Source organism: Brevibacterium sp. HMSC22B09, assembly GCF_001806795.1.
Taxonomy (GTDB): domain Bacteria; phylum Actinomycetota; class Actinomycetes; order Actinomycetales; family Brevibacteriaceae; genus Brevibacterium; species Brevibacterium ravenspurgense.
On the sequence record NZ_KV786021.1, the window covers coordinates 43,574 to 101,244 of the forward strand.

A 57,671-nucleotide genomic window follows, 5' to 3' on the forward strand; every position below is an offset into this window, starting at 1 on the left:
TAAGGCGCAGAAGCCGGCTAAAGGGAGTCTGGCCGTCCGGATGTGGGTTGGAACGATGGCCCTACACATCAATGGAACAGAGGCGTGAGACATCCGCAGGCCGATTCGCAGCCGCAGGGGTGCACGATGTCCTGAAACCAGACATCTCTACAGCATGAGCACCGCTATCCCCGCGAACAGCAGCATGCCGATATTGCAGTGCAGGAACGTTGGGATGACGGTGTCGCGAATGTGGTCGTGATGCCCATCGGCGGCGAGTCCGGACGTCACGCCGAGGGAAATGGTCGATGCGGGAGAACCGGCATCACCTAGGCCTGCCGAGGCTCCGAGCAGGCAGACAGCAGCCAGCGGGTCAAGCCCCATTTCCAGTGCCAGCGGAATGTAGATCGGGGCGAGGATCGGCACGCTCGCGAAGGAATCGCCGAAGCCGATCGTGATGAATAGGCCCACGAACAGCATGAGGAAAACCCCGAGTGCCGTGTTGTCGCCGATGAACCCGCCGACTGCGGCAATCAGCGGGTCGATCTCACCAGTTGCGTTCAACAGTCCTGCAAAGCCGGAGGCAACCGTGATGATGATGGCGATGTGGCTCATCATGAGCACACCCTGGGTGAAGACATCGTCCTGTTCCCTCCACCGGAAAACTCCAGCGAGAGTCAAGATGAGAAAGCCGATCATCCCACCCACGAGCAGGGAATCGAAGGCGATCTGGAAGACGAGTGCTGCAGCTACGGCAATGAGCGTCATGATCAGCTGGAACGGGTGCAGCGACACAGCGTTCTCTGATCCAGCGCTCCCCCGCGCAGCAGAAAGCCGGTCTGCCTGCGGCAGCTGAGGGTAGTCGCGGGGTTTGCGGTAGCTGAAGAGAACAGCGGTCAGCATTCCCGCTGCCAGACCCATGACGGGCCAGAACATCGCTTTCCACGCCATATCAGGGGTTGCAGTGAGCCCCCGCGGGCCGCCGAACTCATCGACGTTGGTCAGCAGAATGTCGTTGAGGTAGATGGCGCCGAAACCCGTGGGCAGCAGCAGGTAGCTGGCACTCATGGAGCATGCGAGTACAACAGCAACGGCACGGCGGTCGATGCGCAGTCGGTTGAGAACGCCCAAGAGCGGCGGGAGCAGGATGGGGATGAACGCGATGTGCACGGGAACGAGGTTCTGGCTGAGCACTGCCGCGCCGGCGAACAGGCCGAACAGTCCCCACTTTGCACCCTGACTCACTGCACGCTCTTCCGCGGTGGTCTTCTTTGCCACCCAATGGGCGAAGAGCTCAAGAAGGCCGGAACGGGACAGCGCAACGGCCAAGGCGCCGATCATGACGTAGGTCAGACCCACCTGCGCGCCGGACAGCAGGTTGTCGTTGAAGCCCGCGAGGGTCTCTTCCATGGTCACCCCAGCCTGCAGGCCACCGAGAATGGCTGATGACACCAAAGCAATGATGACCGGAACCTTCACAAGGCACAGGGTGACCATCACGAGGATCGCGAACACAACCGCGTTGATCGGGTGGCCCGTCACCTGACCCAGAATCCAGACAGCGGCCAAACCGCCAACCGCAGCCAATACCGAGGGCGGGAGGACTTCAAAGAATGTCGGCCGGGCAGCCGTTGGGGATACCGCTTTTCGTTTCACCGCGGCAGGTCCCTGCGGTTTGTTCTCAACGTGCATGACCGGCAGTGTACTGAACGGTAAACAACGTGATGAACACCACCTCGACAACTGTGTTCCCGCGTGCCTACCGTGCACACAAAAAAATCTCGGGACACTGCGCAAACAGTGTCCCGAGATTTGAACCGAGGGGATGACGGGAATCGAACCCGCACTATCAGTTTGGAAGACTGAGGCTCTACCATTGAGCTACATCCCCGCGCGAAGCGCTTCTCTACTTTAAAGCACAGTTCCCTGATCTGCAAAATCGACGGGGTCAGCGCGACATGCCCCGAGCCCGAAGTGCCTTTCTGGCGGCAAAGGGCTAGTATGAAGCAGTCCGGGATGTGGCGCAGCTTGGTAGCGCATCTGCTTTGGGAGCAGAGGGTCGCAGGTTCAAATCCTGTCATCCCGACAACACAAGGCCCGAACCGGTTGGTTCGGGCCTTGAACGTCTATGCCGGACAGTTCAGCACATTGGCGCGGTAGAAGCGCCCAGCATCTCAGCTTCAGCGCTTGCTGTCGTAGTCCGAGATGATACCGATGCGGCGCACGTGGCGTTCGTCTTCCGAGAACGGTTCGTCAAGGAACGCGTCGACAATCGCAATTGCCTGGTCTTGCGGGTGCTGGCGAGCGCCGATCGACACGAGCCAGGCGTCGTTGTGCTGGCGTGCCAGGCGGGCGATTTCTTCGTTCCAGGCCAAAGCACAGCGAGCACCCTGAACCTTGTTTGCCGCAATCTGCTCGCCGTTGCCGGAACCGCCGATGACAACGCCGAGGGAGTCTTTTCCATCGTGGCGGTCGTCAACAACGCCCTGGGCTGCATCAATGCAGAACTGGGGGTAGTCATCGAGTGCGTCGTATTCCAGTGCTCCGTGGTCGACGACGTCGAAACCGCGGGTCTGCAGGTGTGTTTTCAGGGCTTCTTTGAACTCATAGCCGGCGTGGTCTGTTCCCAAGTGAATTCGCATGCCCTCAGCCTACCGACTTTCGCCTTGCTCTTTCAGCTCAGTGTTCTTGCCTGGCGGTCCGGTTTTCAGCCTGCGCTTCCCCACCGTGGAAGAATGAGTTCAGTTCACCTGAGAATGAGCTCAGTTCGACTATCTGAAGAGGACGCGACGTGGCACAGTACAACCTGACCGAAGCTGAAACCGCTGAACGCGCTGAGATTGTCAGCGTGGATTCCTATGAAGTCCTGCTGGGGCTGACCGGGAAGGGTGAAACGTTCCGGTCTGTCACGACTGTGCGCTTCTCTGCTCAGGCTGGTTCGTCGACTTTCATTGATGGCATTGTCGATTCTGTCCACTCCATCACCCTCAACGGCCGTGCTGTTGATCCGGATGAAGCGTGCCGTCCGGGCCGTATTCTCCTGAACGACCTTGCCGCAGACAATGTTCTGACTGTCGATGCTGAGTTCTTCTACATGAACACCGGTGAGGGCCTGCATCGGTTCACCGACCCTGTGGATGACGAGGTGTATCTCTACACCCAGTTCGAGGTTCCGGATGCCCGCCGTGTCTTCGCTGTGTTTGAGCAGCCGGATCTGAAAGCGGAGTTCTCCTTTGTTGTCGTCGCTCCCAAACACTGGGACGTGGTGTCGAACTCCCCCACTCCCGCACCTGCTGAGCCGGGCGCCGATGCTGAGGTTCTCGGTCTTGACGGGCAGGACCTGAAGTCGTGGCGCTTTGCTCCCACACCGCGCATTTCCAGTTACATCACCGCGCTTGTTGCGGGCCCCTACCGCAGTGTCCACGATGAGCTGGTCAGCTCCGACGGTTCGACGGTGCCGCTTGGCGTGTATGCGCGCGCTTCCCTGTTTGATCACCTGGACCCGGAGAACATCTTCGACATCACCAAGAGGGGCTTTGTCTTCTTCGAAGAGCTCTTCGATACCCCGTACCCCTTTGCGAAATACGATCAGCTGTTTGTTCCCGAGTTCAACGCCGGAGCAATGGAGAACGCCGGTGCGGTGACGATTGTGGAGGACTACGTCTTCCGCTCCCGCCCCACCGAAGCGGCCGTGGAGCGTCGTGCGGTCACGATCCTGCACGAGCTGGCCCACATGTGGTTCGGGGACCTCGTCACGATGAAGTGGTGGGACGATCTGTGGCTGAATGAGTCCTTTGCCGAGTTCATGTCCACGCTGGCCACTGCTGAGGCCACTGAGTTCTCTGAAGCCTGGGCAACCTTCGCTGCGTCTGAGAAGTCGTGGGCGTACGCCCAGGACCAGCTGCCGAGCACTCACCCGATTGCAGCCGGTATGGGCGATCTTGTGGACATCGAAACGAACTTCGATGGAATCACCTACGCCAAGGGCGCTTCGGTGCTCAAGCAGCTGGTGGCCTATGTCGGCCGCGAGAACTTCTTCCGGGGCGTGAAGTCGTATTTCGACAAGCACGCCTGGTCGAACACCCGTCTGGCTGATCTTCTGACAGAGCTCGAGGCTGCTTCGGGCCGTGATCTTCAGCGTTGGACTCGACTGTGGATTCAGGAGAGCGGTGTCAACATCCTCCGTCCGCAGTACGAGGAGGAGGACGGTCTGCTGACAGAACTCACTGTGGTGCAGCAGCCCTGTGTTCTGCCCGGTCACGAGGTGCCGAGCCTCCGCCCGCACCGTCTGGGGGTTGGTCTGTACTCGGTTCTCGAGGGGCGGCTTAAGCGGACTGCTCTGCACGAAATCGATGTTGATGGTGAGGCGGCCGAGGTGCCGGTCGATGAGGACACACCGGTGCCTGACCTCATCGTCGTCAATGACGGGGATCTGACCTATGCGAAGGTCCGCTTGGATGAACGCGGTTTGAAGACTGTGCGCACGCATTTCGGCGACCTCAATGATTCGCTGACGCAGCTTGTCGTGTTGGGTTCCGTATGGGACATGGCCCGCGATGCCGAGATCCCAGTGACGGACTACATTTCCCTGGTCTGCGACAACCTTGTGCACCTCGTACATTCGACTGGTCTGCAGACGCACCTGCGGCAGTTGGAAACAGCCGTGTTCTCCTACACTCCCCCGGCCCTGCGGGACACTGCCGCCGAACGCACTGCCGAGGCGCTGTGGGCTGCCGCCGGCTCCGCCCCGGAGGGAAGCGACCAACAGTTCCAGTTCCTCCGCGGTTTTGCCAGCTTCGCCCAGTCAGACGATCAGCTGCGGCTTCTCGCCCAGCTGCTCAGCGGAGAACAGCCGCTGCCGGAAGGTCAGAAGCTCGACGACGAACTGCGCTGGCACATGCTGACAGCCCTGGCCGGTCACAACCGCGCTGGCGAAGACGACATCGAGCGCACGCTCCAAGCTGATAACACCGCCGCCGGTCAGCGCAGTGCCGCACGTGCCGAAGCTTCGATTCCCACCCCGGCGGCAAAAACAGCCGCTTTCAGAGCTCTGACGGAAGACAGCGGCCTGCCCAACGCCGTACTCTCGGCAACCGCTCGCGGCTTCGCCTCCGGACTGCAGAAATCTGACGGCTCGCTCATCACGGCAGAGGCTCCATTCGACGACTTTGCGGCCGAATACTTCGCCCGGGCTGAAAGCTGGTGGGACACACAAACCCTTGAGATCGCACAGACGCTCACCTTGTGGCTTTTCCCGCCCGCGACCGAAGCGACAGTCGCCATGGCCGAACAGTGGCTGGAGGAACACCGGGAGGCCAACCGCGGACTGCAGCGAACAATGGTGGAGAACCTCGACCGAGCACGGAGGGCGTTGGCGGTCCAGCGCCGCAGCGAACATCCATGACCGCACGCGAAGCGCACGGCCAGCGTTCCTTGTGCTCCCTCTGATGTTCACTTCCTACACTTGAGGGCGTATGACTGTATTGACATCTGCTGATTCGACCCCTTCGCCGGCACCAACCGACACGATCGGCGAAATCGCTGAAACCGCATCCGATCCGGCGTGGTGGACCGCCCTTCTGGGCACTCCGCTGCGCATTGCGCTCATCGTGGTGTTTGCGGTTATTGCGTCCCTGATTCTGCGCCGCATGATCGGCAAGTTCGCACGGAAGATCGCTGACGGCACGACCGCTGCGAACAAACGCCGACACTACGACGACGGAACCCGTTCCGACCCCGTTTCACGGGCACGACGCGCACAGAGAGCCAACACAGTCGGCTCCCTGCTGTCGTCATTCGCAACCATCATCGTGGCGGCAATCGCGGGACTCATGGTCCTGCAGGAGGTCGGCATCAACCCGGCGCCGATCCTGGCCTCGGCCGGTGTGGCGGGTATCGCGCTGGGCTTCGGTGCACAGTCACTCGTGCGCGACTACCTGTCGGGATTCTTCATCGTGGTTGAAGACCAGTACGGCATCGGCGACACAGTCGACTTGGGCGAGGCAATCGGCACCGTCGAAGAGGTTGGCCTGCGCACCACCCGCATCCGCGACGTCGAGGGCACCCTGTGGCACGTGCCGAATGGAGAAATCCTGCGCGTGGGCAACCAGTCACAGGGCTGGTCGCGGGCCGTTGTCGATGTACCCGTACCCGTCGACATCAACCAGAACACTGCGACCGACATCATCACCCGCGCCATCACCCAGCTCATGAGTGACCCGAACCGCGCGTCCGTCATCATGGAAGACCCGGAGATCATCGGCATTCAGGAGCTGACCGGCTCGTCGACAACCATCCGCGTGTTCATCAAAACCCTCCCCAACGAACAGTGGGCTATTGCCCGAGCCTTCCGGTCCTGCCTCAAGTCTGAGTTCGACAAGGCCGGGGTCGCCATCGCCCTGCCTGACCAGATGGTCATCAAGGAGACACCGGGTCAGGCACCACCGGCTGCGACCGGAGCCGATGCCGACGACGGTTCACACGCCTCGAGCAGCTGAACCAGGCGGCCTAAACGACGGCCTGACCCACTGCTGAAGCACATAGGAGACAATGACGGCATGACAAACGGTTATGAGCGCCCCGCCAGCGTTTTCGACATGGTCGGCGGACATGAAGCTTTCACCACCCTTGTCGACACCTTCTACGACGGCGTGGCACAGGACGACTACCTCATCGCCATGTACCCGGAGGGCCACGAACTCGAAGGAGCCAAGCACCGCCTGCAGACGTTCCTCGAACAGTACTTCGGCGGCCCCACCACCTATCAGGAAGAGCGCGGGCACCCGCGCCTGCGCATGCGCCACGCGCCCTTCCCCGTCACACCGAAATCACGCGAACACTGGCTCAAGCACATGCGCCACGCCCTTGACCAGCTGAACCTGCCGCCCATGTACGACAGCCTCATGTGGGACTACTTTGAGCGTGCCGCCACAGCTATGCTCAACACACCGGACGAAGACTCAGACGAGCACCGAATCGATCCCAGCCGCCGGCTGCTCTGATTGCACCGGCAGGGTTTTCAGCCTGCCTCGATTGAGCGGGTGATGATGAAACCCGCAGGTGTCGCAAAGCGCAGCCACGGACCGCTGCGGTAGACCATCGCGGTTTCTCCGACGGCAAAGCCAGCCGCATCGAGGCCGAAAGCTGCCCCCAGCGGAGCAGTCTCACAGCCGGGCAGCGGACGCGACCACACCATCCGGCGAACCTTGTCCACGGCCAGCGCTCCCGCACCAGAAGGTGAGGCTTCCGCAACAGCGGCAATTCCCTCAGCGGCTGCTTCCCGCAGCTGCTGAACCGGCAGCTGCGCTGCCGCCTCCCACCCCGCACGAGGTGGAGTCACGGCCGCCCACGGCATCCTCACCTCGGCAGGGGGAACACTGAGGTCCAGTCCCCCGGTGCGATCCATACGGGCAAAGCGGTCGGTCAGCCCGGAAGCCGGAACCACCGCATCGACCCCGTCGGCAGATGCCGAGCGCAGACGCAGAGCGCGCATCGCAATGACCAGCGGAAGTTCGTCGCCAAGGCCCTTGGGGTACAGAGGAGCACCGGAGACGACCAGGACATCCCCTACTCCGGTCAGCCGCAGTGCAGCACCGGAATCGACACGCTGCATACGCGCAGTGAACTGCCGCAGATCGGCAGCGTCGGCTTCCGCCTGCAGTTCAAACGCCGGCTGTTCCACGCTCACCTCCGCTTGAGCGGAAGCGGACCGACGGCGCAGTCGGCGAAAGCCGCCTGTTCGTCATCACGCAAACGGCGCGCGCGGCCGGTTTCCCCGTCTACGAAGACAAGATCAGATTCAGCGACCGAATAGACCTTCGAAGCATCCGGTTCGAGAATCACATAGCCGACCTTGATGATGACCGGCGTGATCTTGACGATGCACACATCAATTGCGATCGGACCGTCCCTGTACGGGATGGGGTCGCGGTAGTCAATCGCGTGACCGGACACCAGGATCTGCACGTCGGCAGAAGCCTCACGGAATACCGGCGGCATGACAAGACCGAAAGCATCCGTGCGCTCACCGCCGGGCAGCTCACCGGGAATGACATCGCGTGCCGCAGTCGGAGAGCCGAACGCTTTGACACGCGCCTCTTCCAACAGCTTCAGCTGTGTCACGTTGTTGACGTGCCCGTAGGCGTCCATATCACCCCAACGCAGCTCCACGAGCGTTCGCGTAAAGGGGCCGTCGATGAGTGGATTGTGAAGTTCGGTCATGCCGCCATCTTCGCATGACTGAACTCAACGCGTGTCAGATGCGGGCCACAGCGAGAGTTTTCTGCGTATCCTGAGCCAAGGTACGTACGAAGGAGCAGCATGGCCGACACCAGCGACAAGAATGTTCTCGAAAAGATCATCGAGCTCGAAAAGCTCACAGATCCTCCCGCCGGCGGTGAAGAGTTCGGATTCCGGGTGTGGAATCAGCCCAAACCGGACGGCAGGCTTTTCGGCGGGCAGGTCCTCGCTCAGTGCGTTATGGCAGCCTCGGCCACCGTCGATGACGACCGCCCCATCCACTCCTTCCACGGCTACTTCCTGCGGGCCGGCGCCGTCGACGAAGAAACGACAATCGGCGTTGAGGATCTGCGTGATGGCGGTTCTTTCTCAGCCAGGCGAGTCCAGGCCTACCAAAAGGGCATGCCGATCCTGTCGGGAATCTCCTCGTTTCAAAAAGTGCAGCCCGGCCTTGAGCACCGCGAGCCCATGCCGCAGGCTCTCCCCCACCCCGAAGCGCTGCCGAGCCTGGAGAAAATCCTCGGAAAGCTTGATATCACCCGCTTCACCCGAGCTGAGCGGATGCGGGAATGGCTCATGCAGCGGCCTTTCGACATCCGCCCCATTTCGCCCGACATTCACGCGGGCTTTCTCGGCTCACCCGAACCCATCAACCGCTTCTGGGCGCGTCTGAAGGAGCCGTTTACAGGCATAGACAGCCGTGCTGCGACCGCCGCGATCCTGGCCTATGCCAGTGACTTCGCGATGCTTGAACCGAGCTTGCGCGTTCACGGTCTCACATGGGCTGATCCGCGCCTGCGGATTGCCAGCCTCGATCACGCCATGTGGTGGCACTCGCACGTCGACGTGACCGGCTGGCTGCTGTTCGACATGTCCTCCCCGTCTTCCGATGGCGGGCGGGGCCTGGGCATTGGTCGGATCTACAACCAGAAGGGCGAACTCGCAGCCTCCGTCGCCCAGCAGGGCATGGTGCGGCTGAAGGAAAGCTGACTCATACAAACATGTGGGGCCCGCCGTATTCGGCGGGCCCCACATGTTTGTGCGCTGTGAGCGGCAGCGGCTGTACGTCAGTCGCGCGTCAGTCTGCGGTGCGTGGTGCGGTGCGGGCGAGCTGCCTCTACACCGAGGCGTTCAACCTTGTTCTTTTCGTAGCCTTCGAAGTTGCCTTCGAACCAGTACCACTGAGCCGGGTTCTCTTCTGTGCCTTCCCACGCGAGGATGTGCGTGGCCACACGGTCGAGGAACCAGCGGTCGTGGGTGACGACCACGGCACAGCCGGGGAACTCGAGAAGAGCGTTTTCCAGCGATGCCAGGGTTTCGACGTCGAGGTCGTTGGTCGGTTCGTCAAGCAGCAGCAGGTTCCCGCCCTGCTTGAGCGTCAGCGCCAGGTTCAGGCGGTTGCGCTCACCACCGGAGAGCACACCTGCCTTCTTCTGCTGGTCTGCGCCCTTGAACCCGAAGGCGGACACATAGGCGCGCGACGGCATTTCGACCTGGCCGACCTGAATGTAGTCGAGGCCATCCGAAACAACTTCCCACAGGGACTTGTTCGGGTCGATGCCCTCTCGTGACTGGTCGACGTAGGAGATCTTGACGGTTTCACCGATCTTGAGGGTGCCTCCGTCGAGTTCTTCCAGTCCGACGATCGTCTTGAACAGCGTGGACTTGCCCACACCGTTGGGGCCGATCACACCGACAATGCCGTTGGGCGGAAGTGAGAACGACAGTCCGTCGATGAGTTTGCGACCGTCGAAGCCCTTCTGCAGGTTCTCTGCTTCGATCACAACGGTTCCCAGGCGCGGGCCCGGCGGAATCTGGATCTCTTCGAAGTCCAACTTGCGTGTCTTCTCGGCTTCTGCCGCCATCTCCTCGTAGCGGGCCAGACGTGCCTTCGACTTGGTCTGGCGACCCTTGGCGTTGGAGCGAACCCATTCGAGTTCATCTGCCAGGCGCTTGGCCAGCTTGGCGTCCTTCTTGCCCTGCACCTGGAGACGTTCCTTCTTCTTCTCAAGGTACGTCGTGTAGTTGCCCTCGTAGGGGTACAGCTGTCCGCGGTCGACTTCGGCAATCCACTCCGCAACGTGGTCGAGGAAGTAGCGGTCGTGGGTAATCGCGATGACAGCGCCCGGGTAGGTGCTCAGGTGCTGCTCGAGCCACAGAACGGATTCGGCGTCCAGGTGGTTAGTGGGCTCGTCCAGCAGCAGGAGGTCCGGCTTTTCCAGCAGGAGCTTGCACAGTGCCACGCGGCGACGCTCACCACCGGACAGGTGGGTGACAGGTTCGTCGCCGGGAGGGCAGCGCAGCGCGTCCATGGCCTGGTCCAGCTGCGAATCAAGATCCCACGCATCGGCGTTGTCGATCTCTTCTTGCAATTTGCCCATTTCTTCCATGAGCGCGTCGAAATCGGCGTCTGGCTGTGCCATTTCGTCGGAGATTGCGTTGAAGCGAGCGACTTTGCCCATGATGTCGCCGACTGCTTCTTCGACGTTTTCGCGGACCGTCTTGTCTTCATTCAGCGGCGGTTCCTGCTGCAGGATGCCGACCGTGTAGCCGGGCGACAGCCGAGCTTCGCCGTTCGAGGGCTGGTCGAGCCCAGCCATGATCTTGAGGATGGTTGATTTACCGGCACCGTTGGGGCCGACCATGCCGATCTTCGCACCGGGGAAGAAAGACATGGAAACGTCGTCGAGAATAACCTTGTCACCGTGCGCTTTGCGCGCTTTGTGCATGGTGTAAATGAACTCTGCCATAGCACCTAAGGGTATCGGCAGGGCTCCCGATCAGCTAATCCGAGGTATCAGAGTCCGTCGTCTTTGCGCTTGTGCATGTCCTCGCCCGGAAGATGACCTGCACCGTTGTCCTCGCTGCCCTCTTCACGCTGTTCGCCCGCGGGCATTTTCACACCCTTGGGACGGTCGACTTCGCCGATGAGACAGTCGTCATTGGACTTCAAGGGCGGGTACAGGGCAGCCGTGGCCCCGCCGTTGCGGATCTCCCCGATGACACAGCCTTTTTTCACCTTGACAGCGAAGACCTTCGAGGGGACATCGTGGTCCAGAGGTGATTTGTCCAGGGTTGCGGCAATGTTCTCGGGCTTGTAGCCGCCGTCCTGCAGAACTTTGAGAGTTTCTTCGCTCGTCGGAATGCCGTCTTTGTGCGTCAGCGGTTCAATGACCTTGAGGACTTTTTCGACCTCGGCAGTCTGTTTGCCGGCTGGGCCGCCCTCAGGTTCTGAAGCCGAACCGAAAAGCCCACAGCCAGACAGCATAAGAGCGGCCAGGCCGCTGGAAGAGATAACCGCTGCTGGGCGGGCGCCGAAGAGTTTCACAGTAGACAACTGTAGTACCTTTTCGGCGCCCGCACCCGCAGGCCGGCCCGGGCACGGGGCAGAAAAATCAGAACGGCGGGCCTTCTCCCCCGGTGCCGGCGGCCGCCATCTGCGGTTCGCTGTCCGTGCTGGCAGAGGAACCGCTGTCGACAGAGACCGCGGGCTGATCCGAGTCTCCGGCATCACTTGCCGCGGGGGCGTCGACTTTGGCCCACGGACTGTCACTGTGGCGCTGTTTGATTTCTTCCATTTTCTCGTTTTCTTCGGCCGTAACTGAATTGGAGCGGAACACCGCCATGCCGAAGGACAGATCCGGACCGACCGCGTGAGCGTTGACAGTCAAACGCTCCCCGCTGGCAGTCTCGGTTTCCCACTGGTCCATCGACACCCGGCCGATGACAATGACCCGTTGGCCCTTCTGCAGGGAGCCTGCGACATTGATGGCCCAGGGCCTCCAGACTTTGACGTCGTACCAGGTGGTTGGGCGATTGACATACGTGCCGTCATCTGTGCGGTAAGCGTCGTTGACCGCAAGACGGAAGCTCGCCCAGGTGCTGCCGTTCGAAGCGGTGCCCGAACGAATATCGCTGCCGACATTGCCGACGAGGTAGGTGTAGTGCTGCATTGCTGTTCCTTTCGATCAGAAGAGGTACAGCAATGGTCACCAGCCGCAAACGTTCAGAGAAGAGTGCAAAAGGCCCTGTGGAAAGCCGGAGGACCGTCCACAGGGCCGAGCGCACAAGTCAGCGTCAGAGCACTGACGCCCAGCTGCTCAGCTCAGAGCGTCATAGGTTTCCCTGTGCTTGCGCAGAAGCTGCGTCACAGGTTCGAACACATTGTCCGTCGCGGCCGAGTGAACTGCTCGCTCAATGTCTTCTTCCACCTGGGCTCGGGCATCATCAGCGCCCTTGCGCCTGGCATTCGCGGCCAAGACGGACGTGATGATGGAGCCGATAATGCCAACCACCAGCGGTGCGGCGGCAATCAGGCCCAAGACACTGAGCCGCATGTTCGGTAGAGCCGTCCACAGAATTTCGGGGAAAAAGAAGATCAAGACAGCGGCCGCTGCAGTGGTGATGATCCCAAGGATCGTAAGGATGAAGAACAGCCACTGGAAGAAGCTGGCAACACCCCACCAGCCCGGCTGGCGATGCGAAATGTCGACACTCGAAACAGCTGATTCCAGATCTGCTGAGATGCGAGCGGCACTCTGATCTTCGGCTGCTGCCGCGGCGCGCTTCCACGCTGCGGGGAGTCTGCGCGTGGCACCGCTGATGACCTCGTGGGCCGCCAGGTTGATGCGTGCGGTCTGCGGCTGTGTCAGCTCCGGCTGTGCCGCCCGCAGAAGAACTTCGCGGTCTCCCCCGTGGCGGGCGCCAAGCGGGTCGGCTTTTCCGCGGGATGCTTTGGCAAGCAGCGGATAGGCGGTCTTGGCGTATGCGCGACGGGCGTAGTCATCGTGCACGGTTTGCCCAATGGCCGATGTGCCGACGGCTTCGTTCATAGCGCCGATGAGGATGTCCGACTGGGGAATCTGCTCCGGGTCGTCAACCGGACGGCCCAGTTCAGCGCGAATGCGCCCGGCGACATCGGCAAGCTCCTGTTCGATGCGGCGTTTGCCGGCTTCGCGGCTTTCGATCATCTTGACCAGCTGACGACGGATCTCGGGCACGCCTTCGCGTGTGACGGCACTCGCGGCTGCCACTGTGGCCTTTTCCATGCCGTCGGCTTCCAGAAGGCTGCGCAGGTGGCCCAGGGTGGCCTTCTTCTGTTCGGCATCAAGGCGGTCAACCTGGTTGAGCACAACAACGGTGCTTTCGGCTGCCGCTGACATCTTCGACAGGTAGCGGTTGTGCAGCGAGAAGTCCGCATACTTCTGCGGGTCGACAACCCAGAAGACGACGTCAACCATGTCGATGAGCCGGTCCGAGACTTCCCGGTGGGCGTAGGCGGTCGAGTCGTGGTCGGGAAGATCAATGAGAATCAGACCGCGCAGCGGTTCTTCGTCATCCCCGTCGAGAGCGGATTCGCGCCACGTGCGCCGGGATTTGGGAACTTCGAGCCAGTCGAGGAGGTCGTCTCCGCCCTCGCCCCACACGCATGCAATAGGTTCCGAGGTGGTTGGTCGGCGGACCCCCACCTCGGCGATTTCAAGGCCGGAGACCGCGTTGAACAGAGAAGACTTACCGGAGCCGGTGGAACCTGCAAAGGCCACCACGGTGTGCTCACTGCCGAGACCGCGGCGTGCTTCGGCCCGACGGAGCACCTCGGCGGCAGCCTGCGCGGTTGAAGCGGACAGCGCACCGCCTTCAAGGTCGAGCGCGGTGCGGATGCCCTTGGACAGTTCGTCGGAGCGGTTCACGTCAGGCCTTCCAGTCGGCGAACGGTTGCGCGCAGATCATCAGCTTGGGTTCCGCTGACGGCAACGGAGGCAAGCGCGTCTTCAAAGGGCTCACGGGCCCTCGACAGCAGACTCAGCCCTGTGTCAAGCAAGCGCCGGCGCGCACTCGCGGCGAGCTCTTCTGTGGCTTCCGGACCGAAGATCGTGTTGAGCAGACGGTGCACTGCCAGCCGGTCCTCGTACTCTGCTGAGCCTGCACGAGGCGCCCCCGTTCCCCCAGCACCGGCGCACACGGCATACATCAGCACCGCGGAAACACCTGCGACGCCAAAGGACATGATGCGGGCCTTCGCAGTCTTCGACTGACCGACGCTGCGCACGGTGTCTTCCACACTCGCGGCCCATTCGGCAGCGCGCTGACGGCACAGCTGGTCAAAGCCCGCCGGCAGCGAGCCAAGGCCGGGGTGACGCTCAACAACGGGTCGTCCGTGCGGAAGCTCCTGCCACGTGTCGACTGTCGAACCCGAGGCACGAACGGCCTGTTCGCGCACCAGCACGACAATTGAGGACAGAATCGCCTGAATCAGCAGATCGGCACTGTCGCGCCGGCCGGTGACGGCTGAGGTGATGCGGTCGCGCAGACGGCTGACGGTCGGTTCGAGACCGCGGAAGAACTGGCCGGTGCCGACGAAGTCCTGCCATCTGGCCTGCACTTCACCGCGCAGCACCTTGTCGGCAACAAGAGCCTCGCCCAGCCTCCTGCCAGCCGCGCCGAAGCTGCCTTCTGCGGCTTCCTGCAGTTCGCGGTAAGCGCGCACCTGTTCTTCTGCGCAGTCGGCGAGGACTTCTGTTTGGGGGCGCACCGAGGCCAAGGCACCCTGGAGGGTGCGCTCGAGGACCGCGGTCCGGGCACGAGGTGACCTCCCCAGGTTCTCGACCCACGACTTCAGGGGGAACACGGCTGCCTCGGGAATGAGGTCGTCTTCCAACTTCAGTTCCGGAACGGTGAAGATCGGCGCGGATCCGTGCCCCGCCTCGGCGAGCAGCTGAGCCAGGTGGTGGCGAACTTCGCGGTTGGCCTTGGGCGGCACGCGGTTCAGGACGACGGCGACTGATGTGCCACGTTCGTCGGCCTGGTGCAGCAGGTCCCACGGGACCGCGTCGGAGTAGCGAACAGCAGTCGTGACGAACAGCCACAGGTCTGCAGCCGACAGCAGCTGCCGGGACAGTTCGCGGTTGGAATCGCGCACGGAGTCAATGTCCGGCGAATCGATGATCGCAAGTCCCCGCGGCACGGCAGTGCTGGCCACCAGGCGCAGCTTCTGCTGGCTTTTAGCGCCCTCACCGCCGTCACGGGTGCGCTGGAGGTGCGGCAGGATCCGGTCGGAAGCGAAATAGGACCGATCTTCCGGATGGTGTACGAGCACCGGCCACACCGTGGTGGGCCTGATGACACCGGACTCTGTGAGCTCTTCGCCGACGATCGAATTGACGAGCGTCGACTTGCCAGAGCCGGTGGACCCGCCGACGACGACCAGCAGCGGTGCATCGGGGTCACGAAGACGCGGAAGCAGGTACTCAGAGATCTGCGTGCCCAGAGCGCGCTGAAGCTGGGAACCCTCTTCAGCCCTCTGCGTGTGCAGGGGAAAGTCGGCAGCGCGCACTCGCGCCGCAGCGTCCGAAAGGATCGGCACTGCTTTGGCACGCAGGTTCAGTCGGTGGGAAGTCACGTACTCACTTTGACGAAATTTTCAGCTTGTCTCCACTCGCCGCGCCGGACAGGGCGGGACAGCTTGCTGTGCGCGGGCTGCGGAACCGCCCGCAGAAACGACTGTGCTCGCTCTGTGCTGGGACAGCAGAACCAGCACAGAGCGAGCACGGACTGAATCAGCCGAACACGGCGCGAAGAGCCAAGACTCCGATCGCACCAATCACCGCGGCAGCCGGCACCGTAATGACCCAGGCAAGTGCGATGGGCTTCATCAGGTTCCAGTTGGCCGCCTTGTTCACAATGCCGACACCGAGAACAGCACCGATGAGGATGTGCGTCGAGGACACCGGAAGACCGAGAACAGAGGCCAACATGACCACACCGGCGGCGGCAAGCTCTGCGGCGAAGCCGGAGGCCGGGTGCATTTCGGTCAGTCCCGAGCCTACGGTCTTGATCACGAACCGGCCGATGAACCACAGACCGGAAATCAGGGCGACACCTGCAGTGAGCATGACAGCCGGGTGGACCCCCGCCTCGTCATTGATCTGGTTGGTCTTGAGCACATCGAGGATCGCCGCGAACGGTCCGATGGCATTGGCAATGTCGTTGGATCCGTGGCTGAAGGCGAACGCGGAGGCCGTGAAAACCTGCATCCAGCTGAACAGCAGGAACGTTGAGCGCGACAGATCCCGCTTCTTCAGCGAGCGCGCGAAGATGAAGACCGCCATCCACACGGTCGCTGCGATCATGCCGAGAATGAGGAAGTTTCCGACCGAGCTCAGTTCGAAGTTGAGGTTCTTCAACCCCTTGAACAGCATCATCGAGCCGATGACCACGGCGCCGAAAGCTGCCAGCAGGGGCACCCATGCCTCCAGTGCGCGGTGCGCGTTGATTTCCTTGGCCCGGGTTTCTACGCGGTGCAGGTCGCGGTAGTACTCCGATTCGAATTCTTCCGGATCGTAGTCGTCCCGCTGGTAGACCGAGGCGTCGCGCGCCATGGCGTTTGTGTACGAGATCTGCTGCAGTTCGTCGAGACGTTCGAAGGCCTGCTTGTGCTTAGTGCGCAGTTCAGCGCGTTCGCGCTTGAGTTCGCGCAGCTTCACGTCCATTTCCTCGTTGTAGACGAGGATGTGTTTTTTGATCTGCCCGAACAGCACCCAGGCGACGATTCCGCCCAGCAGGGGTGAAAGCACCCACGACATGACGATCTTGCCGATTTCGCCCCACTGCACCATTTCGAGACCGCCGGTGCCGGTCGTGATGCCCAGGGTCAGGGCTGCACCGACAATGCCGCCGACAATTGAGTGGGTTGTCGATACGGGCCAGCCCATGCGGGTTGCCACCAGTAGCCAGATGGCCGCGCCCAGCAGCGCTGACATCATGATGAACACGAAGTCCATGGGCTCAAGGTCGATCGCATTGAGGTCGACGATGCCCGAGCGCACGGTCTCGGTCACTTCCCCACCGGCCAGGACTGCGCCGCTGACTTCAAAGATTGCGGCGATGACGAGCGCCTGCTTCATCGACAGGGTGCCGGCGCCAACGCTCGTGCCGAAGGAGTTGGCAACGTCGTTGCCGCCGATGTTGAAGGCCATGAACAGTCCGAAGAGGACCGTCAGCACTAGGACAACCTTGTTCGCTCCGACGTCGACGTAGCCGAATGACCACACCATGAACACGACGAGTGCGATCGTCATGAGGCCGCCGAAGGAAATGTGCCACCAGCGGTCCGGCCCTAAGAAACCGTGGCCACCGGGCTTCACCGAGATGTTCTGCTGGGGTTTGGTTGTCTGCGACATAGAAAGCCTTTCCGTAGTGGCCTCATAGTGACGCAGACGGTTGACACACAAGATCCAATTGTGTGAATTCTGTGTGACGAATGTACGAAATACGATGGAGAGCAGTCGTGAAAGCCTGCACACCGACTGCTGGCAGCCTTGCGATTCGGCTGAGGAGACACCAATGGATACCAACCACATTGCGGAGGCCGCGCACGCTCTGCGCACCGCTGAGCTGACACGCACATCGATTCCACCGTTGACCGAAACCTATCCAGGGATGACGGTGCACGACGCGTATGCGATTCAGGTTGCGCTCGCGCAGAAGCACTTTGCAGACGGGCGCACCCTCATTGGCCATAAGATTGGGCTCACATCTAAGGCAATGCAGCGGCAGATGGGGGTAGACACCCCCGACTACGGGCACCTGTTCGCAGACATGGTCCAGAATGAGCGCGGCGTATTCCTCGCAAACGATCTCATCAGTCCACGCGTGGAACCAGAGATCGCGTTCGTCCTCAAATCTCCTCTGTGCGGACCGGGCGTCACCGCTGACGATGTGCTCAGTGCAGTCGACTATTCCGTCGCGTCGCTGGAGGTTGTCGATTCCCGGATCGCTGACTGGCGCATCAAGCTCGAAGACACCATCGCAGACAACGGCTCCTCTGCGAGGATTGTGCTCGGTTCCGTCCGGGTACCCGCCGACGACCTCGACCTGAAAGCCCTGAGTGTTCGCGTCTTTCGCAACGGCGCCGAAGTCGGACAGGGAACGGGTGCGGCAATACTCGGATCGCCGCTGAATGCGGTGGCGTGGTTGGCGAACGCGCTAGGCGAACGAGGCGTCACCTTGGAGGCTGGCCACCTCATATTGCCAGGAGCGATGACCGCGTCGGTGCCCGCAGGCCCCGGTGACGTCATCACCGCAGACTTTGACCACCTCGGGACGGTCAAGGCTGAGTTCCGCTCTTCGGATGAAACCCCCGCTTGATTCACGGTTGACGCGCTGCGACCGGCACTCGGATACACGGATTGAACCGAAACCGATCTTGAGGAGAGCTCGAAAGCCCCAGCGTTGAAAACGCCCGGACCGTGGTTGTGACACCACGCGCCCGGGCTGAAGAAGCGCCCCCAGCAGGACTCGAACCTGCAACCTACGGATTAGAAGGCCGTTGCTCTATCCATTGAGCTATGGAGGCTTCAGCACGCCATTCTAGCGCCCGCCGCGACTTCGACGACCCCGGCTGTGCGGTCGTGCCCACACAGACAGCTGGGGTCGGCATCGGATCACCCCGATGCCGACCCCTGCGGAGGTCACTCAGACAGGATCAGGCCTGCGGCACCTCGACAATGAGAGCGTCACCCTGACCACCGCCGCCACAGAGGGCGGCGACACCCTTGCCTCCGCCTCGGCGCTGAAGTTCCAGGGCGAGGTGGAGGACAATGCGCGCTCCCGAGGCACCGATCGGGTGACCCAGGGACACGGCACCGCCGTTGACGTTCACACGCTCATCATCAATGCCGAGGTCCTTCATGGAAGCCAGCGACACCGCGGCAAAGGCCTCATTGATTTCGTACAGGTCGAACGAGTCCGCTGCCACGCCTTCGCGTTCAGCGGCGGCCTTGATGGCCTGCGAGGGCTGGTGCTGCAGCGTCGAGTCCGGGCCTGCAGTCCAGGCGTGCGACTTGATTTCCGCAAGGATCGGCAGGCCCTGCTCAACCGCCTTGTCCTTGTTCATGACGACAACGGCCGCAGCACCGTCAGAGATCTGCGAGGCGTTGCCGGCGGTGATGGTGCCGTCCTTGCGGAACGCCGGACGCAGACCGGCCATGGATTCAGCGGTCGTGCCGGCGCGGACACCTTCATCGCTGTCGACGACGACTTCGCCCTTGCGGGTCTTGATCGTGACCGGCACGACCTCGTCGGCAAACTTGCCGTCAGCCCAGGCCTTAGCGGCGCGCTGGTGTGACTGCGCGGCGAAAGCGTCCTGTTCTTCGCGTGAGAAGTGGACGCCGTCTTCATCGTTCATCGACTCGGTCAGCCCACCCATGGCCTGATCCGTGAAGGCATCCCACAGACCGTCGTAGTCCATGTGGTCGCGCATCTGAATCGTGCCGTACTTAAAGCCGGCGCGCGACTTCTCAAGCATGTGCGGCGCGTTCGTCATCGATTCCTGGCCACCGGCAACGACGACGTCGTACTCGCCGGAGCGAACCAGCATCGCGGCGTGGGTGATGGTGTTGATGCCCGACAGGCACAGCTTGTTGAGCGTGACGGCCGGAACGTTCATGGGGATGCCTGCCTTAGCTGCGGCCTGACGGCCAGCACCCTGTCCGAGACCGGCCTGCAGGACCTGCCCCATGAGGACGTATTCAACGGCGTCCGGAGCGACTCCGGCCTTGTCGAGCGCGCCCTTAATGGCGTGTGCTCCAAGATCGACTGCGGAAAGACTTGCCAGTCCACCGGACATCTTGCCCAGCGGCGTGCGGGCACCGGCGACGATGACGGCTTCTGCCATGAGAACTCCTTTGCTGAGGTTTCCGTGAGTCTCGCCTCACTTTGGGAACAATCCTAGAGCACCGACAGTGACCCACGACACTGCGGCCCGCGGGGGCTCCCTCTTTGAGGAAATGTGAAGCTGACTACGTAGAATTGCCCCTAGTGGCTCAGCACTGAGGCGCGCCTGACGGCTGCATCGCCGGGCACGCAGAGCATTCGGACGAAGGAGAATCGGAACCGTGACACAACCGGAAGAATTCCGCACAGCAATGCGGGGGTACGAAAAGAACGAAGTCGATTCGCGTTTGAGCCAGCTCAAGCAGGAAATCGAATCCCTCCGCAAGGCCCTCTCCGACGCTCGCAGCCAGGTCATCGCGGCTGACCGCGCAAAGCTGCAGATCGCAGGCGAACTCTCCGAAGCCAAGCAGCAGCTGAAAAAGGCAGCTGACGACAACGCAGCACAGGCCGGCCCTCCCGGCAGCCGCATCGACCAGCTGCTGAAGATCGCCGAATCCCAGGCACGCGAAACGCTCGCCCAGGCAACCGCGGATGCCGAAACCATACGCAACAAAGCCCGCGCAGACGCCGCGTCGTCACGTGCTCGTATGCACACCGAAAGCAACGACACGCTCAACAGCGCCCGCGCAGAAGCAGAGGCTACTGCCAAGGCTGCAGACCTGCGCGCTTCTGAAACGATCGATGCCGCAGAAAAGCGCGCCGCGGAACTCAAGCAGACCGCTGAGCGCGAAGCCCAGCAGATCCGCGACGACTCCGCTGCAGAAAAGTCTGACTCCTACGAAGCGCTCAAGCGCGAACTGAATGAAAAGCGCGCCGCTGCAGAAAAGGAAGCTGCAGACACGATTGCCGCAGCCAAGAAGGAAGCCGACACGCTTCTGGAAAAGGCCAAGGCCGAAGCGAACACGCTGCGCACAGAAGCCGAAAAGCAGTCGGCTGAGGCCAAAAAGGCCGCCGACGCCCAGGCTGCCAGCCTCGCCAAGATCCGCGCCGACCACGAAAAGGCCGAAAACGAACGCTTTACCAAGGCCCAAGAAGAAAACCAGAAGCTGCAGAAGGCGGCCGCTGACCGGGCAGCCAAGGCCGACGCCGATGCTAAGGAAGCGGCTGAGCGCGCCGAGAAGACCCGCAAGGAAGCTCTCGAAAAGGCCGACAAGATCATCGCTGATGGCAAGGCTCGCGCTCAGGAACTCATCAACGAAGCACGCGAAACCGCCGAGGCAACACTGGAAGAATCCGCTGCAGAAGCCAAGCGCTCGGTGTCCGCGGCACAGTCGCAGGTCGACTTGCTGACCAAGCAGCGCCGCACCATCACCGCCCAGATGGAGCAGCTGCGCTCCATGTTCAGCGCACCCGGACTCTTCGACGACGTTGACCTCGAAGACGACCGTTCCGACCAGATCAAGGCAGCCGCCTACCCCACCGAAAAGATCGGGTCGAAGGAAGAACTCGAGAAGCTCAAAGCAGCCGAAGGCTCGGCACAGAAGAAGAGCAGCACCTCGGGCAAAGACAACAAGACAGACGAACAGGGCGACAAGCCGGCGGCTTCCGGCCAGCAGGATGCCAAGCAGTCAGCCGGACAAAGCTCGGACGCAAAGACCGCTCAGGCGAAGTCCGCAGGCCCTCAGCCCGACAATAAGAAGAACGGTCAGGTGGGCGGCCCATCCCAGGCCAAGAACCCAAACAGCTGACCAGTCAGCTTAGGAAACCTGCAGCATAGAAAACCGGCGTCGCAGCAGCGGCGCCGGTTTTTGCATCAGCGCGGAACATTCACCGACGGCTGCGGGCGTTGAAACACGAGGTGTGCCAGTGCCGACGCTCCCCCACACCGGTCCCCCAGCCGAACTCATCGCCTGAGCGCCACGCGACGGTGTGCGGTGTGGAGGCGGGGAGATCCTGATTGCAGCCCGGGCAGATGTAGACCTTGCCCGGTGTGCCGCTGCGGATCTGCTGCACAATCCACGTGCCGTCCGGTTCCGTGATCGAACGGCGCACAGAGTTCATCGACGACAGAGGTCGATGCGGCTGCTGCCACTTATTGCGGCGGCGGTTCGATGGGGAGCGTGGCATAGACATCATTGTGTCACGTAGAGTGTGCGACGTGCGTTTGGTGATTGCTCAGTGCAGTGTTGACTACGTCGGTCGTCTGACCGCCCACCTGCCCATGGCTAAGCGGCTTGTCATGCTCAAGGCCGATGGTTCAGTGCTCGTCCACTCCGACGGCGGCTCCTACAAGCCGCTGAACTGGATGACCGCCCCGGCACAGCTTCGAGTAGATAAGCCGTCCGACGAGCAGGCCGAAGCCGGCATCCGGGAAGTCTGGACTGTCGCGGCCGAAAAGACCGAGGACCGGCTCATCATCTCGATCGCCGAGGTCTTAGAAGACATTACCCACGAATTCGGCGTCGACCCCGGTCTCATCAAAGACGGCGTCGAGGCACACCTGCAGGAGCTGCTGGCAGACCAGATCGACACGCTCGGCGAGGGCTACACAACCGTGCGCAGGGAATACATGACGGCCATCGGACCGGTCGACATCCTCGCCCGCAGCGGCGAGGGCGCCTCGGTCGCCGTCGAAATCAAAAGACGAGGTGGAATCGACGGTGTTGAGCAGCTCACCAGATACCTGGAGCTGCTCAATCGAGACCCGCTTTTGGCACCCGTCACGGGCGTCTTCGCCGCCCAGGAAATCAAACCCCAGGCGCGCACCCTCGCAGAGGACCGTGGAATCCGCTGCGTCATTCTGGACTACGATGCCATGCGCGGAGTAGACGATTCAGAATCCCGCCTGTTCTGAGCACTCGCACACGCCGCGGATGCTTTGCTGCCGGCGGCTTTGAGCCGCGAGTGCTAGGGTCATCGCGGTGGGCACGGCAAAGCGCCGTATCTGCCGACGTCCGTCAACCTAAGCTGGTTACCCTCGCAAGGAGCGAGACGAACAATGAGCAATCTGGAAAAGCGGCCCCGCGTTCATGTGTGCACGGCAGCCGATGCCACTGAACTGACCGTTGTCGAACCGCGCGATATCCGCAGCGTAGACACGCACGGCGTTCCGCTGCGCCGCGCCCTGCCTCACGACGAGCTGGGCATGATCGGCCCGTGGTGCTACCTCGACCACTTCGGTCCGCAGGGCGTTGACGACGAAACCGGCAAGCTCACCTCGCCCACGCACCCTCATGCGGGTGTCGCGTGCATGCCGATGCTGTTCAGCGGCAGCCTGACAGAGACCTTCTCAACAGGCACCTCTGTCACCGTCGAACCCGGCGAAGCATCTTTGTTCATAGCCGGTCGTGGGGCTTCGCACTCCGAGTTCACAACGGAAGACACAGAGATCCTCCACGGGGTGGAGCTCTGGTACGCGCTTCCGGATAAGCACCGTTTTGCTCCGGCTTCCACCCAGCATTATCCCGCGGAATGCTTTTACGCCGGCGACTGCAAAGTCACGGTCTATGTGGGATCCGTGGGTGAGGTTCGCTCCCCCATCGACCCTGTCGTGAGCGTCGTAGCAGCACAGCTGGACATCTACGGCACGGCTGAGATTCCGCTGAGCGACCATTTTGAACACGGCCTGCTCGTTGATTCCGGAGAAGCTCAGCTGACACTCGCAGACGGCACAACAGCCGTCATCGAAGCGGAACAGCTCGCCTTCATCCCCCAGGGCAACAGCACCGTTCGGCTCTCCGCCGATGTCCCCACGCGACTTGTGCTGTTCGGAGGCCAGCCCTTCGACGAGGAAATCGTCATGTGGTGGAACTTCGCTGGGCGCTCACACGAAGAAATCGAGCAGTGGTACGCGCAGTACCGCAGCGAAATCGAAGTCGATGAAGAACAGGATGACGAGGAACGTACCGTAGTCTTCGGTCCTCTGCCGGAAAACCCGACCGACACGCTGTCTCTGCCAACACTGCCAGACGAAGACTGAGCTGCGCGAAGACTTCAGCTGAAACTCAGTGCTCAGCTGAAGTCGAGCATCTCCGGGACAGCGTCCCGCTCGACGTGCGCGCCGAGAGCACGCAGCTTCTCGGCGAAGAATTCGTAGCCGCGGTCGATGTGATCGACCCCTGCGACCTCAGTAGTTCCACTGGCAACAAGACCAGCGAGAACCAGACCGGCACCAGCACGGATGTCGGAGGCTTCCACCTCGGCCCCCGTCAACTCAGCCGTACCGGTGATAAGAGCGTGATTGCCGTCAATTGCGATGTTCGCACCGAGGCGGGCAAGTTCATGAACAAACCGCCAGCGGGCCTCAAACAGGTTCTCCGTAACCACGCCAACACCGTCGGCGACCGCGTTCAAGGCAATGGCAAACGGCTGCAGATCAGTGGGAAAACCGGGGAACGGAAGAGTAGAGATGTTCACCGAACGCGGACGCTGAGGTCCGATGACACGCAGACCGCGCTCAGTGTCAGAAATCGAGGCCCCGGCCGCTTCGAGCTTGTCAAGAACATTCGGGAAGAGATCACGCGTGACGCCCACGACCTCGACATCGCCGGCCGTAATCGCCGTAGCGTAGGCCCACGTGCCACCCACAATTCTGTCGGGCACGCAGCTGTGCTCCACGGGGCGCAGACTTTCCACGCCGTCGATGACGAGACGAGCTGTGCCGATGCCGTCGATCTTCGCACCCATGCTCACCAACATCGAACAGATGTCGACAATCTCCGGTTCTTTGGCAGCGTTGTCAATGACGGTGCGCCCATCTGCCAGAACCGCCGCCATCACAAGGTTCTCTGTCGCTCCGACAGAAGGAAAGGCCAAGGAGATATCAGCACCGTGCAGGCCGTCCGGCGCCTCAGCAACAAAATAGCCATGATCAAGGTGAACATCCGCACCCAGAGCCCTGAGACCCGCTGCGTGCAGATCAAGACCGCGCGATCCAATGGCATCCCCACCGGGAAGTGCGACCTTGGCGCTGCGCATACGGCCGATCAGCGGGCCCAAAACAGAAATAGAGGCGCGCATCGCGCGCACAAGCTGATAATCAGCCTGAATATCCGTGCGCTCAGGGACGTCAATAGAGACGACGCCAGCCCGGGAATCGTAATCAACATCGCAGCCGAGCCGCTCAAGGAGACGGGCCATGATCGAAACGTCGAGAATCGCAGGAACGTTCGTGATGACAGAACGGCCGGGAGCAAGCAGAGCGGCGGCCATGAGTTTGAGGACACTGTTCTTGGCACCTCGGACTTCTACCGAGCCTTCCAAGCGAACAGGGCCGTGGACGCGGAGGACTTCCATCAATTGAACCTTCCGACGGCGATGTTGTCGCCGGGCGGAGACGATTCGATCCACGCGGACAGGGCAGACAGCGAATCAGCATCGAGAGCGAGCCTGCAGATGCGGGGATCAGGGTTTCCGCTGTTGATAGCCAAGGTGGCGATATAGGCATCCGACATAACCGCGAAGCGCTCATCGCCTTCAGGTTTCGTACGCTCAGCAATCTCCATGGTTGAGCGCGGCAAACGCACCGCGGGGCGCGAAGAAAAGCCGAAGATCGGATACCAATCAAGAGTGCTGACGCTGAAAACCGCAACGCCCAAACGCCAACGTGGGCGGTGACTGGAGTCACCGCCCACGCTGTATGAGCAGTCAAAGGCGCCCTTAAGGCGGCCAATGGCCCGACGGCGAACGGAGACTGCTGCAACTGCAATAGCAGCCAATCCCACCAACGAGAGCAGAATAATCAGCAGGACAGATGCATTCACAGTGTCAGTCTACGTTCGCAGGCGTCGGGCTTTGGTCAGACCAGCTTCGCTGTGTCGGCGACGATGTTCACACGGTCGTTTTCAACCGACATGAACCCGCCGGCCGCGTGAGCGGTCACAAGCTGGTCGTTGGAGTCAATGATCCTCACGTCGCCGCCGGCGATCACGGCAAGCACCGGTTCGTGACCGGTCAGGATTCCGATTTCGCCTTCAACGGACTTAGCGACAACGCGCTTCGCCTGGCCGGACCACACTTCGCGGTCAGCGGCGACGACGGTGACATCGAGTGCCATGGATCAGTTCTCCTTCTGGAGCTGCTCGTAGTTGCGCAGCACATCGTCGATCGGGCCGACGTTGAAGAAGGCCTGTTCGGGGATGTGGTCGAAGTCGCCGTCGCAGATGCCCTTGAAGCCTTCGATCGTGTCCTTGATCGGAACGGTCGAGCCTTCAACACCGGTGAACTGCAGAGCGGTGTAGGTGTTCTGCGACAGGAACTGCTCAATACGACGTGCGCGGTGAACCGTGAGCTTGTCTTCTTCGGACAGTTCGTCAACACCGAGGATGGCGATGATGTCCTGCAGTTCCTTGTTCTTCTGGAGGATCTGCTTGACGCGCACGGCAGTGTCGTAGTGGTCCTGACCAACGTACAGCGGGTCGAGGATGCGCGACGACGAGGTCAGCGGGTCAACAGCCGGGTACAGACCGCGCGAAGCGATGTCACGCGACAGTTCCGTGGTGGCGTCGAGGTGTGCGAACGTCGTTGCCGGAGCCGGGTCGGTGTAGTCGTCAGCGGGGACGTAAATGGCCTGCATCGACGTAATCGAGTGACCGCGGGTCGACGTAATGCGCTCCTGGAGGACACCCATTTCGTCAGCCAGGGTCGGCTGGTAGCCCACAGCCGAAGGCATGCGGCCCAGCAGCGTCGAGACTTCCGAACCTGCCTGCGTGAAGCGGAAGATGTTGTCGATGAACAGAAGCACGTCCTGCTTCTGAACGTCGCGGAAGTACTCAGCCATGGTCAGACCGGTCAGGGCGATGCGCAGACGCGTGCCCGGCGGTTCGTCCATCTGGCCGAACACCAGTGCGGTGTTGGGCAGAACTCCCGATTCGTCCATTTCGTGGATGAGGTCGTTGCCCTCACGGGTGCGCTCACCGACACCGGCGAACACAGACACACCACCGTGGTCCTGGGCGACACGGGTGATCATTTCCTGAATCAGAACGGTCTTGCCGACACCAGCACCACCGAACAGACCAATCTTTCCACCCTGCACGTAGGGGGTCAGGAGGTCGATGACCTTGATGCCCGTTTCGAACATCTGAGTCTTCGATTCCAGCTGGTCGAAGTTAGGTGCGGTGCGGTGGATGGGCCAGCGCTCGGTGATCTCGTAGGGTTCGTCGATCATCGAGTCGTTGAGGACGTCACCGGTGACGTTGAAGACCTTGCCCTTGGTGACATCGCCGACGGGCACCGAAATGGGGCCGCCGGTGTCGCGGACTTCCTGGCCGCGGACAAGACCGTCAGTCGGCTGCATCGACACGGCGCGGACGATGCCGTTGCCGAGCTGCAGCTCGACTTCGAACGTCAGTTCGCGGGTGCCCTCAGACAGTTCGACCTCAGTCTTGAGTGCGTTGTAGATTGCGGGAACCGAATCGAGCGGGAACTCGATATCGACAACGGGGCCGATAACTCGAGAGATCCGCCCGACCCCACCCTTGACCTGGGGTGTTTCAGTAACGGTTGCAGTCATGTTCTCTTTCTTTTCTGCTCTCTTAGGGCGTTAGACGCTTCAGTCAGCAGATCCTGCGCCGGCAAGTGCGTCTGCACCGCCGACGATCTCAGAGATCTCCTGGGTAATCTCAGCCTGACGCGCCGAGTTGGCGAGTCGCGTGTACGTCCGGATGAGGTCGTCTGCGTTGTCGGTTGCGGTCTTCATTGCCTGCTGGCGTGCAGCCTGCTCAGATGCTGCCGCGTTGAGCAGCGCAGCGAGGATGCGCGATTCGATGTACTTCGGCAGCAGTGCGTTGAGCACAGTTTCTGCGTCAGGTTCGAATTCGTACAGCGGCAGAGGACCGTCCGCGGTCGTCGGCGCCGGATGATCTTCATCGGCTTCAACGACCTCAAGCGGAAGCAGACGACGGTGTTCGGGCTCCTGAGTAACGGAGTTCACGAACCGTGTGTAGACGAAGTAGATTTCGTCGACACCGTCGTTGCCGAAGTCACGGTCGAAGGCTTCCAGAAGCGTGTTGCCGATCTTCTGGGCGTCTTCGACAGTCGGGTTCTCAGAGAATCCCGTCCAGGCGCCGGCCAGCTGACGCTCGCGGAACGTGTAGTACGTTTCGGGCTTGCGTCCGACCACGTAGAGCTGCTGTTCAACGTTCTTTTCGTCGAGAAGCTGAACGAGCTCTTCTGCTCGCCGGATGACATTCGATGAATATGCTCCGGCGAATCCGCGGTCGGGGCCGATGACGACAACTGCCGCGCGGCGCACGTCTTCCGGTTCCGTGGTCAGAACGTGGTCGACATTCGACTGCGTTGCGACTGCGGATACGGCGCGCGTGATCGCGTTGGCGTAGGGCGTTGCGTCCTTGACCCTGCGGATGGCCTTCTGAATACGGGAAGCCGCGATGAGCTCCATCGCCTTGAAGATCTTCCTCAAGGACGATGTCGAGTTGATCTTCGCTTTGAAGACCCTCTGTGAAGCTCCCATCAGTACTTCCTTTCCCTATACCCGATCAGCGCTGCTTGACGATCTGCTCCTGAACGACTTCTTCTTCGTTCGTGGCGTCGAAGTCTTCAGTGCCGATCGCCGAGCCCCCGTCCGAAGACTGGAACTCGCGCTTGAATTCGGTGATCGCGGTTTCAAGCTCGCCCAGGAGGTCCTTGCCGAGCTTGTCGTTGAGGTTCGCGATCGTGGTCAGAATCTCGGTCTTGCGCTCAAGGTAGTCGTGGAATTCACGTTCGAAGCGCAGGACGTCCTCGACGGGGATGTCATCGAGGTGGCCTTCGGAGCCTGCCCAGATGGACACGGTCTGCTTTTCGGAAGGCATCGGGTCGTACTGACCCTGCTTGAGCAGTTCCATCAGGCGAGCACCGCGATCCAGCTGACGCTTGGTTGCGGCGTCAAGGTCGGATGCGAACATCGCGAACGCCTCGAGCGAGCGGTACTGAGCCAGCGAGATCTTCAGGGTTCCCGAAACACCGCGCAGAGGCTTGCGCTGAGCCGAACCGCCGACGCGCGACACAGAAACACCGACGTCGACGGCCGGGCGCTGGTTGGCGTTGAAGAGGTCCGACTGCAGGAAGATCTGACCGTCGGTAATCGAAATGACGTTGGTCGGAATGAACGCACCGACGTCGTTTGCCTTGGTTTCAATGATCGGCAGACCGGTCATCGAACCGCCGCCGAGCTCGTCCGAGAGCTTGGCGCAGCGTTCAAGGAGGCGCGAGTGCAGGTAGAAGACGTCACCAGGGTATGCCTCACGGCCCGGCGGACGGCGCAGCAGAAGCGAAATCGCACGGTATGCCTCGGCCTGCTTGGAGAGGTCGTCGAAGACGATGAGGACGTGCTTGCCCTGGTACATCCAGTGCTGGCCGATAGCCGAACCCGCGTAGGGAGCAAGGTACTTGAAGCCTGCCGGGTCCGAGGCCGGCGAAGCCACGATGGTCGTGTACTCGAGAGCACCGTTTTCTTCCAGCGAGCGGCGGACCGACGCAATTGTCGAGCCCTTCTGACCACAGGCCACGTAAATGCAGCGAACCTGCTTGCTCGGGTCGCCGGATTCCCAGTTGGCCTTCTGGTTGATGATGGTGTCGATCGCAAGAGCGGTCTTGCCGGTCTTGCGGTCACCGATGATCAGCTGACGCTGGCCGCGGCCGACGGGCACCATGGCGTCGATGGCCTTGAGGCCGGTCTCCATGGGCTCCTTGACTTCCTTGCGGTCCATAACGCCGGCAGCCTGAAGCTCGAGTTCACGGCGACCTTCGGCTTCGATGTCGCCGAGACCGTCGACTGGGTTGCCGAGCGGGTCGACAACGCGGCCGAGGAACTTGTCTCCGACGGGCACCGAAAGAACCTCGCCCGTGCGGTAGACCTTCTGCTCTTCGGCGATGTTGGCGAATTCGCCGAGAACGACCACGCCGATTTCGCGTTCGTCGAGGTTCTGGGCCAGGCCGAGCGTGCCGTCTTCGAAGCGCAGCAGTTCATTGGCCATAACTCCGGGCAGTCCGGACACGTTGGCGATGCCGTCGCCAGCGGTCACAACGGTGCCCACTTCCGTCTTGTCAGCCGAGGCGGGCTTGTAGTTCTCTACAAACTTCCCCAGCGCGTCCCGGATCTCCTCCGGGCGAATTGTCAGATCCGCCATCGCGGTTTCCCTGCTTCCTTGGTTTGTGCGGCGCGGCCGCTGTTAGCTTGCGAGCCTGCGCTCAACTTCTGCGAGTCGGTCGGCAATCGTCGAGGTCATAACTTCGTCTCCAACCTGCACGCGGACACCGCCGACAACGTCGGGGTCGATGCGGATGTTGAGAACGAGTTTGCGACCAAAGCTGGCCGAGAGAGCTGCCTCGAGACGGGACTTCTGCTGTTCGGTCAGTTCCCGTGCGACAGTCACGTCTGCAACTGCGCGCTGCTGACGGAATGCGAGGATTTCCGAGAAGTTCTCGTAGGCTTCGGAGACTCGACGACGGCGCGGGTTGACAGCACCGTGGACGAGCAGCATGAGCGTTTCTGCCGAAACGCGGCTGCCGACGATCTGCTGCAGCAGCTGTTCCTTAGCGGCCGGCTCAGCGTCAGATTCGAGGGCCCGTTCGAGGTCGTGATCAGAGAGAACCAGACGCGTAAAGCGGAACAGCTCTTCTTCGACCTCGCCCAGGCGCTCCTGCGACTGCGCGTGTGCGGCCAGCTGCGACACAGCAGCGGTTTCGACTGCGGTCACGTAGTCCTGAACGCGCGCCCACCGACGTCCGGCGGCGCTGACGAGCAGATCGACGGCGGGAGCCGACAGCTTGCCTGCGAACAGCGAGTTCAGAAGGCCGCGCTTGGCTTCAACGTCGACTGCCGAGTCCGTGAGAACGCGTCGCAGCTGAACATCCGAAGCGAAAACGCCGACAGCTGCCAGGAGATCGGCTGCAAAGCCGGTTCCGGGCGTGACGACGGTCGCTGCCTCGTCAACGGTCTGCAGCAGTGAATTTCTGCTCGATGCCAGCATCACGCGTCCTTGCCGGCCGGAGCCTGTGCTTCGAGGTCAGCGATGAAGCGGTCGACAACACCGTTGGAACGGGCGTCGTCCTGCAGCGATTCGCCGACGATGCGGGATGCGAGGTCTGTGGCCAGCGAGCCGACTTCGCTGCGGAGCGAAATCATTGCTGCCTGGCGCTCAGCTGCGATCTGCGCCTTGGCAGTCGAGATGATGCGTTCGGCTTCTTCGTTGGCCTGCTGCTTCATGTCAGCGATGATCTGAGCGCCGTCTTCCTGAGCCTCGGCACGCAGACGGGCTGCCTCTGCGCGGCCCTCGGCAAGCTGCATCCGGTACTCTTCCAGCGCTGCATCGGCTTCGGCCTGTGCGCGTTCGGCCTTTTCGATGCCGCCCTGGATAAGCCTGGATCGCTCGTCAAGGACTTCCTTGAACTTCGGAAGGATGAGCTTCCAGAAAACGAGCAGGATGATGACGAAGCAGACCAGCGACCACACAATGTCGTAGACAGCCGGAATCATGGGGTTCTGGTCAGAAGCCCCTGCGGCGATGAAAGTAGTCGGGGTCAAGAGTCAGTCCTTATTCCAGATCAGACGAAGATGAAGTGAGCTGCAATGCCGAGGAAGGCCAGGAGCTCGACGAATGCAATACCCAGGAACATGGTGGTGCGCAGCTGGCCGGAGACCTCAGGCTGGCGAGCCATGCCTTCGACGGTCTTGCCGACGAGGATGCCGATACCGATACCGGGACCGATAGCGGACAGACCGTAGCCGACCGTAGAGATGTTGCCCGAGACTTCAGCGAGAATGGTTGTATCCATGGGATGTTTTTCCTTCCGATATCTTGGCCGACTGGCTTAAGCCGACCGTGGTCCCGTGTGTTACAGGAGTTTGTGGGGTTGTACCTCAGTGGTCCTGAGCGATGCTCAGCTGAATGTACACAGCGGTCAGCAGTGCGAAGACGTATGCCTGCAGCACGGCTACCAGGATTTCGAAGAGTGTGAAGGCGAAACCGCCGACGAGAGTCAGACCGCCGAGTGCGAAGAGACCGCCGCCGGCTTCGAAGAAGAAGAAGTGGGTTGCGGCAAAGCACAGCACCAGAAGAAGGTGGCCGACGATCATGTTGAAGGTCAGACGCAGTGTGAGCGAAACCGGGCGGGCGATGAAGGTCGAGACGAACTCAATCGGGGTCACGATGATGTACATCAGCGGCGGAACACCGGCCGGGAACAGCTGGCTCTTAAGGTATGCGCCGCCGCCCTGGGCCTTGATTCCGGCGCCGATCATGACGAAGTAGGCGACGACGGCCAACACCAGCGGCATGCCGATGTTCGAGTTCGGCGAAATGTTGAGGAACGGGATGATGCCCGTGATGTTCATGCAGAACACAGTCAGGAAGATGACGGCGATCAGCGGGAAGAAGCGGTCGCCGTCTTTTTTGCCGAGGATGTCGTGGGCGATGCCCTTGCGGCAGAACTCAAGCGCCATTTCCGCAATCGACTGAGCGCGGGTGGGAACCAGTCGGCCGCCGCGAAGCATCAGCCAGAAGGCCAGCACCATGAGGAGGGAAACTGCGATCCGGATGATCATGATCCGGTTGAGTTCAAAGGGGGTCCCGGCGAAGAGCACAGCGCTGGGGAAGAACTCTTCGAGCCCTGGTGCGTGGAAGCCTCCTCCCTCTGCGACGAGGGACACCGATGAAGTCAGAGCTGACGCGTTAAACAGGGCTAACTCCCAAAGCTCAGGGCGCACGCAAGCATGCAGTGGCCATATGCGGATGGTCGATGTGTTTGCAGAGCCACAAGTGCGGGCTCCGGAAAAACACACACGATTCCCAGAGGAATCATCGCGGTTTGACTGAATCTTACCAAGCGCGACTTATGATTCAAAACTCAGTCGCGTTTCCCGAGCGTCGGATCAACCGTCGGAATCCGAGCGTTCTGCACTGCCCATGTTTCGATCGCCAGGGATGCCACCGCACCGGCAACAAGCGTGATGAACAGAACCATCGGGTGATAGAAGTCTTTGCCGGAAAGCATCGCAATGACTGCGAACAGGAGCACGATCTTCACCAGGAAGCCGCCCATCGCCGCACCTGCCGTGACAGCCGGACCAGCGTCTGCCGTGAACAGCATGATGACCGCGGTGATGCCGAAGAACACAAAGGCAACAGCCGCTCCGATGAGCGCACTGTAGACACCGCTCACACCGACTGTCAGCCCGCCGATCACCGCTGCGATCAACGCGATAGCAACACCGGCAGTCGCACTGAAAACGAGGATCCGCTGCATGAGTCTACTGACGGCCTGTGCGCTGGTGGACTGCTGGCTCATCTTGTGATTTCCCTTCGGTAGCGACGACGGGCGATCACCGGGTAGAAGGTGAACGCGAGTGTTATGAGAAGGCTGATGCCCACAACGATGATGACGATGTCTGTTGGGAACAGCAGGAAGCCGATTGCACCGAAGGCGAAGTCCGCTGTCCACAGGTACATGATGAGCACTGCGCGAGCGTGAGAATGCCCCAGGCGCAGCATGCGGTGGTGAAGGTGCTTCGCGTCCGCGCTGAACGGCGATTTTCCTGCCGCCATTCGGCGGACAACAGCCAGGAAAAGGTCGATGAGCGGCAGCGCCATAACCGCCAGGGGCAGGATGATCGGCATGTAGGCGGCGAAAACACGTTCGTTCGAAAGAAGCGCGGGATCGACCTGGCCGGTGACGCGAATAGTCGATGCGGCCAGCAGAAGGCCGATGAGCATCGATCCGGAATCTCCCATGAAGATCCGGGAGGGGTTGAAGTTGTGCGGCAGGAAGCCAATGCACCCGCCTACAAGAAGCGCGATGATGAGCGAGGCCAGGTTCGCGTAGCTGGCGGGGCTCGTGTCCACGGCCAGCTGATAGCTGTAGATGAAGAAGGCCACGCCGCCGATTGTCACGACGCCGCTGGCAAGTCCGTCGAGTCCGTCGACGAAGTTGACCGCGTTGATGGTGACCAGAACAACGAACACCGTGAGAATGACCGACATACGCGGCGACCCCACGATGATGTCGACCCACGGGATCGACAGCATTGCCACGCCGTTGAGAGCCATAAAGCCCGCGGCCAGAGCCTGTCCGGCCAGCTTCGCGGCCCAGTTGATGTCCCAGATGTCGTCGATTACACCGATGAGCACCAGAAGGCCCCCGGCGCCGGCCACACCGATGATGGGCGCGGGATTGTCAAACAGGTGCCGAAGGAACGGGGTTTGGGATGCAAACAGCAGTCCGACGAGCACACCGGCATAGATGGCCACGCCGCCGAGTCTGGGCGTGGGCACCGAGTGGACGTCGCGGTCGCGCAGCGGCGAGAAGATGAGCCCGCGTTCGGCCACGCGTCGGACCATGGGCGTCACAAGATAGGACACGATAGCCGACACGACGACGATGAACAGGTAGACGCGCATCAGCCGTCCCTATCAGCCTCTCCGGAAGCGGGCGCCTCGTCAGCAGCGGCTCCCTCAGCCGGCACCTCGGGGTCTTCGGGTTCTTGGCCGACATCCAGCAGATTCGGCACGTGCTCGGCAAGAGCCGCGTAGGAAATGGGACCCGAGCGCACCACTCGGGGCGGCTGTGCCGTCATGTCGATGATCGTCGAAGCGCCCTGGCCGGCTGCAGGGCCGGAGTCAAGGTAGACCTCGATGGTCTCCCCCAGCATCTGCTCGGCGTCTTCAACTGTCAGAGCTGCCGGCTGCCCGTGCGCGTTGGCCGACGAAACAGCCAAGGGGCCGGTGCGGCGCAGCACGTCGAGTGCGGGTTCGTGGTCCGGCATCCGAACTGCCACTGTGCCGTGGGTGTCGCCGAGGTCCCAGTCGAGCATGGGCTGTGCGCGGCAGATGATGGTCAGCGCTCCAGGCCAGAACTCTGCTGTGAGTGCCATGGTCGCAGCATCGACGCCCTCGGCGATTCCCATGAGGGTTTCCGGGCGCGCGATGAGCACGGGCGGCGGCATGGTGCGGTCACGGCCCTTCGCTTCGAGCAGGCGCTCAACCGCTTCGGGTGAAAATGCGTCGGCGGCGACACCGTAGACGGTGTCGGTGGGCAGCACGATGAGTTTGCCGTCTTCGATGACCCGTGCGGCTTCGGCGATCACGAGGTCGTGGACCTCTGAGCTGCGAAGGTCATAGTGCCGCGACATGGGTCTCCTCGTGTGGTGTGAAGCCGGTGGTGAAACGTTCCCTGCCAGTGTAGTCGCGGTGGACTTCCACCCGTTCAAAGCCCGCGTTCGCAAAAGCATCGCGCATCTGCTGCCCCTGATATTCAGCGTGTTCGACAGCCAGTGCTCCTCCGGGAACTATGATCCTCGCCGCGTGGGCGATGAGCGCGCGGGGAAACTCCATACCGTCCTCTCCCCCGCCGTACAAGGCGATTTCGGGGTCGGCTTCAACTTCCGGCAGCTTCGGCTGGCGCGCACGGTCGACATACGGAGGATTCGACACCACAAGGTCCACTGGGCAGTCCGGAAAGAACTGCAGTGCGTCACCCTGGGTGACTGTGCACTGCGAACCGCAGCGGCTGAGTGCCCGAGCATGGTTCTCAATGTTCTTCTGTGCCCACCCGTAGGCGGTCGGGCTCAGTTCGATGCCGGTTGCCGAGGTGCCGCCCACCTCGGTTGCCAAGGACAGAGCCAAGGCCGAGGTGCCGGTGCACAGGTCAAGCACCTGCCGGCTGCCGCGGGGGCGGCTGCGCAGAAAGTCAATGCCCCACTGAGCCAGCAGCTCAGTTTCGGGGCGGGGAATGAAAACACCGGGGCCGACAGCCAGGTCGAGGTGCCGGAAAGGGGCCTGTCCGGTGATGTGCTGAAGTGGAACCCGTTCGCTCCGGCGTGTCAGCGCATCCTCAAGGCGGTGGACTACATCGGCGGGAACAGCGGGATCGGACAAGAGCGTCAGGGACAGATCCTTGACATCACTCCCCCAGGCCCATGCAAGAAGAAGGCGAGCCTCCGCATCGGCGGCTTCTATGTCCGCGCGGTACAGCCGAGCGGCTGCAGAAGACAGAATCTGGCGGGCACGAAGCGGATCAGCAGACAATCAGCCGATCCCCTCGAGCCGCTCAGCACGTTCAGCGGCGCGCAGGGATTCGACAACCTCGTCCAATCGCCCGTCAAGGACCTGGTCGAGGTTGTATGCCTTGTACCCGGTGCGATGATCGACGATCCGGTTTTCCGGGAAGTTGTAGGTGCGGACGCGCTCGGAACGGTCCACCGAGCGAACCTGTGAGCGGCGTGCGCTCTGGGCTTCTGCAGCGGCTTCTTCAGCCTGTTTGGCCAACAGACGCGCACGCAGAATGCGCATGGCGGCCTCACGATTCTGCAGCTGTGACTTTTCGTTCTGACAGCTGGCGACGATTCCCGTGGGCAGGTGGGTGATGCGCACAGCGGAGTCTGTCGTGTTGACCGACTGGCCGCCGGGCCCGGACGAACGGTAAACATCGATGCGCAGATCGTTGTCGTCAATGCGGATCTCGTCGGGTTCGTCGACTTCCGGAAACACCATGACACCGGCGGCCGATGTGTGGATGCGTCCCTGCGATTCCGTCACGGGAACACGCTGCACGCGGTGCACACCGCCTTCGAACTTCATCCAGCCGTACACGCCGCCTTCGCGGGATTTAACGGCCAGCGTGATGTCCTTCCAACCGCCCAAAGCGGTTTCCGTGGAGTCGAGGACTTCGACACTCCATCCGCGGTTGGACGCCCAGTGCCGGTACATGTTGACGAGGTCTGCGGCGAACAGGGCGGATTCGTCACCGCCTTCTCCGGCTTTGACCTCGAGCAGGGCATCGCGGACATCATCGGGGTCTTTGGGAACGAGCAGTTCCCGCAGCCGTTCTTCGAGATCGGCAACCACACCGTCCAAGCGGTGTGCCTCTTCGGCAAACGAGCTGTCCTCTTCGGCAAGCTCAGCGGCAGCCTCGCGGTCGCTGCGGGCGGAGTCAATCGCGTCGACGCAGGTTTTCACCTGGCCGAGTTCGGAATACCGCCTGGTCAGCTTGCGGGTCCGCCCCGCATCGGCGAGCACGTCCGGGTCGGCGAGTTCCGCCTCGATTCGGTCGTGCTCGTCGATGAGCGAGCGGACACTGGCTTCCAGCTGCGAAGAGTCAAGCGCCATCAGTCGTCAGAGGCGGCTTTCGGCAGCGGGGTGGTCTTCTGCACCTGCATGAGGAACTCAGCGTTGTTCTGGGTTTCCTTCAGCTTTGAGAGCAGAAGCTCAAGAGCCTGCTGCTGTTCAAGGCCAGCGAGCACGCGGCGCAGACGCCACATGATCTTGCGCTCTTCAGCACCCATGAGGTTCTCTTCGCGGCGCGTTCCGGAGCCGTTGACGTCAACAGCCGGGAAGATGCGCTTGTCAGCAAGGCTGCGCGACAGGCGAAGCTCCATGTTGCCGGTGCCCTTGAACTCTTCGAAGATGACTTCGTCCATCTTCGAGCCGGTCTCGACGAGGGCCGTTGCCAGAATCGTGAGCGAACCGCCGCCCTCGATGTTCCGCGCGGCACCGAAGAAGCGCTTGGGCGGGTAGAGGGCGTTGGCGTCGACACCACCGGACAGGATGCGGCCGGATGCCGGCTGCGCCAGGTTGTAGGCACGGCCCAGACGGGTGATGTTGTCCAGGAGCACAACGACATCCTGGCCCATTTCAACCAAGCGCTTGGCACGCTCAATTGCGAGTTCGGCAATTGCGGTGTGGTCGTCAGCCGGACGGTCGAAGGTCGAGGCGATGACTTCGCCGTCAACCGCGCGGGTCATGTCCGTGACTTCTTCGGGACGTTCGTCGACCAGGACGACCATGAGGTGGACGTCGGGGTTGTTCGTCTTCACAGCGTTGGCAATCTGCTGCATGATCGTGGTCTTGCCGGCCTTCGGCGGGGCGACGATCAGACCGCGCTGGCCCTTGCCGATGGGGGCAACAAGATCGATGATCCGCTGCGTGACGTTCGACGATGTCGTCTCCATCCGCAGGCGCTCCTGCGGGTAGAGCGGGGTGAGCTTCGAGAAGTTCACGCGGCGCTTGGCGTCCTCAACCGACAGACCGTTGACGGAGTCCAGGCGGACGAGGGCGTCGAACTTTTCGCGACGGTTATTGCGTTCGCCTTCGCGGTGCTGGCGAATGGCGCCGACAACGGCGTCACCCTTGCGCAGACCATTGCGCTTGACCATGTTGTTCGACACGTAGACGTCGTTCTGGCCCGGCAGGTAGCTGGAAGTGCGCAGGAACGCGTAGTTGTCGTGTACGTCGAGGATGCCGCTGACGGGAATGAGCACATCGTCGGGACGCAGGTCGTCGTCACCGCGACGACGTTTGCGGTCTCGGCCACGGCCGCGTCGACCACGATCGTTGTTGTCGTCCCGGCCCCCGTCGTCGTGACGGTTGCTGCGGTTATCGCCGTTGTTGCCGCGGTTGTCATTCCCACGGTTGTCGCGGTTATCGCCGTTGTTGCGATTGTCCCCGTCGTCACCGTGGTTCTTGCGACCGCGACCGTTCTTGTTGTTCTTGTGGCCCTGCTTGTCGTCGTGGCCGTTCTTGTCGCCGCGACCACCCTTGTCGTTGTGGCCGTTGTTGTCACGGTTCTTGTCGTCGCGGTTGTTGTCACCGCGGTTCTTATCGCCGCGCTGGCCGTCGCCGGACTGGGAAACGTCGGCAGAGCTGTCGTCTCCGCGCTTGCCGCCACGGCTGCGACGACGCGAACGGCCGCTGTCGTCGCCCTGTTCGGCACTGTCACGACCGTCGGCCTTGTCTTCAGCCTTGGCTTCGGCCTTCTTTTCGTCGTTTTTCTTGCTGTCGGTGTTCTCGGCTTTGTCCGAGGACGCGTCCGAGCTCTTCTTCTTGTCTGCGCCAGCACCGGTGTCTGCACCGGACTGCGCGGCTCCGCCCTGCGCCTGGAGAATGGCGTCGATCAGGTCGCTCTTGCGAAGACGGCGGTAGCCTTTGATTCCCAATCCTGCTGCCATTTCCTGCAGCTGCGGCAGGCGGAGTGCGGACAGGCTTCCGGAGTGGTTGAAGTCAGTGTTTTCTGACACGAAGGTTCCTTCTCCCTCGTTCGGCTGAAGCACAAAGAGGCATTCAGCAATGGTCTGCACATGAAAGTGACTGTGAAAGCACCAGCGTGGGTGCTGAGGTGACTGTTCTTCATCGGAGACAGAACCTGTCGATCCGAACATCACAGCGAAGCGCTGCGGAAGAACAGGTCAAGCATAACGTGAAGAAATGCGGTAAAGCGAATCAGCGCGCCGACAGTCGGCGCGCTGATTCCCCTATGCGTCTGTTCGTGTAATGGTCGCCCCGAAATCTGCTATCGAGGCTGCGATGATCCTGGCATCGTCGTCGCCGAGGACCGAGGCGACTTCATCGCGCAGGTTTTCCCCGGTGCCCAGAACGAGCGCTGTCGGGCCGCCCCCCGAAACAACAGCGGCGAGCCCGTGAGCCCGAAGAGCATCGACCCGAGCCAGCGTTTCCGGCATCGCGGGACGGCGATACTCCTGGTGAAGATGATCTTCTGTCGCCTCGAAAAGAAGCGACGGAGCGCGGCCGATCGCGTGGATGAACAGAGCCGCCGCCGCTGAGTTCGCCACTGCGTCAGCGTGGGGAATCTGCTCTGGAATGAAGGAGCGCGCGTAGTCGGTGTCCAACTTGGTGTCGGGAACGATGAGAACCGCGCGCACAGCCGGGTGGACCGGAACTGAAACAGACCGAGGGCTGCCTTCCGCATCGAGCGTGCTGATGGAGACCCCGCCGAACAGAGCGGGTGCAGCGTTGTCAGCATGCCCCTCGTAGTGAACCGCCCAGGCGAGTCTTTCCTCTTCTGTCAATTCACCTCGTCCCGCGAAGGCAAGAAGAGCATCGGCAATCGAGATTCCCGCAACAACAGCGGCGGCCGAGGACCCCATCCCCCTCGAATGCGGGATCGTGTTGGCACAGCGCAGAGTCAGCCGGTCAGCCAGCGCCCCGTGTCCGTAGTGATCGAGCACCTCGCGCACAACCCTGTGGATCAGATGGTCCGAGGAGGTGGGCACCTGGCCGGCCCCCTGCCCGGTAACCTCTACACAGCTGCTGAGGTCGACCGGATCGGGGTGAAGTTCGGCCACCACTTCATCGGCAATGTCGAGGGCGAGCCCGAATGTGTCGTATCCGGGACCCAGGTTAGCCGATGTCGCAGGGACCGAGACTTCGATGCTGTAGGGCATTATCAGCTCTCCAGGCCCAGTGCGCGGGCCGCGCTGACAGCGTCAACCGGCACGCTCTTGGCTTCGAATTCGCCTTCTGCCGCTTTGAGTGCCCAGTCTGCGTCTTTGAGTCCGTGCCCGGTGACGGTGCACACGATGACAGCACCCTGCGGCACCTGTCCGGCTTCGTGCATCTTCAGCAGACCTGCGATCGAGGCGGCCGAGCCGGGCTCGATGAAGATGCCCTCGGTTGAGGACAGCAGACGGTGAGCGCGGATGATCTGTTCGTCTTCCACCGAATCGATAAGACCGCCCGATTCGTCACGAGCCGCGATCGCCTTGTCCCACGAAGCGGGGTTGCCGATCCGGATGGCAGTTGCAATCGTCTCCGGTTCGTCAACGGGGTGGCCGGTGACAAGCGGAGCCGCACCGGCAGCCTGGAAGCCCCACATGCGCGGGGTCGAATCAGCCAGGCCCTTCTGGGCGTACTCGGTGTAGCCCTTCCAGTAGGCGGTGATGTTTCCGGCGTTGCCCACCGGCAGCGCGTGAATGTCCGGTGCTTTGCCGAGAGCGTCGACAACTTCAAACGCGGCTGTCTTCTGGCCTTCGATGCGGTCGGGGTTGACCGAGTTGACCAGATGGACCGGGTAGGACTCCGACAGCTTGCGGCACAGGGTCAGGCAGTCGTCGAAGTTGCCGTCGACTTCCAGCAGCTGGGCGCCATGCGCGACAGCCTGGCTCATTTTGCCGGGGGCGATTTTGCCCTTCGGCACAAGAACCGCACACGTCATGCCGGCCTTTGTCGCATAGGCGGCAGCCGATGCCGAAGTGTTGCCAGTTGAAGCGCAGATGACGGCCTTTGCACCGGCGGCCTTGGCCGCGGTGATCGCGGCTGTCATACCGCGGTCCTTGAACGAACCGGTGGGGTTCATACCCTCATATTTGACGTAGACCTCTGCGCCGGTGCGCTCCGAGAGCTTTTCGGCGAAGATCAGTGGGGTGCCGCCTTCTCCGAGCGAAACAGGCTGGGCCTGCGGATCGATTGCAAGGTGTTCGCGGTATTCGGTCACGACCCCGCGCCACTGGTGTGCCATGGTCTTTCTCACTGTCCTTCGATGCGCAGAATCGACACAACGTCATCGACCACGTCGAGCGCGCGCAGCCGCTCCACGGTCGTCGCCAGCGCGGATTCGCTTGCACTGTGTGTTGCCACCACGAGCTTGGCGCGCGGGTCAGCCGCATCGTCCAGGCTGGTCTGTTCGACCAGCTTGATGGACACCTCTTGGTCGAGGAAGACCTCGGTGACGGTGTGCAGCACGCCCGGGCGGTCTTGCACGGCCAGTGTGATGTGGTAGCGGGTGGTGATGTCGTCGATCGGGACGATCGGCTGCGAATCGCCTTCGAGCTTCCGGTACTGGCCGGCGCCGCCGAGCACCTTGCGGCGCGCAACCGACACGAGGTCGCCGAGCACTGCGGACGATGTCGGGGCTCCCCCGGCTCCCTGGCCGTAGAACATGAGCTCACCGGCGGATTCAGCTTCGACGAACACGGCGTTGAACGCCCCGCCCACGCTGGCCAGAGCGTGGTCTGCCGGGATCAGCGCCGGGTAGACGCGCGCCGAGATTCCGGCGCCCGGGATGCTTTCGCAGATGGCCAGAAGCTTGATGGTGAAGCCCTGGCTGGCCGCGGTCGAGATCATGTCCGCGGTGATGTTCTCAATACCCTCAACGTGGACGTCATCGATGCTCACGGAGCTGTGGAATGCCAGCGAAGCCAGAATCGCGGCCTTGGCAGCAGCGTCATGGCCGCCGACATCTGCCGTCGGATCAGCTTCTGCATAGCCGAGTTCCTGAGCGGTCTTCAGCGCGTGTTCGTACTCCCAGCCCTTGGCTTCCATCGCGTCGAGGATGAAGTTCGTGGTGCCGTTGACGATCCCGAGCACGCGGGTGATGCGGTCACCGGCCAGCGAATCGCCTACGGGGCGGATGATGGGGATGGCGCCTGCTACGGCAGCTTCGTATTCAAGGCGCACCTTGGCCTTGTCGGCGGCGGCGAAGAGCTCGCCGGAGTGCTTGGCCAGCAGCGCTTTGTTGGCGGTGACGACCGAAGCACCGGAGTCCAGCGCCTTGATCAGCAGCTCGCGGGCGGGTTCGATGCCTCCCATGAGCTCGACGACGATGTCGGCTCCTTCAATTGCCTTGTCGAGATCGTCTGTGATGAGCTCGGCCGGAATGCCGGGACGGGACTTCGAAGTGTCGCGCACACCGACGGACATGAGCTCAAGCGGGCTTCCAATGCGCTCGGTGAAGCTGTCAGCGCGGTTGAGGATCGCGTCGGCGACTTCGCTGCCGACGGTTCCCGCTCCGAGCAGGGCTACCTTAAGAGGCTGGGCGCTCATTTTTCTCCGTTCTCATTGGCCCGGGCGAAGCCGGGATCCGATGCAAACATCTGTTCGTAGGTCTCGGGCAGCACCACCCACTCGGCTTGCCCGTCTTCGACGGCGACGACACCGGGGCGCGGTACGTGGTTGTAATTCGAGGACAGAGGCCTGCAGTAGGCACCCGTGCCGGGGACTGCGATGAGGTCTCCCCGGCTGATGTCAGCAGGCAGGTACTCATCGCGGACCACGATGTCGCCGCTCTCGCAGTGTTTGCCCACCACGCGGACAACAGTCGCCTTGGCATCGGATGACCGTGAGGCCAGTGTGCACGAATAATCGGCATCGTACAGAGCGGTCCGAATGTTGTCGCTCATTCCGCCGTCTACTGACACATAAGTACGGATGCCGGACCCGGTTTCGACTTCTTTTATGGTTCCAGCGGTGTAGAGCGAGAACATGGCCTGTCCGACAATCGCCCGTCCCGGTTCGAAGGACACTGCCGGGCGCGGGAAGTCCGCGTCGTCGCATTCTTCTGCAACCGCAGCGGCCAGCAGACCGGCCATCTGCGCAAAGGAAACAGGTCTGTCCTGCGATGTGTAGCGGATGCCAAAACCGCCGCCCAGGTCGATTTCGGGAACGACGAAACCGGTGTCTTCGCGCAGACAGGCAGAGAACTCAATGATCTTGCGGGCTGCGAGGGCAAAGCCGTCTTTTTCAAAGATCTGGGAGCCGATGTGACTGTGCAGGCCGACGAACTCGAGGTGGGGGTCGGCAATGACAGCACGGGCGGCTTGGTCTGCCGCTCCCCCGCTGATGGACAGACCGAACTTCTGGTCTTCGTGTGCTGTTGCGATGAAGCTGTGCGTGTGTGCTTCAACCCCAACGGTCAACCGCAGCATGACGGGTGCGGTGATGCCGCGTTCCGCGGCAGCCTGCGAGACGCGTTCGATTTCGTCAAGCGAGTCGATGACGATCCGACCGATACCCCAGTCCAGGGCCATGGCAATTTCGTCATCGGATTTGTTGTTGCCGTGCAGGCCCACTGCTTGGGCGGGAACACCGGCGGCCTGAGCTGTGCGCATTTCGCCAAGCGAGCACGTGTCTACGCCCATGCCCTCTTCGTGTGCCCACCGGGCAACTGCGGTGCACAGAAAAGCCTTGCCGGCGTAGTAGGCACGGGCTTCCATGCCCTGGGCGGCGAAAGCCGCGCTGAACTCTTCGACAAAACTTCGGGCACGGTGGCGGAAGTCGTCTACATCGAGCACGTACAGCGGGCTGCCGAAGCGCTCGGCGAACTGTGTCACCGGAACCCCGGCGACTTTCAGAACGCCTTCGGAGTTCTTGACGGTGTTGCGCGACCACAGCGAGGCCATGAGTTCATTGACGTCGGTGGGCACGGGCAGCCAAACCGGCGACGGTCCGGCGTGCAGAACGCCTGAAGGGTGAGCTGGCATTACATCTTCTCCGGTGCTGAGACTCCGAGCATGCGCAGTCCGTTGGCGAGCACGGTCTTGGTCGCACGGTCAAGCACCAGGCGTGTGCCGTGGACGGCAGCGAGCTCTTCGTCTGTGCGCGGCACAACGCGGCAGGCGTCATACCACTTGTGGAAGCTGCCGGCGAGCGATTCGAGGTAGCGGGCGACCCGGTGCGGTTCGCGCAGCTTTGCAGAGTCGGTCACGACGCGCGGGAAGTCGGCGAGTGCCGACAGCAGGACCGCTTCGGTCGGATCGGTCAGCGTTGCCGGGTCGACAGGGGCCTGCTCTACCCCCGCCTCGACCGCCCGGCGTTCCACACTGCAGGCCCGTGCGTGGGCGTACTGCACGTAGTAAACGGGGTTGTCGTTCGACGCTGAGCGCAGAACCTCGGGGTCGAGCGTGAGCGGCGAATCGGTGGGGATGCGCGCCAGCGAGTAGCGCAGCGCATCTGCGCCGAGCCATTCGATGAGGTCGCGCAGTTCGATGATGTTGCCGGCCCGCTTGGACAGGCGCGCGCCGTTGACGCTGATGAGCTGCCCGATGAGGATCTCGATGTTCTCGTTCGGGTCATCGCCGGCAGTTGCCGCGAGTGCTTTGAGGCGGCCTACGTAGCCGTGGTGGTCTGCACCCAGCAGGTAGATCTTCTTGGCAAAGCCGCGGTCCTTCTTGGACAGGTAGTAGGCGGCGTCAGCGGCAAAGTAGGTGGGATTGCCGTCAGCGCGGACGAGCACCCGGTTCTTGTCGTCGCCGAAGTCCGTGGTGCGCAGCCACACTGCACCGTCCTCGTCGAAGATATGGCCCTGTTCGCGCAGGCGGGCCACGGCATCGGCGACCTTGCCTTCGTCGTGGAGGCTCTTTTCGGAGAAGAACACATCGAAGTCAACGCCGAATGCGGTGAGCGTGTCTTTGATGTCAGCCAACTGCAGTTCGTAGGCTTCCGCGCGCAGCTGGTCGTAGATGTCGGCATCAGCGCTGTCGGCCCATTCGGGGTGGCGCTCAAGCAGGGCATCTGCGATTGCCTGCACGTACTGGCCGGGGTAGCCGCCCTCTGGGACATCCTGTCCGCGAAGGCGCGCCAGGACACTGCCGGCGAATGTGTCCATCTGGGAGCCGAAGTCGTTGATGTAGTACTCGGCGGTCACATCTGCCCCTGCGGCTCGCAGGACGCGCGTCAGAGCGTCGCCGACGGCGGCCCAGCGGGTGTGTCCCAGGTGGAGCGGGCCGGTCGGGTTGGCTGACACAAACTCCATGTTGACCGGATCTCCGGCCAGGGCGTCAGAGTGTCCGTAGGAGCTGCCTGCCTCGACGATGTCGAGGGCCAGCTGGCCGGCAGCCGCCTTGTTGAGGGTGATGTTGAGGAAACCGGGGCCCGCAACGTCCACGGTGTCGACACCGGGATTTGCACGCAGCTGTTCAGCGATTTTTTCAGCAAGTTCCCGAGGTGGAACTCCCGCTTGTTTGGCAAGCTGAAGGGCCGTGTTGGCCGCCCAGTCGCCGTGGTCGCGGTTCTTGGGTCGCTCGACCGTGAGCTTGTCGGGAACCGTAAGGTTCAGGCCTTCGTCGGCCAGAGTCTGAATGGCCTGTTCAATTGCTGCTTTGAGATCTTCCGGAGTCACAGGGTCAACGATATTACGCGCGCGTCCAATGCGGCCAACCAGGTGCCGCGGCACAGACTCAGCCGCGAGCGCGCCTCACTCTTGGGGCACCCCGGAGCGAGCCTGCTTCTGGTGGGGCTTTGCATTCGCCGACGTCTTGGAGACCCGGGGCCGGTCAGACAATTGCCTCCTATATCGACATGCGTCAATATAGATACGTGTCGATTCAAGATCAAGGAGCTCCCGGCATGACTGCAGACACCACCACACAGCAGACAACACCCGCACGCCTGTCGACACTGGATAAGTGGCTGCCGGCCTGGATCGGCCTGGCCATGATCGCGGGCCTCCTCCTCGGCCGGCTGATCCCAGGGGTCTCTGAGCTTCTTTCCCATTTGGAAGTCGGCAGCATCTCAGTGCCGATCGCCCTTGGCTTGCTGGTCATGATGTACCCCGTCCTCGCTAAAGTCCGCTATGACAAGGTCGCCGACGTCACCGGCGATAAGAAGCTGCTGATCTCGTCATTGATCCTCAACTGGTTGGTCGGGCCCGCCGTGATGTTCGCTCTGGCCTGGTTGTTCCTGCCAGACCTCCCCGAATACCGCACAGGATTGATCATCGTCGGCCTGGCCCGCTGTATTGCCATGGTCGTGATCTGGAACGACCTCGCCTGCGGTGACCGAGAGGCAACCGCTGTGCTGGTCGCGATCAACTCGATCTTCCAGGTGGTCATGTTCTCAGTCCTCGGCTGGTTCTACCTCACTGTCCTGCCCACGTGGTTGGGACTTGATACACAGGGCCTGGACGTGTCAATGGGCCAGATCGCTCTCAACGTGCTCGTCTTCCTCGGCGTCCCCCTGATCGCCGGATTCGCCTCACGGTGGATCGGCGAGAAACGTCGCGGCCGTCAGTGGTACGAAGAGAAGTTCATTCCCCGAGTGGGGCCCTGGGCGCTCTACGGCCTGTTGTTTACGATCGTGCTGCTCTTCGCGCTCCAGGGCGAGCAGATCACCAGTCAACCGTTGGACGTCGCTCGAATCGCACTGCCATTGCTGGTCTACTTCTCGCTGATGTGGTTCGCCGGCCTCCTGCTCGGCAAGAGCCTCGGTCTTGGCTACGCTCGATCCACAACACTGGCGTTTACGGCAGCGGGCAACAACTTCGAACTCGCGATTGCCGTCGCCATCGGCACCTTCGGCGCTGCCAGCGGACAGGCCCTGGCTGGAGTCGTCGGCCCCCTCATTGAGGTTCCTGTTCTGGTCGGCCTCGTCTATGTCTCACTCTGGGCCGCGAAGGCATGGTTCCGCACTGACCCCTACGCCACGGAGTCGAGCTCGTCATGACTGAAACCACTATGACCCCGACTGCCGATGAACCGTGTGCCCCCGACCCGTCCCACGCCATCGCTCTCGACGTCGCGACGACGCTTGCCGGCACACTCAAGGCACTCGCTGACCCTCTGCGGCTGCGGATGCTCTCAGCGATCAGCACTGATCCGCGTGGAGAGTCATGTGTCTGCGACCTTGCAGAGCTTGCCGATGTTTCTCAGCCAACTGTCTCTCATCATTTGAAAGTGCTGAAGACAGTGGGGCTGCTTGACTCTCAACGTCGCGGCACCTGGGTCTGGTACTCGATTGCCGCTGGTCGCCAGGCCGCTGTGAGCGCTCTGCTGGAGGGGTTCGCCCCCGCCGTCATCGCACCAAACCCGCCGCCCGAGGCAACAATGGTGGGCAGTGCCGTCGACGTCGATGCCCGCATCAGCCGTTTGGCCGCAGACCTGTCGGCAACGTCGGCTGGTGTGTCGCCAGAGACCGTCACCGGCATCGTGCGCGATTCCTACACAGCGCTCGCTCGATCGGCGAAAACCACTCGCTGCCTCATCCCCTTGACCGAGCGCTTCGCGAAGCAGCGCTTGGCTGACATCACCCGGGACCGAGCCAGCGCACCTCCGCAGGTCCTCTTCATCTGTGTCGCCAATGCAGGCCGGTCCCAACTCGCCGCGGCCCTGACACGTCACTTATCCGGAGGTAAGGTCATCGCCCGCTCCGCAGGTTCGACTCCCGCGGCCGGAATCAACCCGAACGTTGCCGAACTCATCAGCACCCTGGACGGAGAGAACGTCGGGGAACTGTTCCCAAAGCCGTTGACCGATGACGCGATTCGCGCGGCTGATGTCGTGATCACGATGGGCTGCGGCGACGTCTGCCCCATCGTGCCCGGGCTGCGCTACGAGGATTGGGCAGTCGCCGACCCAGCACTGGCCTCTCCTGAAACAGCGACACGCATCCGCGACGATCTTGCGACCCGGGTCCAGGCCCTACTCGATTCCCTTACCAGCTGATCGAAAGAGAGACCGCCCCTATGACTGACCACAAACCCTCTGTCTTATTCGTGTGCGTCCACAACGCTGGCCGTTCCCAAATGGCAGCCGGCTACCTGCGCCATTATGCGGGCAACCGCATCGAAGTCCGCTCAGCAGGATCCGTCCCGGCCGAACACATCAACCCCATCGCGGTCGAGGCGATGAGCGAAGACGGCATCGACATCTCCGCCGAGCAGCCGAAAGTTCTCACAGACGAGGCTGTGCAGGACTCAGACGCGGTCATCACCATGGGCTGTGGCGACGCATGCCCCTTCTTCCCGGGAAAGCGCTGCGAGGACTGGGAACTCGATGACCCAGCGGGCCAGGGCATCGAAGCGGTTCGCCTGATCCGCGACGACATCAAGACCCGCATTGAGGCGCTCGCGGCTGACTTACTCGGGCAAGATTGAGGGGGCACCGGATGACTGATGTCGTGGTCATCGGCGGCGGGCAGGCCGGCCTCGCCGCTGGATATTTTCTTCGCAGAGCAGGTCTCGAATTCGTAATTCTCGACGACCACGCCGGCCCCGGCGGAGCCTGGCAGCACGGGTGGCAGTCGTTGCGTCTGTTTTCACCCGCCGAATACAGTCCACTGCCAGGCTGGCCGATGCCTGCGCAGAAGGGCGAGTCATTTCCCACCGCCGATCATGTCGTTGACTACCTGACCCGGTACGAACACCGTTACGATCTACCCGTTCAACGCCCGGTCCACGTCAGCAATGTCTACCAGGGCCGGGGGCAGCTGTTCGTCGATACCGATACCGGCACCCTGGAGACCACGGCGGTCATCAGCGCCACCGGAACATGGCAACGCCCCTATGTCCCTCACTATCCGGGCTGTGAGGATTTCACGGGACGACAGCTGCACACCGTTGATTACGATTCGCCCGAGGACTACACCGACCAACGGGTCGTCATCGTCGGCGGTGGGAACTCCGCCGCCCAGATCGTCTCGGAAGTCTCGACCGTGGCACAGACACTGTGGGTGACGCAGCGCCGACCACGGTTCATGCCTGATGACGTCGATGGACGAGTGCTCTTCGATGTTGCCACCGCCCGCGAGGCGGCCCAGCGGGCCGGGCGCGACCACGATGGCGTGTCGGGGCTTGGCGATATCGTCATGGTCCCGCCCGTTCGGGCTGCACGCGATCGTGGCAGCTTGAGCGCCTCGCCGATGTTCGAGCGATTGACCTCGGCTGGGGTTTCGTGGGCCGACGGCAGTGAGTACAGCTGTGATGCCATCATCTGGTGCACCGGCTTCAAACCACACCTCAAGCATCTCGAGGGTCTCGAATTGACCTGGGAGAACGGGCATCCAGTCACCACGGGAACTCGAAGCATCGATGTTCCTGGTCTGCACCTGTTGGGGTATGGCGATTGGACGGGGTTTTCCTCCGCGACCATCATCGGTGCCGCCCGCACAGCGAAGTCTGCGGTCGCGGACGTGAGCGAATACGTGCGAAGCACTCAAGCACAGTAGCTGCCGCGATGCCAATACCAATCGAGTACTGCTTCGGCTGGCGCTACAGTGGATGGGACAGCCCTGGAACCTGACATCAGGATCGAGTTATCAGCCCACCGGCACCAAAGAGCAGTACTGCCATCACAATTGCCATAGCAGGATATCCGCCCAGCAGACCGGCTCAAGCGGGTCCGGCCACAGCGACGAGCGACTCCTGGAAGAACTCGTCGATGCGCATGAGCCCATCATCCCTTGGGCAGCCCCATGCAGCCGGCGGCCCGTTGAATATTGCGCCCCTCAGTGCACACACGCCCCCTTAGAGACAGGCATGAAGAAGGTCCCTGATCGACGTTTCCGCTGACCAGGAGCCCTTTCTCGTGCCCGCGACAGGATTCGAACCTACGACCTTCTGCTCCGGAGGCAGACGCTCTATCCACTGAGCTACGCGGGCGAAAAGCTCTCCAACTGTATCACGCGTCAGAAAGCCGAAAGGATCAGTGACCCTTGATCATTTTGCGAGCCGGCACATACTCCCAGTGCCACGGCTCATACTTGCTGGACTTGGCCCATTCGGGATTCTCCCAGCCATATTCGCCGGCGTGAGCGACAAGCCAGTCGTACTGCTGGCCGCTGGCAGTTTCGGCGCCACCGCCGAAGTCGATGGCGATGCCCCAGCCGTGCATCGAGGTGCCGGGCTTGGCAGCAAGTCCGGGCTTGGAAGCGGCAACTGCCTGCTGCGATCCGATGGGACGGTAGCTGTCGGTGATCTCGAGATCTTTGCCGGTGTCCGCCTTGTAGGCGGCGTTCATCTGAGCAAAGGCGACTGCTGCGTCAGCGCGGAGCTTGTGACCGCCCTTGCCGATCTTGCACATCCAATCGTCAGGGAGCTCTCCGTTCTTGGCTTCGCCCGTGGGGGCCTTGCCGGAGCATCCGGGCAGCGCAGTGCGCTCGATAGTGCGCGAGGCCGCGTGTGCCTTGCCGCCCTCAGAGCTCAGAACACCGCCGGACAGGCTGCTGTCCTGACCTGAGGTCGAATCGCCGCCCTGACCGCCGGCACCGTCAACGGCTTCTGCGCGCAGACCGTCCGGTGCATCGCCGAACGCTTCAGCCTTCGCGTAGGCAGACGACCCAAGGCTGGAGCTCATGACAGCGAAGCCACCGCCGATCACGCCGAGCGCTGCGACTGCAGCGACAGACGAACCGGCAAGGCGGCGGCGCATACGGTAGGCGCGGAGACGAGAACCGTCGGATCCGCGAACAGTCGCGGCGGCAACAGGAGTGGTGACGGCCGGCGCAAGGGCTGTTTCGGAAGTATGCGCTTCAGCAACTGGAGGTGCGGCCTCGGGGTGGCGCATAAAGCTGAACTTGGCGCGACGTGCAGAGCGCTTCTCTGCGCGGCGAATGTCGCGTCGGCGCATAGGCTGGCCGTTCGATCCTGCGTCCACGATCCTCCCTCAGAAAAACATTCACGGATGCACCGTCATCGACGGCACTCGATGTTACAGCAGTGTAACGAACAATAACGATCTTCACAATTCTGTTACGCAACGAGTGTGATGATCACAGGCAGATCACCGCCGAGACGCACTTCACATCCTCATCGGCTGGCCGACTCGCGCTGCATTGCGTCGCGAACCTCACCCACGAGCTCCTCGAGCACATCCTCAAGGAACAGCACGCCTACCGGCTTGCCCTTTGCACTCATGACGCAGCCGACATGATTGCCCGCTTCCTGCATGCGCTGCAGAGCATCTTCAATCTCTTCTTCAGCTGAAATCGTGACAAGCGAACGGAAGCGCTTCGAGGGCACGGGCTTTTCATAGTCGACTTCGTCCTCAACATACAGGATGTCCTTGACGTGAATGTAGCCATCGGGCGTGCCATCAGCACCGAGCACAATGAACCGCGAAAAGCCCTTCTGCCCCACCAGGCTGGAAATCCGCTCCGGAGTCACATCTGCTGCGACAGTGACGACCTTCTGAATGGGAACCATGACATCGGAGGCCTTTTTGTCCGAGAACTCCAAAGCTCCCTTGAGCAGCCCGCCTTCGTCGGCTAACAGACCTTCGCGTTTGGATTCGGCGACGATCGCCTGGACTTCTTCGACTGTGTAGGCGGCATTGACATCATCACGCGGAGTGATCCCACACAGCTTCAGCAGCGCATTGGCGAAAGCGTTGAGCGGATGGATGACAAAGCCGAAGATCTTCGCCAACACCACCAGCGGCGGTGCCAGAAGCAACACCGCATGCTTTGCTTCCGCCAAGGCAATGTTCTTCGGAATCATTTCGCCGACGACCACGTGCAAGAACGTCACAATCGAAAGCGCAATCGCGAAGCCGATCGTACTCGCGGCGGCAGGAGGAATCTTCATCCACTCGAGCGGACCCGCCAACAGGTGATGAATAGCCGGCTCAGCAACGTTGCCGAGCATGAGGGAGCAGACCGTAATGCCCAGCTGACAGATCGCCAGCATAAGAGACACGTGCTCCATCGCGTACAGCGCGGTCTTAGCCGAGCGACGCCCCTGATCAGCCAAGGGCTCGATCTGCGATCGACGCGCCGACACAACGCTGAATTCAGCAGCCACAAAGAAGGCATTGCCCAAAATGAGAACGACAAGCCACAGAAGTCCCAACCAGTCGTTCACAGCGCCGTCCTCGAATAGTCGGGGATCATGCGCAGACGCTCAATCCGGTGCCCCATCATCCGCTCGACCACAAGGTCAGCGCCGTCAATGCTGATGCGCGCACCGACCTTGGGAATTTCACCCAAGCGATAGAGAACGAGTCCGGCCATGGTCTCGTAGTCAGAGTCCGAGGGAATCTCCATACCGGTGGCCTCCACTACCTCGTCCGGACGCATCATGCCCGGCACGATCCACGAGCCGTCACGAGCGGGCCGCACCATAACGCGCAGTCGGTCGTGCTCATCCGCGACTTCGCCGACAAGCTCCTCGACCACGTCTTCCAGCGTCACAAGACCAGCAGTGCCCCCGTATTCGTCAATGACGACGGCAACCTGGTTCCCTTCCTGCCTCAGAAGCAGGAGGAGAGGCTCCAGTTCCAAAGTGTCAGGCACCTCGCGCAGCTCCGACATAAGACCACCGGCGTAGGCGTCCTCACGCTTGCTGAAGGGAACGGCGATCGCGTGCTTGACATGCACAATGCCGACGATGTCATCGCGCGAGTCCCCCGCCACCGGGAAACGCGAAAAGCCAGTCGAGCGGGCCTGCGCGATGATGTCGGCAGCAGTGGAGTCCTTATTGACAGACACCATGCGCGTGCGCGGAGTCATGATGTCCTCCGCGGTGAGTTCAGAAAAGCTCAGAGTGCGGGCCACGAGGTCGGCGGTCTGCTCATCAATTGCACCTTCATCAGCAGAGTGCCGAACAAGCGCGGTCAGTTCGTCAGCCGACCGACCCGCCGAAGACTCTTCCTGCGGCTCAATTCCCATAGAGAGCAGCGCCTTATTCGCCGACCCGTTGAGGAACGCAATAACCGGCTTGAATACAACCGAAAAGAAATACTGAAACGGAACAGCGATCTTCGCTGCCGTCATCGGAGAGGAAATGGCCATGTTCTTAGGCACAAGCTCACCGATCACCATCGACAAGAACGTCGAAATGATGAGTGCAATGACAAGCGACAGAGACTGCGAGGCGGCAGCTGGAAGGTCAAACGCACCGAAAAGGCGTCGGAGAATCACGCCGACCGACGGCTCCATCAAGTAGCCCGTCAAAAGGGTCGTGAGCGTAATGCCGACCTGCGCGGCAGACAGCTGGGTCGACAGATGCTTCAGGCCAAGATCGAGGTACTTGGCGCCCCGCTGCCCTTCGGCAAGCGCTTTGTCGACATCGTGCCGATCGAGCGTCAGGAGAGAGAATTCGCCGGCCACAAAATAGCCCGTGCCGACGATCATGAGGAGGGCCAAGCCCAGATACAGCCACTCCACTACAGAACAACCCCGAACAAATCCGAGGCGCATACAAGCCCGACGGTCAACGCCGGGCCGAAACTGGCATATTTCATGAGGCCATCGTAGCGAACCGCAAGCAGGAAATGACACGGCAACCGCACAAGGAACCAGGCCTGCAAAGGGCAAGGTGACAGATGACACAGCCGAAATTGAAACCATGCGGGATACGGCCGGTTCAATTGGCTAGACTGGTCCGCGACGTCGTTGTACCCACCGAAGCTTAGGAAGAAGGCGATCAGTGCCGTGTCTGAATCGAACCCGACCATCACGGCCGAAGACTTTGGCTCGAACGAATGGCTGGTTGAGGAGCTCTACGAGCAGTACCTGAAAGACAAGAACTCAGTAGACAAGGCCTGGTGGCCGGTCTTCGAAAAGTACGAAGCTCAGAGCAGCGATTCGGCCCCTGCCGCACAGAAGGCGGCCCCGCAGAAGAAGGCCCCCGCCGCATCTTCGCAGAGCACACAGAAGAAGAGCTCGACGTCGTCCAAGGGCGTAACCCCTTCGTCGACGGAAGCGGAAACCCCGAAGGCCGAATCCAAGACCGCCGCCTCCAAGAATTCCGCAGCCGGCAACGCGCAGAAGTCCGCCTCGGCACCCCAGGACGCCGAAGACAAGGTCACGAAACTGCGCGGACCGGCCAAGGCCGTTGCCGTCAACATGGACGACTCCATCAACGTCCCCACCGCAACGTCCTACCGCCAGCTTCCCGCCAAGGCGATGATCGACAACCGCATCGTCATCAACTCGCACCTCAAGCGCACCCGCGGCGGCAAGGTCTCCTTCACCCACATCATCGGCTTCGCCGTGATCAGGGCACTCAAGGCCATGCCCACCCAGAACGTCTACTACGACGAACAGGACGGCAAGCCCGCAATGGTGCAGCCGGCCCACGTGAACTTCGGTCTTGCGATCGACGTTCCCCGGCCCGACGGCACCCGCATGCTCCTGGTGCCCAACGTCAAGGCCGCCGACACGCTGACCTTCCGCGAATTCATGGCAGCCTACGACGACCTCGTCGAACGCGGCCGCAACGGCAAGCTCGGCGCTGAGGACTTCGCCGGCACCACCGTGTCGCTGACCAACCCCGGCGGCATCGGCACCATGATGTCCGTCCCCCGCCTCATGCGCGGCCAGGGCGCCATCGTCGGCGTCGGCGCCATGAACTACCCGGCAGAATTCCAGGGCGCAAGCCAGGAGACCATCAACCGCCTGGCCGTCTCCAAGGTCGTCACCCTGTCCTCGACCTACGACCACCGCGTCATCCAGGGTGCGGGCTCGGGTGAGTTCCTCAAGCTCGTCCACGAGTACCTGCTGGGCGGCGACGGCTTCTACGACGAAATCTTCGAGTCCCTCCAGCTGCCCTACGAACCGGTCCGCTGGATGCCCGACCTCGATGCATCCGACACCGACGACGTCAACAAGACCGCCCGCGTCATCGAGCTCATCGACTCGTACCGCACGCGCGGCCACCTCATGGCGAACATCGACCCCCTGGTCTACCGCCAGCGCACGCACCCGGACCTCGACATCAACAACCACGACCTCACCCTGTGGGACCTCGAGCGCTCCTTCGCAACCGGCGGTTTCGGCGGCAAGCCCGTCATGCCCCTGCGCGACATCCTCGGCCTGCTGCGCGACGCCTACTGCCGCACGACCGGCTACGAATACATGCACATCGCCGACCCGGAGCAGCGCCGCTGGTTCCAGTCGAAGATCGAAATCCCCCACGAAGAGCTCACCCGCGAAGAACAGGGCCACATCCTGGGCCGTCTCAACGCGGCAGAGGCTTTCGAGACCTTCCTGCAGACCAAGTACATCGGCCAGAAGCGCTTTTCGCTCGAAGGCGGCGAATCGACCATCGTCCTGCTGGACGAAATCGCCAACGAAGCAGCTGACGCAGGTCTGGAAGAAGTCGCCATCGGCATGGCTCACCGCGGTCGCCTCAACGTGCTGACGAACATCGCGGGCAAGTCCTACGCACAGATCTTCCGCGAATTCGACGGCGTGCAGTCGCCCGAATCCTTCCAGGGCTCCGGCGACGTCAAGTACCACCTGGGCATGGACGGCTCCTTCACCTCGCCCGCCGGCAACACCACCAAGGTGTCGGTTGCTGCAAACCCCAGCCACCTCGAAACCGTCAACCCCGTCCTCGGCGGCATTGTGCGCGCCAAGCAGGACGAACTCGACCACGGCGAAGAGGGCTTCGGCGTTCTGCCGATCCTCGTCCACGGTGATGCTGCTGTCGCAGGTCAGGGTGTGGCCTTCGAAACTGTTCAGCAGTCCGAACTGCGCGGCTACCGCACCGGCGGCACGATCCACGTGGTCATCAACAACCAGGTCGGCTTCACCACTTCGCCGGCATCGGCTCGCTCGTCGTTCTACTCAACCGACGTCGCCAAGTCGATTTCGGCCCCGGTCATCCACGTCAACGGCGATGACCCCGAAGCCGTCTTCCGCGCTGCCCGCCTGGCATTCGAATTCCGCCAGACGTTCCACCGCGACATCTTCATCGACCTCGTGTGCTACCGCCGCCGCGGCCACAACGAGGGCGACGACCCGTCGATGACCCAGCCGGTCATGTACTCGCTGATCGACAAGAAGGCTTCGGTGCGCAAGCTCTACACCGAATCGCTTGTCGGCCGTAAGTTCATCAGCGACGAACAGGTCTCCGAAGTCGTCAAGGACTACCAGAACAAGCTCGAAGCTGCCTTCAAAGAAACGAAGGAAGCCGAGAAGTCCGCAGGCGCCGACGCCGGCTTCCCGCAGAAGATCGACATCGAACCGAGCGACTTCGGCACCGAAGTCGAAACCGCAGTTTCGAAAGACATCGTCGAAAAGATCGGTGACGCACACGTTGACGTTCCCGAAGACTTCGAAGTCCACAAGAAGCTGCGCAGCCTGCTCAAGAAGCGTCAGGAAATGTCCCGCTCCGGCGGCATCGACTGGGGCTTCGCGGAACTGCTGGCCTTCGGTTCGGTCCTCATGGAGGGCATCCCGGTCCGCCTTGCCGGTCAGGACTCCCGCCGCGGTACATTCACTCAGCGCCACGCGGTCCTGATCGACCACGACAACGGCAACGAGTGGACGCCGCTTGCCAACCTCACCGACGAGCAGGCTCACTTCTGGGTCTACAACTCCCTGCTGAGCGAGTACGCGGCCATGGGCTTCGAATACGGCTATGCCGTAGAGAACAAGAAGGCCCTCGTGCTGTGGGAAGCCCAGTTCGGTGACTTCGCGCAGGGTGCACAGTCGATCATCGACGAATACATCGCGTCCTCGGAACAGAAGTGGGAACAGCTTTCCGGTGTTGTCCTCCTGCTGCCCCACGGCTACGAAGGCCAGGGCCCAGACCACTCCTCGGCCCGCATCGAGCGCTTCCTCCAGCTGTGCGCAGAGAACAACATGACGGTTGCCTACCCGTCTAACGGCGCTTCGCACTTCCACCTGCTGCGCCGTCACGCACACACCGAGAACAAACGCCCGCTGGTGATCTTCACACCTAAGTCCATGCTGCGCCTCAAGGCAGCTGCCACGGACGTCGAGCAGTTCACCTCGGGCCGCTTCGAGCCGATCATCCCGGACACGACCGTCGACGCTTCCAAGGTCAACCGCGTGGTGCTTGTCGCCGGCAAGTTCTACTGGGACCTGGTTGCCGAACGCAGCAAGCGCAACGACGAAACCACGGCGATTGTCCGCATGGAGCAGCTGTACCCGCTCGACACCGACGCGGTGAAGGACGTGCTCAGCGCCTACCCGGCGGATGCCGAAATCGTGTGGGCTCAGGAAGAACCGGAGAACCAGGGTGCTTACCCGTTCATGGCCCTGCACCTGGACCCCGTGCTCGACGGTCGCACCCTGCGCCCCGTCAGCCGCGCATCCTCGGCGGCCCCGGCTACCGGTCTGAAGAAGGTTCACGACTACGAACAGGCCGAAGTCATCAAGCGGGTTTTCGATAAGTGACCCCGAAGAGGCGCACATCGATCGTCGTGGCCGGTGACCACCTGGTTGCCGGCCACGGCGACGGTCGTGCACTGGGCTGGGTTGGCCGGGTGGCTGTCCGCACTCACCCAGCGCTCGAAAACGCCAGGTTCTACACTCTGGCTGCTCCGAGCGAAGACTCCGCACAGTTTGCCGACCGCTGCATCGCAGAGGCCGAGCTCCGCTACGGCGATGACGACGACAAGCGACTGGTGCTTGCGCCAGGCTGCGGAGACATCGCCGCGGGAATTTCTACGGCACGATCCCGTCTGAACCTGGCCAATATTCTCGACCAGGCCCTCAGCCGCGGATACTCCGCATTCGTTGTCGGGCCGACCCCCGGACGCAGTCAGCGCGAAAACCGTCAGATCGAAGAGCTCAACCGCGGTTTTTCGGAAGTCGCACTGCGCCGTAGCATCCCGTACGTCGACTGCTTCACTCCCCTGGCAGACCACG

Annotated in this window: 50 protein-coding genes and 4 tRNA genes (1 of these 54 cut by a window edge); 15 read left to right on the top strand and 39 right to left on the bottom strand. The window is 62.0% G+C overall.

Annotation, left to right across the window (positions count from 1 at the left end):
• Window positions 1–147: 147 nt before the first annotated feature.
• Both HMPREF3087_RS06380 and HMPREF3087_RS06385 read right to left on the bottom strand, forming a co-directional pair.
• On the bottom strand, window positions 148–1,671 hold the full coding sequence (locus HMPREF3087_RS06380) for a Na+/H+ antiporter family protein (protein WP_256173060.1): 1,524 nt from the start codon (window positions 1,669–1,671) through the stop codon (window positions 148–150).
• A 128-nt stretch (window positions 1,672–1,799) separates the two neighbouring features.
• A tRNA-Gly gene (locus HMPREF3087_RS06385) sits at window positions 1,800–1,870 on the bottom strand.
• Between the two features lie 121 nt (window positions 1,871–1,991).
• On the opposite strand from HMPREF3087_RS06385, the gene HMPREF3087_RS06390 reads away from it, so the two are divergent.
• Window positions 1,992–2,065, top strand: a tRNA-Pro gene (locus HMPREF3087_RS06390).
• A gap of 94 nt (window positions 2,066–2,159) precedes the next feature.
• On the opposite strand, the gene HMPREF3087_RS06395 is transcribed toward HMPREF3087_RS06390, so the two are convergent.
• On the bottom strand, window positions 2,160–2,621 hold the full coding sequence (locus HMPREF3087_RS06395; RefSeq protein WP_070428506.1) for a ribose-5-phosphate isomerase: 462 nt from the start codon (window positions 2,619–2,621) through the stop codon (window positions 2,160–2,162).
• A gap of 149 nt (window positions 2,622–2,770) precedes the next feature.
• Here HMPREF3087_RS06395 and pepN point away from each other — a divergent pair, with 149 nt between their 5' ends.
• The 3 genes from pepN to HMPREF3087_RS06410 all read left to right on the top strand — a co-directional run bounded on the left by pepN (window position 2,771) and on the right by HMPREF3087_RS06410 (window position 6,980).
• On the top strand, window positions 2,771–5,383 hold the full coding sequence (gene pepN, locus HMPREF3087_RS06400; RefSeq protein WP_070428507.1) for an aminopeptidase N: 2,613 nt from the start codon (window positions 2,771–2,773) through the stop codon (window positions 5,381–5,383).
• A gap of 70 nt (window positions 5,384–5,453) precedes the next feature.
• Entirely contained in the window at window positions 5,454–6,476 is a 1,023-nt protein-coding gene (locus HMPREF3087_RS06405) for a mechanosensitive ion channel family protein (protein ID WP_062021677.1), read from the top strand.
• Window positions 6,477–6,536: 60 nt separating this feature from the next.
• Complete coding sequence (locus tag HMPREF3087_RS06410) at window positions 6,537–6,980, top strand: globin (protein ID WP_019175413.1); 444 nt, start codon at window positions 6,537–6,539, stop codon at window positions 6,978–6,980.
• Window positions 6,981–6,997: 17 nt separating this feature from the next.
• Here the strand turns inward: HMPREF3087_RS06410 and HMPREF3087_RS06415 are convergent, their stop codons facing one another.
• The gene (locus HMPREF3087_RS06415) at window positions 6,998–7,660 is read right to left on the bottom strand and encodes a DUF8185 domain-containing protein (protein WP_083272075.1); all 663 of its coding nucleotides are present in this window, start codon (window positions 7,658–7,660) and stop codon (window positions 6,998–7,000) included.
• A 2-nt stretch (window positions 7,661–7,662) separates the two neighbouring features.
• Entirely contained in the window at window positions 7,663–8,199 is a 537-nt protein-coding gene (locus HMPREF3087_RS06420; protein WP_062021683.1) for an acyl-CoA thioesterase, read from the bottom strand.
• A gap of 99 nt (window positions 8,200–8,298) precedes the next feature.
• Here HMPREF3087_RS06420 and HMPREF3087_RS06425 point away from each other — a divergent pair, with 99 nt between their 5' ends.
• Window positions 8,299–9,207, top strand: coding sequence for an acyl-CoA thioesterase (locus HMPREF3087_RS06425; RefSeq protein ID WP_062021686.1), 909 nt, complete (start codon window positions 8,299–8,301; stop codon window positions 9,205–9,207).
• A gap of 77 nt (window positions 9,208–9,284) precedes the next feature.
• Here the strand turns inward: HMPREF3087_RS06425 and ettA are convergent, their stop codons facing one another.
• The 6 genes from ettA to HMPREF3087_RS06455 form a co-directional block, all read right to left on the bottom strand.
• Window positions 9,285–10,967, bottom strand: coding sequence for an energy-dependent translational throttle protein EttA (ettA, locus tag HMPREF3087_RS06430; protein WP_019175417.1), 1,683 nt, complete (start codon window positions 10,965–10,967; stop codon window positions 9,285–9,287).
• Between the two features lie 47 nt (window positions 10,968–11,014).
• Window positions 11,015–11,545: a DUF6993 domain-containing protein gene (locus tag HMPREF3087_RS06435; protein ID WP_070428508.1), complete on the bottom strand. Its 531-nt coding sequence runs from the start codon at window positions 11,543–11,545 to the stop codon at window positions 11,015–11,017.
• 67 nt (window positions 11,546–11,612) lie between these two features.
• The gene (locus HMPREF3087_RS06440) at window positions 11,613–12,170 is read right to left on the bottom strand and encodes a single-stranded DNA-binding protein (protein ID WP_062021691.1); all 558 of its coding nucleotides are present in this window, start codon (window positions 12,168–12,170) and stop codon (window positions 11,613–11,615) included.
• Between the two features lie 147 nt (window positions 12,171–12,317).
• Window positions 12,318–13,907, bottom strand: coding sequence for a GTPase (locus HMPREF3087_RS06445; protein WP_070428509.1), 1,590 nt, complete (start codon window positions 13,905–13,907; stop codon window positions 12,318–12,320).
• Entirely contained in the window at window positions 13,904–15,616 is a 1,713-nt protein-coding gene (locus HMPREF3087_RS06450; RefSeq protein WP_070428510.1) for a GTPase domain-containing protein, read from the bottom strand. Before HMPREF3087_RS06450 ends, HMPREF3087_RS06445 begins: the two co-directional genes overlap by 4 nt.
• A gap of 157 nt (window positions 15,617–15,773) precedes the next feature.
• On the bottom strand, window positions 15,774–17,396 hold the full coding sequence (locus HMPREF3087_RS06455; protein ID WP_083272076.1) for an inorganic phosphate transporter: 1,623 nt from the start codon (window positions 17,394–17,396) through the stop codon (window positions 15,774–15,776).
• A gap of 163 nt (window positions 17,397–17,559) precedes the next feature.
• Between HMPREF3087_RS06455 and HMPREF3087_RS06460 the strand changes: the two genes are divergently transcribed.
• Window positions 17,560–18,363, top strand: a complete 804-nt coding sequence (locus HMPREF3087_RS06460; RefSeq protein WP_070428511.1) for a 2-keto-4-pentenoate hydratase — start codon at window positions 17,560–17,562, stop codon at window positions 18,361–18,363.
• 135 nt (window positions 18,364–18,498) lie between these two features.
• Here the strand turns inward: HMPREF3087_RS06460 and HMPREF3087_RS06465 are convergent.
• Together HMPREF3087_RS06465 and HMPREF3087_RS06470 are read right to left on the bottom strand one after the other, a co-directional pair.
• Window positions 18,499–18,571 (bottom strand) — tRNA-Arg (locus HMPREF3087_RS06465).
• Window positions 18,572–18,700: 129 nt separating this feature from the next.
• Window positions 18,701–19,891 carry an acetyl-CoA C-acetyltransferase gene (locus tag HMPREF3087_RS06470; RefSeq protein WP_061942543.1) on the bottom strand — a complete coding sequence of 397 codons (1,191 nt, stop codon included), beginning with the start codon at window positions 19,889–19,891 and terminating at the stop codon, window positions 18,701–18,703.
• A 220-nt stretch (window positions 19,892–20,111) separates the two neighbouring features.
• Between HMPREF3087_RS06470 and HMPREF3087_RS06475 the strand changes: the two genes are divergently transcribed.
• On the top strand, window positions 20,112–21,578 hold the full coding sequence (locus HMPREF3087_RS06475) for a coiled-coil domain-containing protein (RefSeq protein ID WP_070428512.1): 1,467 nt from the start codon (window positions 20,112–20,114) through the stop codon (window positions 21,576–21,578).
• 79 nt (window positions 21,579–21,657) lie between these two features.
• Here the strand turns inward: HMPREF3087_RS06475 and HMPREF3087_RS06480 are convergent, their stop codons facing one another.
• Entirely contained in the window at window positions 21,658–21,957 is a 300-nt protein-coding gene (locus tag HMPREF3087_RS06480; protein WP_070423705.1) for a hypothetical protein, read from the bottom strand.
• Between the two features lie 31 nt (window positions 21,958–21,988).
• Between HMPREF3087_RS06480 and nucS the strand changes: the two genes are divergently transcribed.
• Both nucS and HMPREF3087_RS06490 read left to right on the top strand, forming a co-directional pair.
• Window positions 21,989–22,684 carry an endonuclease NucS gene (gene nucS / locus HMPREF3087_RS06485; RefSeq protein WP_070428513.1) on the top strand — a complete coding sequence of 232 codons (696 nt, stop codon included), beginning with the start codon at window positions 21,989–21,991 and terminating at the stop codon, window positions 22,682–22,684.
• A 144-nt stretch (window positions 22,685–22,828) separates the two neighbouring features.
• Window positions 22,829–23,809, top strand: coding sequence for a pirin family protein (locus tag HMPREF3087_RS06490; RefSeq protein WP_070428514.1), 981 nt, complete (start codon window positions 22,829–22,831; stop codon window positions 23,807–23,809).
• 32 nt (window positions 23,810–23,841) lie between these two features.
• Here HMPREF3087_RS06490 and murA read toward each other — a convergent pair whose 3' ends face one another.
• The 21 genes from murA to argS all read right to left on the bottom strand — a co-directional run bounded on the left by murA (window position 23,842) and on the right by argS (window position 45,456).
• Complete coding sequence (murA, locus tag HMPREF3087_RS06495) at window positions 23,842–25,125, bottom strand: UDP-N-acetylglucosamine 1-carboxyvinyltransferase (RefSeq protein WP_070428515.1); 1,284 nt, start codon at window positions 25,123–25,125, stop codon at window positions 23,842–23,844.
• On the bottom strand, window positions 25,125–25,592 hold the full coding sequence (locus HMPREF3087_RS06500) for a DUF2550 family protein (RefSeq protein ID WP_070428516.1): 468 nt from the start codon (window positions 25,590–25,592) through the stop codon (window positions 25,125–25,127). Before HMPREF3087_RS06500 ends, murA begins: the two co-directional genes overlap by 1 nt.
• A 35-nt stretch (window positions 25,593–25,627) precedes the next feature.
• Complete coding sequence (locus HMPREF3087_RS06505; protein WP_019175430.1) at window positions 25,628–25,885, bottom strand: F0F1 ATP synthase subunit epsilon; 258 nt, start codon at window positions 25,883–25,885, stop codon at window positions 25,628–25,630.
• 3 nt (window positions 25,886–25,888) lie between these two features.
• Window positions 25,889–27,343: a F0F1 ATP synthase subunit beta gene (gene atpD, locus HMPREF3087_RS06510; RefSeq protein WP_061942531.1), complete on the bottom strand. Its 1,455-nt coding sequence runs from the start codon at window positions 27,341–27,343 to the stop codon at window positions 25,889–25,891.
• A 39-nt stretch (window positions 27,344–27,382) separates the two neighbouring features.
• Window positions 27,383–28,303 (bottom strand): F0F1 ATP synthase subunit gamma, encoded by a 921-nt coding sequence (locus tag HMPREF3087_RS06515; RefSeq protein WP_062021714.1) that lies wholly within the window; start codon window positions 28,301–28,303, stop codon window positions 27,383–27,385.
• A gap of 25 nt (window positions 28,304–28,328) precedes the next feature.
• Window positions 28,329–29,960, bottom strand: a complete 1,632-nt coding sequence (gene atpA, locus HMPREF3087_RS06520) for a F0F1 ATP synthase subunit alpha (protein ID WP_070428517.1) — start codon at window positions 29,958–29,960, stop codon at window positions 28,329–28,331.
• 42 nt (window positions 29,961–30,002) lie between these two features.
• A complete protein-coding gene (locus HMPREF3087_RS06525) occupies window positions 30,003–30,803 on the bottom strand; it encodes a F0F1 ATP synthase subunit delta (protein WP_061942524.1) in 801 nt (266 codons plus the stop codon).
• The gene (locus HMPREF3087_RS06530) at window positions 30,803–31,357 is read right to left on the bottom strand and encodes a F0F1 ATP synthase subunit B (protein ID WP_019175435.1); all 555 of its coding nucleotides are present in this window, start codon (window positions 31,355–31,357) and stop codon (window positions 30,803–30,805) included. Before HMPREF3087_RS06530 ends, HMPREF3087_RS06525 begins: the two co-directional genes overlap by 1 nt.
• A gap of 20 nt (window positions 31,358–31,377) precedes the next feature.
• The gene (gene atpE, locus HMPREF3087_RS06535) at window positions 31,378–31,608 is read right to left on the bottom strand and encodes an ATP synthase F0 subunit C (RefSeq protein ID WP_062021720.1); all 231 of its coding nucleotides are present in this window, start codon (window positions 31,606–31,608) and stop codon (window positions 31,378–31,380) included.
• A gap of 85 nt (window positions 31,609–31,693) precedes the next feature.
• Entirely contained in the window at window positions 31,694–32,482 is a 789-nt protein-coding gene (gene atpB / locus HMPREF3087_RS06540) for a F0F1 ATP synthase subunit A (RefSeq protein ID WP_019175437.1), read from the bottom strand.
• A gap of 197 nt (window positions 32,483–32,679) precedes the next feature.
• On the bottom strand, window positions 32,680–33,120 hold the full coding sequence (locus HMPREF3087_RS06545) for a Cg1360 family ATP-synthase-associated protein (protein WP_070428518.1): 441 nt from the start codon (window positions 33,118–33,120) through the stop codon (window positions 32,680–32,682).
• Window positions 33,117–34,229 carry an MraY family glycosyltransferase gene (locus HMPREF3087_RS06550; protein ID WP_061942519.1) on the bottom strand — a complete coding sequence of 371 codons (1,113 nt, stop codon included), beginning with the start codon at window positions 34,227–34,229 and terminating at the stop codon, window positions 33,117–33,119. The genes HMPREF3087_RS06545 and HMPREF3087_RS06550 overlap by 4 nt, the downstream gene beginning before the upstream one ends.
• Window positions 34,229–34,960, bottom strand: coding sequence for an L-threonylcarbamoyladenylate synthase (locus HMPREF3087_RS06555; protein WP_070428519.1), 732 nt, complete (start codon window positions 34,958–34,960; stop codon window positions 34,229–34,231). Before HMPREF3087_RS06555 ends, HMPREF3087_RS06550 begins: the two co-directional genes overlap by 1 nt.
• Window positions 34,944–35,855, bottom strand: coding sequence for a peptide chain release factor N(5)-glutamine methyltransferase (gene prmC, locus HMPREF3087_RS06560; protein WP_070428520.1), 912 nt, complete (start codon window positions 35,853–35,855; stop codon window positions 34,944–34,946). Before prmC ends, HMPREF3087_RS06555 begins: the two co-directional genes overlap by 17 nt.
• Window positions 35,856–36,935, bottom strand: coding sequence for a peptide chain release factor 1 (prfA, locus tag HMPREF3087_RS06565; protein ID WP_070428521.1), 1,080 nt, complete (start codon window positions 36,933–36,935; stop codon window positions 35,856–35,858).
• On the bottom strand, window positions 36,935–38,842 hold the full coding sequence (gene rho, locus HMPREF3087_RS06570; RefSeq protein ID WP_070428608.1) for a transcription termination factor Rho: 1,908 nt from the start codon (window positions 38,840–38,842) through the stop codon (window positions 36,935–36,937). Before rho ends, prfA begins: the two co-directional genes overlap by 1 nt.
• A gap of 234 nt (window positions 38,843–39,076) precedes the next feature.
• Complete coding sequence (gene thrB, locus HMPREF3087_RS06575; RefSeq protein WP_070428522.1) at window positions 39,077–40,006, bottom strand: homoserine kinase; 930 nt, start codon at window positions 40,004–40,006, stop codon at window positions 39,077–39,079.
• A gap of 2 nt (window positions 40,007–40,008) precedes the next feature.
• Entirely contained in the window at window positions 40,009–41,079 is a 1,071-nt protein-coding gene (thrC, locus tag HMPREF3087_RS06580) for a threonine synthase (protein WP_061942505.1), read from the bottom strand.
• A gap of 8 nt (window positions 41,080–41,087) precedes the next feature.
• Window positions 41,088–42,383, bottom strand: coding sequence for a homoserine dehydrogenase (locus tag HMPREF3087_RS06585; protein WP_070428523.1), 1,296 nt, complete (start codon window positions 42,381–42,383; stop codon window positions 41,088–41,090).
• Window positions 42,380–43,819 carry a diaminopimelate decarboxylase gene (lysA, locus tag HMPREF3087_RS06590; protein ID WP_070428524.1) on the bottom strand — a complete coding sequence of 480 codons (1,440 nt, stop codon included), beginning with the start codon at window positions 43,817–43,819 and terminating at the stop codon, window positions 42,380–42,382. Before lysA ends, HMPREF3087_RS06585 begins: the two co-directional genes overlap by 4 nt.
• The gene (argS, locus tag HMPREF3087_RS06595; RefSeq protein ID WP_070428609.1) at window positions 43,819–45,456 is read right to left on the bottom strand and encodes an arginine--tRNA ligase; all 1,638 of its coding nucleotides are present in this window, start codon (window positions 45,454–45,456) and stop codon (window positions 43,819–43,821) included. The genes lysA and argS overlap by 1 nt, the downstream gene beginning before the upstream one ends.
• Before the next feature lie 227 nt (window positions 45,457–45,683).
• Between argS and arsB the strand changes: the two genes are divergently transcribed.
• From arsB to HMPREF3087_RS06615, 4 genes are read left to right on the top strand one after another with little or no spacing between them, the layout of a single operon-like run.
• Window positions 45,684–46,778, top strand: a complete 1,095-nt coding sequence (arsB, locus tag HMPREF3087_RS06600; protein WP_070428525.1) for an ACR3 family arsenite efflux transporter — start codon at window positions 45,684–45,686, stop codon at window positions 46,776–46,778.
• The gene (locus tag HMPREF3087_RS06605) at window positions 46,775–47,776 is read left to right on the top strand and encodes a metalloregulator ArsR/SmtB family transcription factor (RefSeq protein WP_070428526.1); all 1,002 of its coding nucleotides are present in this window, start codon (window positions 46,775–46,777) and stop codon (window positions 47,774–47,776) included. Before arsB ends, HMPREF3087_RS06605 begins: the two co-directional genes overlap by 4 nt.
• A 20-nt stretch (window positions 47,777–47,796) precedes the next feature.
• The gene (locus tag HMPREF3087_RS06610; protein ID WP_070428527.1) at window positions 47,797–48,207 is read left to right on the top strand and encodes an arsenate reductase ArsC; all 411 of its coding nucleotides are present in this window, start codon (window positions 47,797–47,799) and stop codon (window positions 48,205–48,207) included.
• Window positions 48,208–48,218: 11 nt separating this feature from the next.
• Window positions 48,219–49,277, top strand: a complete 1,059-nt coding sequence (locus tag HMPREF3087_RS06615) for an ArsO family NAD(P)H-dependent flavin-containing monooxygenase (RefSeq protein ID WP_070428528.1) — start codon at window positions 48,219–48,221, stop codon at window positions 49,275–49,277.
• A gap of 360 nt (window positions 49,278–49,637) precedes the next feature.
• Here the strand turns inward: HMPREF3087_RS06615 and HMPREF3087_RS06620 are convergent.
• The 4 genes from HMPREF3087_RS06620 to HMPREF3087_RS06635 form a co-directional block, all read right to left on the bottom strand.
• Window positions 49,638–49,710, bottom strand: a tRNA-Arg gene (locus tag HMPREF3087_RS06620).
• Between the two features lie 43 nt (window positions 49,711–49,753).
• Entirely contained in the window at window positions 49,754–50,704 is a 951-nt protein-coding gene (locus tag HMPREF3087_RS06625; RefSeq protein WP_070428529.1) for a M15 family metallopeptidase, read from the bottom strand.
• A 152-nt stretch (window positions 50,705–50,856) separates the two neighbouring features.
• Window positions 50,857–51,909, bottom strand: a complete 1,053-nt coding sequence (locus tag HMPREF3087_RS06630) for a hemolysin family protein (RefSeq protein WP_070428530.1) — start codon at window positions 51,907–51,909, stop codon at window positions 50,857–50,859.
• Window positions 51,906–53,213 (bottom strand): hemolysin family protein, encoded by a 1,308-nt coding sequence (locus HMPREF3087_RS06635; protein WP_070428531.1) that lies wholly within the window; start codon window positions 53,211–53,213, stop codon window positions 51,906–51,908. The genes HMPREF3087_RS06630 and HMPREF3087_RS06635 overlap by 4 nt, the downstream gene beginning before the upstream one ends.
• A 267-nt stretch (window positions 53,214–53,480) precedes the next feature.
• Here HMPREF3087_RS06635 and HMPREF3087_RS06640 point away from each other — a divergent pair, with 267 nt between their 5' ends.
• Entirely contained in the window at window positions 53,481–57,197 is a 3,717-nt protein-coding gene (locus tag HMPREF3087_RS06640) for a multifunctional oxoglutarate decarboxylase/oxoglutarate dehydrogenase thiamine pyrophosphate-binding subunit/dihydrolipoyllysine-residue succinyltransferase subunit (protein ID WP_070428532.1), read from the top strand.
• Window positions 57,194–57,671, top strand: the 5' portion of a protein-coding gene (locus HMPREF3087_RS06645) for a GDSL-type esterase/lipase family protein (protein ID WP_070428533.1). Its footprint extends 131 nt past the window's final position; the window shows 478 of its 609 coding nt (coding positions 1–478); the start codon lies at window positions 57,194–57,196; its stop codon lies beyond the right edge, outside the window. Before HMPREF3087_RS06640 ends, HMPREF3087_RS06645 begins: the two co-directional genes overlap by 4 nt.

Coding starts and splice junctions, on each gene's coding strand:
- ettA (WP_019175417.1), bottom strand. CDS start 10,967: ATGGCAGAGTTCATTTACACCATGCACAAAGCGCGCAAAGCGCACGGT.
- HMPREF3087_RS06440 (WP_062021691.1), bottom strand. CDS start 12,170: ATGCAGCACTACACCTACCTCGTCGGCAATGTCGGCAGCGATATTCGT.
- atpE (WP_062021720.1), bottom strand. CDS start 31,608: ATGGATACAACCATTCTCGCTGAAGTCTCGGGCAACATCTCTACGGTC.
- HMPREF3087_RS06555 (WP_070428519.1), bottom strand. CDS start 34,960: ATGTCGCGGCACTATGACCTTCGCAGCTCAGAGGTCCACGACCTCGTG.
- HMPREF3087_RS06585 (WP_070428523.1), bottom strand. CDS start 42,383: ATGAGCGCCCAGCCTCTTAAGGTAGCCCTGCTCGGAGCGGGAACCGTC.
- thrC (WP_061942505.1), bottom strand. CDS start 41,079: ATGGCACACCAGTGGCGCGGGGTCGTGACCGAATACCGCGAACACCTT.
- murA (WP_070428515.1), bottom strand. CDS start 25,125: ATGGAAGTCCTCCGCGTCCACGGCCCTGTTCGCTTGGAAGGCTCGGTA.
- HMPREF3087_RS06505 (WP_019175430.1), bottom strand. CDS start 25,885: ATGGCACTCGATGTCACCGTCGTCGCCGCTGACCGCGAAGTGTGGTCC.
- atpA (WP_070428517.1), bottom strand. CDS start 29,960: ATGGCGGATCTGACAATTCGCCCGGAGGAGATCCGGGACGCGCTGGGG.
- HMPREF3087_RS06515 (WP_062021714.1), bottom strand. CDS start 28,303: ATGGGAGCTTCACAGAGGGTCTTCAAAGCGAAGATCAACTCGACATCG.
- atpD (WP_061942531.1), bottom strand. CDS start 27,343: ATGACTGCAACCGTTACTGAAACACCCCAGGTCAAGGGTGGGGTCGGG.
- HMPREF3087_RS06405 (WP_062021677.1), top strand. CDS start 5,454: ATGACTGTATTGACATCTGCTGATTCGACCCCTTCGCCGGCACCAACC.
- HMPREF3087_RS06460 (WP_070428511.1), top strand. CDS start 17,560: ATGGATACCAACCACATTGCGGAGGCCGCGCACGCTCTGCGCACCGCT.
- HMPREF3087_RS06470 (WP_061942543.1), bottom strand. CDS start 19,891: ATGGCAGAAGCCGTCATCGTCGCCGGTGCCCGCACGCCGCTGGGCAAG.
- HMPREF3087_RS06480 (WP_070423705.1), bottom strand. CDS start 21,957: ATGCCACGCTCCCCATCGAACCGCCGCCGCAATAAGTGGCAGCAGCCG.
- HMPREF3087_RS06380 (WP_256173060.1), bottom strand. CDS start 1,671: ATGCACGTTGAGAACAAACCGCAGGGACCTGCCGCGGTGAAACGAAAA.
- thrB (WP_070428522.1), bottom strand. CDS start 40,006: ATGCCCTACAGCATCGAAGTCTCGGTCCCTGCGACATCGGCTAACCTG.
- HMPREF3087_RS06610 (WP_070428527.1), top strand. CDS start 47,797: ATGACTGACCACAAACCCTCTGTCTTATTCGTGTGCGTCCACAACGCT.
- prfA (WP_070428521.1), bottom strand. CDS start 36,935: ATGGCGCTTGACTCTTCGCAGCTGGAAGCCAGTGTCCGCTCGCTCATC.
- HMPREF3087_RS06410 (WP_019175413.1), top strand. CDS start 6,537: ATGACAAACGGTTATGAGCGCCCCGCCAGCGTTTTCGACATGGTCGGC.
- HMPREF3087_RS06395 (WP_070428506.1), bottom strand. CDS start 2,621: ATGCGAATTCACTTGGGAACAGACCACGCCGGCTATGAGTTCAAAGAA.
- HMPREF3087_RS06525 (WP_061942524.1), bottom strand. CDS start 30,803: ATGCTGGCATCGAGCAGAAATTCACTGCTGCAGACCGTTGACGAGGCA.
- HMPREF3087_RS06420 (WP_062021683.1), bottom strand. CDS start 8,199: ATGACCGAACTTCACAATCCACTCATCGACGGCCCCTTTACGCGAACG.
- HMPREF3087_RS06490 (WP_070428514.1), top strand. CDS start 22,829: ATGAGCAATCTGGAAAAGCGGCCCCGCGTTCATGTGTGCACGGCAGCC.
- HMPREF3087_RS06455 (WP_083272076.1), bottom strand. CDS start 17,396: ATGTCGCAGACAACCAAACCCCAGCAGAACATCTCGGTGAAGCCCGGT.
- lysA (WP_070428524.1), bottom strand. CDS start 43,819: ATGCCAGCTCACCCTTCAGGCGTTCTGCACGCCGGACCGTCGCCGGTT.
- HMPREF3087_RS06605 (WP_070428526.1), top strand. CDS start 46,775: ATGACTGAAACCACTATGACCCCGACTGCCGATGAACCGTGTGCCCCC.
- HMPREF3087_RS06425 (WP_062021686.1), top strand. CDS start 8,299: ATGGCCGACACCAGCGACAAGAATGTTCTCGAAAAGATCATCGAGCTC.
- HMPREF3087_RS06550 (WP_061942519.1), bottom strand. CDS start 34,229: ATGCGCGTCTACCTGTTCATCGTCGTCGTGTCGGCTATCGTGTCCTAT.
- HMPREF3087_RS06545 (WP_070428518.1), bottom strand. CDS start 33,120: ATGAGCCAGCAGTCCACCAGCGCACAGGCCGTCAGTAGACTCATGCAG.
- arsB (WP_070428525.1), top strand. CDS start 45,684: ATGACTGCAGACACCACCACACAGCAGACAACACCCGCACGCCTGTCG.
- HMPREF3087_RS06615 (WP_070428528.1), top strand. CDS start 48,219: ATGACTGATGTCGTGGTCATCGGCGGCGGGCAGGCCGGCCTCGCCGCT.